This is a genomic window from uncultured Parabacteroides sp., from assembly GCF_902493135.1.
Lineage (GTDB): Bacteria > Bacteroidota > Bacteroidia > Bacteroidales > Tannerellaceae > Parabacteroides.
The window spans coordinates 1-57671 of record NZ_CABUOD010000002.1; the positions used below are offsets into that span (position 1 = coordinate 1).

The following is a 57671-nucleotide window of genomic DNA, read 5'->3' on the forward strand; positions in this document are numbered from 1 at the left end:
TGTCAAGGCAATAGGGGTTATCCTTGTACTTGTCAAGTATCTGCTTGGGGATGCTTAAAAGCGGAATGTTACAAAGGTTGTTTGTTTTTTCACGGGGCTTTACTATCCACAAATTGCCGTTGCTATCCTCTGAAATGTGTTCGGGGCGTAAATTATACACGTCTATGAACGCCAACCCAGTGTAGCGATAGAAAACTATCAATGCGACCAATAGAGGAATATAGAAAACAAACGTCAATGCGTTGTAATACAGCAAAATTGCGTTGGTTTGCATAGTTGAGTAAACAGCAAAGACAGGTGGAATAACGAACCTGTTCAGCTACCAAGTCATTACCTGTTTTCATTTCATTCAGATGCAGTCAATCAAGGGTTAAACAGTCAGAGAGGATGACTTTCCATCCGGGAAACATTCTCATTTCCGGCAGATTTAGCCCGTCCGGTTTTGATTGCGCCGTTCTGCCTGATTCTCATATCATTCGACTGGCGAAGTATGAGTAAAATTGCAATCAAAAAAGTAACGCATGAAAACAGAAATGAAAGTGCTGCTCTATATCAAGCGCAGCGGACAGGACAAGGACGGCTTTTCTCCACTCATGGGCAGAATATCCATCAAGGGAAAGGCCAATTCCATCGCGCAATTTGCGTGTAAGTTCAAAATCAATGTGCGGTTGTGGAACGCCACAGCCCAACGCTGTACAGGCAAAAGCAAGGTGGCGACAATGGCAAACAGGGAGATTGAACGGGTACTGCTATTGTTGCAAAAGCGGTTCAACGAACTTTCCGACATGCAGGATGTCGTGACAGCAGAGGAAGTCAGGAACGTGTTCCAAGGTCTGGCTGAAACACAGGATACCATCATGAAGCTCTATGCGGAGCATAACAGCGACTATGCCCTGCGTGTAGGGGTGAACAGGGCGGCAAGCACGTTCTACCAGTACCGGAACACCTGCCGGATACTCGGTGAGTTCCTGAAAGAGAGATACCATGTGTCGGATATGCCTGTCAAGCAGCTGGATGAAAACCTTATCGAAGCGTTTGATATGTATATGCGCACGACAAGGCGTTTCATGCCCAGAACCATCCTCGGACATATCAACCGCCTGAAAAGCGTGATGATGCTTGCCGTGTTCCGCGGCATCGTTCCTTTCAGCCCGTTCAAGGGCTATGCGCCGCAGAAACCTGTTTTCAAACAGATGTACCTGACGGAAGACGAGCTTGACAGGTTTGCGAACACTACCTATGACACTCCCAACCGTAATTTCACGAGGGACATGTTCCTGTTCTCGTGCTGGACGGGTATCTGCTATTGTGACATGAGGAGTCTGACAGCCGCCAATCTGGTGAGGGCGGATGACGGAAGCCTATGGATTCACACGGAAAGGCAAAAGACAGGCACACCCGAATGTGTGCGGCTGATGGAGATACCGTTGAAAATCGTCGAAAAGTACAAGGGTATGGACAGCAACGGAAAACTGCTTCCGATGCTGACCAAAGAGAGCATGAACAGGCATCTGAAAAAGATGTCCGTGATGTGCGGCATCAACCGTCCGATCTCATTCCATCAGGCGAGGCATACCTTCGGAAGCATCATCTGTCTGTCACAGGGGATTCCGATAGAGACCGTCAGCAAAATCATGGGGCATCGGCATATCACTACCACACAGCGGTATGCGAAAGTCACGCAGGATAAAATTGATAGGGACGTGGATTGCCTGAATGGTATTATCAGCGGCAGGTTCTCCTTGTCGGATATTGACACCGCCCCGTCACCGATTCTGAAAGATTACAGCCAACGGAGAGTCAATCCGAGCATGAAGCAAAGGGAGTATATAACCAAAATAATGGAAGGGTAAGCCATGCGAAGCACATTCAAACTGTTGTTCTACATCAACCGTCAGAAAGTAAAGAAAAACGGCAGATGCCCTATTATGGGGCGTGTCACCCTTGACGGGAAGGTAAGCCAGTATTCCACCGGACTGGAAGTAGAGCCTGACTTATGGGATGCAAAGGAGGGAAAGGCATTCACGGACGGACGCAAGACCGGAAATATCACCGGTGAAAAAAGAAACGAGTTGAACAGGCTGAACTCATTGTTGGAGGCATTGGAGGAAAAAGCGAAGTCCGCTTACAAAAAGAACGAACGTGGATTCTTACGGCTTCGTCTCGGCTGAAATCATCAAGAATGCCGTCACGGGAAAATCAGACGTCAAGGAAACGCTGCTTTCCTTGTTTGACGAGCATAACGAGGAATATGCCAAACGTGTGGGCATTGACCGGACAAGGCATTCCTACGTCCGTTATCTTACCACTCGCAAGCATATATTCAACTTTTTGAAATTCAAGTATGATTTGGAGGATATTCCGTTACGCTCGCTGACGATGAAATTCATGACCGACTTCACATTCTATTTCTCGACCGTATTGCAGTTGAAGGTTTCTGCCTACAATGATTATCTTATCCTGTTGCACAAGATGACCCGGCTGGCGTTGAAGAAACATATATTGAAACGTGACCCGTTTGCCGGACATAAGATTGAGAAAGTGCCGGTAAACCACCGCCACCTGAACAGGGAACAGTTTGAAAAGCTGCTCAATGCCCGACTGCCGACTTACCGCTTATGCCATACCCGTGACCTGTTTGTCTTTTCGGTGTTCACGGGCATCGGCAGGGCTGATCTGGCAAACCTGACAGAAGACAATATCATCACGAAAGAAGACGGTTCCAAATGGATTCACATTGCACGGCAGAAGACCAAGGCGGAGTGCCATATCAAACTTCTTGACATACCCCTTTGCATTATCGAAAAATACAAAGGGGAAGGTAAGGACGGAAGATTGTTTTACGTTCCGCAGACCTGCAATCTGTGCCGCAGCCTTAAAATCATAGCCGAACAGTGCAATCTGGGATGCCATTTGACATTTTATCAGGCAAGACATTCTGATTTTTGTTTCTCATTGAGAATGAATATCTTGCAAGAATTTACATCTTGATAGGTAACGATTTAGAAACGAGCAAAGTTCTCTATTCTGTATTGTTTTGCAACTAATTAAAAGAACACTTAATTTGATACAAAGGTAATACTTTATTTTTATATAGTTCTACTTTAATCTCATTAATTCTGTATAGGCAATACCATCTGTGATTTTATGATATTGTTTCAAAGTCTTTTCCAATCCCAAAGCCAACTCCTTTTGAATATATGATGGTATAATTGCCTCGTTGAATCTATCTACAATGGATTGAATACTTTGTGTGGGTTGATTATTAATAACTATTTGGTTATATATGGCACTATAATAATAAAATGCTTTATTTTCAGTTGATAATTGGATTTTTTGTTTGATGTAAATTTGTTGCTCTCTTATTCGTTGTGCAACCTTAAAAAAGGTATCAATCTTTTCAAACGCTTCTTGAGATATATGTCCAACAACACTATAGGCGTATTTGTTCCATTGATTCTCTTCGAATATTATTGTAGAATAGTGCATTGGCACTTCTTGAATAAATCCGTTTATAAGTCCTTCAGAAAAAATGTATTCTATATTTTTTTCAATATCTTTTATCTGAAGTATTAAAATTGATACGGCATTCCGCAGCTCTTTTTGTTTATGAGCGTGAAATTGCCATAAAGCAATACCAACAGTTGCACCAATAGTAACAATCAATACAATTGTTTGAAATAGGTTAGAATCCCAAAAAGAAGTATTCATAATTTATATTTTTCACAAAGATAGCTGTTTTCAATGAATTACCAGCTATGATTGATTGAATTTATACTTCAATCCATATTCTTCCAGTTTGCTGTACAGCGTTGTACGTCCTATTCCGAGCAGTTCGGCGGCGACCTTGCGGTTCCCGTCAGCCTGCTTCAAAGCACGCAGAATCCGTTCTTTATCTTCCTCATCGTTACGCAGGGAGAAATCGGTAACAGAGGTTGTTTCGGTTATCCCAAGTTCCAGATGCTCTTTCGTAACAAGTCCCGTCTGTGCCTGCAACACCGCACCCATGATTTTCTGCCGAAGCTCACGCACGTTGCCCGGCCATGAATGGGTCAGCAACGCTTTCCGTGCTTCGGAGCTGAATCCGCCAACCTTGCACTCCAATTCATTATTGGCAATCTCGCGGAAGAACTCCGCCAGCGGCATGATGTCCTCCTGACAGTCACGCAATGGCGGAACTGTTATCTCGAAGTCGTGCAGACGGTACAGCAAGTCTTGCCGGAAACGCTTTTCATTGACCGCCTTTTCCAGATTCTCGTTGGTGGCAGCGATAATACGGACATTGAAACTTCTATCCGTTTTATCACCAACGGGACGGTATCGCCGCTCTTGTATGGCACGCAGAAGCATCTGCTGGGTTTCCGGTGCGAGGTTGCCCACTTCGTCCAAAAACAGCGTGCCGCCTTCGGCTTCATGGAAATATCCTTTCTTGGCACTGTCCGCACTGGTGAATGCGCCTTTGACGTGTCCGAAGAAAGCGGAAGGAGCAAGCTCTTTGGTGAGCGATCCGCAGTCCACAGGCACAAACGGCTTGCCCGAACGTTTGCTTTTGTCATGCAGGTGGTGGGCGATATGCTCCTTGCCCGTGCCGTTCTCCCCGAATATCAGCACGCTCATATCGGTAGGGGCTACCAGCCTTATACGGTGCATGATTTTCTGAAAGGCGGAACCGTCACGGACAAACACGGGCATACGGCTTCGTCCGATATTCCGTTCTTTCAGTATGCTGCGAAGCAGAGGCACGAGTTTGTCCTCCACAAGTTGCTTGGGTATGTAGTCCAGCGAACCAAGTTTCATGCTTTCCACTGCCGTATGCACTTCGGCATAGTCAGTCATGATGATGAACGGCTGCGTCATGCCATCCTTGCGCATCCAGCGCAACAGGTCGATTCCGTCACCGTCGGGCAGACGCAAATCAGAAACTACTATATCATTGTCAGCGGCTTGTTGCAGAAGTTTCTTTGCTGTCGAGAGGTGGAAAGCCTGCACTGTACGGAATTTCTCCCGTGCCAGCAGGTTGCAAACAAATTCGCAATACACGATATTATCTTCCACCACGATGATTTTTGTTTTATTCATTGTTGTATTTTCTCCTTTCTTCTTTTGCCTGTTGGATTATCTCCGAACCCTTATCCAATACGGCAGTCACGGCTTTGTTCAATGCTTCATAGTCGGGAGCGGCACTTCCATGAAGCTGTTTATAAAGTTCCCTTAATGGCAGGTCGGCGCGAAGTATCTCCCACGAACTACGTAGGTGGTGTGTAAGGGCATCCAGTTCTTGAAGGTCTTTCCGCCGTTCCGCATCCCTAATTGCCTGCATTTCCTCGTTCCGCATCCCTAATTGCCTGCATTTCCTTTTCGGTTTCCGTTATCAGTTTATCCAGCATAACGGATTCGCTGCCGTAGGACAGCAGGGAGGAGAAATCCGGTTTTTCATTTTGCGCCACATTCATGGCGCATTTGTCGGAAATCTCCATCAGTTCCGATATGGAGAACGGTTTGAGCAGGCAATCGGCAAATCCACGTTCTATAAGTTCCTCCTTGCTGCAACTACCCGAAGCGGTTGTCACGACCACCGGAATGTTCCTTGAATTTCCCACGTTGGAACTACGCAGCAGTTCCAACAGCTCGAAGCCGTTGATCTCTGGCATGTTTAGGTCAGTAAGCAGCAAATTGTATTCCTTTTTCCTTATTATTTCCATCAGTTCCGCAGCATTGGTACAGGTATCGCAATGCATACCCTCCTGTGCATACATTTCTTTCAGCATCAAAAGCTGCACTTCGTCATTGTCGATAGCAATCACATTATGGTATCTCTCATTGTAATGGACATAATCTTGAATCGTTTGTTCCGTCAGTTCTTCGGCAGCCTGCATGGGGATTTCTACCGTGAAACGGCTGCCCATGCCTTTTTCACTGTCTAACCGTATTGTACCACCGAGCATTGTTACGATATGTTGCACAATGGACAATCCCAGACCGAAACCGTCTTTTGCAACAGCGTTTGACAGACGTTCAAATGCTCCAAACACTCGCCGTTGTTCCTCGTTGGTCATCCCCGTACCAGTATCTTCAACGATAATTTTCAGCATACCATTATCATAACCCGTTGTTAGAGAAACGCCACCGTTCTCTGTGAACTTGATAGCGTTTGACAGAAGGTTATTACCGATTTGCAGGATGCGTTCCTTATCTGTTCGGACAAGCGCATCATTATAGCAATGTATTGTCAGAGCCAGCCCTTTGTTCAAGGCAATGGGATTAAACTCAATTTCAAGTGTATGCGTGATTGATGAAATCTTGCCCAGGGAAAAATTGGGCTGTTCCTTGCCGTTGTCCAGACGGAAGAAACTCAGCAGAGTGTTGAGCATTTCACGCATACGGTCAGAAGATTGCTGAATATTTTGGATATATACCTTGGTTTTATCTGTATTGCAATCTTTCAGCATCAGCCCGGCATAGCCTGTGATTGCCGTCAGTGGTGTGCGCAACTCATGGGTGATGGTATGTACAACTTTCTTACGGGAGGCTATCAGTACCTCGTTTTGTTTGATAGACTGTTTCTGCTGTTCTATTAAATCCGCAGTTTCTCGTTTGTACTGTTTGATACGGGTGATATTTCGGTGAATGATTATGTAAGAGATTACCAATAACAACACAGCGAATCCTGTTAAACCACCTATCTGAATAAAAGACCTTTCACGCATAGCGGCTATTTCCGCTTCCCGTTTCTGTAAGTCTGCTTGCACCTTCTCGTCCATTTGAACAACCAACCCTTGCAGTTGCCTGTTGAGTTCCGCATTTCGAGCCGCAAGACTGTCAGCGTGTTCCGACAAACGGCAGCTTTGCGCCTGTTGTTCTGCTATCATATTCCGATCAAATGAACGGAGTATCGTGGTGGATACGGTTGGTTTTGCTTCCTCCTTTTTGCCGAAGATGCCCAAGAAACCTTTGCGCTTGGATTTCTTGGGCTGTTCCTGCACACTCTTCTGCACAATTACAGGAACTTGACGGGTTATCTTATCGTTGATGGCTTGTTGCTGTTCAAGTATCTGAACGATTTGGCACATCTGCCGTTCCTTATCTTCGAGAAGATGGCGTACACTGTCTATGCGCTCTGCCGGATAGGTAGCTTTGAAACGGCATAGCATACTGTCCATTGCCATACGCTGAGCCTGATAATGTTCCAAATCTTCATTATCCCATTCCAATATTGTTTCACCCATTAGAGAAAATCCTGTTAAGCGAAAATTTAATTCATTAACATGTCGGCGCAACTCATCAGTGGTTCGGTTCTCCTTCTCTAATACTTCAAGCTTTTTCCATTCATACTGATAGCAATATATAATCATTCCTATTAGTATGAATATTAGAATATAGCCACATGATATTAACTTGCGGATTGAAATCATAAATTTAACGAGGTTTGAAGGAGATAAAATCAACAATGTCCTGAAGGACTTCAGGGGAGATTGTTTCCTCGATTGTACCGTATTCCTGTACCGCTCCTGTTTGAGCGTGCTGGAAAAGGTGATTAAGTCCGTGATAAAGTTTCACGGTCGCTTTCGGGGCGAGTCGTTGCATTTGAGGCATATTCAGTTCCGGGCGAACTTGTATATCTTTTTCTCCGTATAGTACGAATACCGGGCAATCCGTATCAGCAATGCTTTCCGCCGGTGAAAAACTGACATAGTAATTTAGCCAAGGATTATTGTCCGCTGCGATCTTTTTTAGATTGGCTTTCAAAGATGCTTGAACGGGAGTATTCCCCCAATTTGCACATATAGCCTCAATATTGTCAACTGCCATATTGTTGCCATTCCTTATTTTCAGTTCATACATTTTGTGCAATGCGTCAACATAATCCGATACAATATCCGCCGGCATGTTGCCCTGTTCCAACATCGTTGCGCTTTGGTCAATCAAAACGGAGTCACCACGAACAGCCTGTGCGCCAATGGCTATAATGAAATTCGGATTTGAGAATAATCCCGAATTGTTATCAGTTCCCAACATGAACGCCACTGCCGCTCCCTCACTATGCCCCAGTATTCCCACATTCTTGAATTTCACTTCTTTGCGCAGGTATTCCATTGCTGTTTTAGTATCCCGTGCAAAATCTTCAGTGGTGGCATTTTTACCGTCGCCGGTTGATTCTCCATATCCTCGGTCATCATATCGTAAAGTTGCAATGCCGTTTCGGGCAAGGTAATCTGCGATGACAGCAAACGGCTTATGTCCGTATAATTCTTCATCACGGTTTTGCAGTCCGCTACCGGTAATCATTACGATAACCGGAGTTGCCTCATTAAAACTTTCAGGCAAGGAAAGTGTTCCTGCGAGAGTAACACCATCTGATAAGTTATTGAAACGAACCTCCGTTGTAGTGTATGGATATGGTGGCTTAGGTGTTTGAGGTCGCTTTAATTCCACAATACCCGGAAATAATTCAAGGTCGGTACTCATGGTTCCTTGTGTGCATTTTCCAATGAGTTTCCCTTCTTGTTTTCGTCCGGTAAACGTCAATCCGATGCGTCTAACCGTTACATTTATAGAATCAGCCGAAATGAGATTCACTTCTCCGGCTATACCGTATACTCCTTGATTCGGAGAATCAAGCGTAACTGACTGTCTGCCATCTTCGCTTGCCTTGAAATTGAACACAATCTTTAACTCCACTTGCGGAGTTATTTTCAACGTACCATGCCATGCTCCCGAAATATCATCATCGGAAGCCATGATTTGTAGCACGGAACAGATGGCTATAATAGCTGCGATTATCATTCTTTTCATTATATCAACCTGTTATTTTGTTAGTTCCATTAGTATATGACCCTTATCATCTTTCAACACCAAGATGGAATCGTCCGTGATTTCGTATGATTTGATACTGGGCAGAATAGATGCTACGCTCCGTTCCACTATCATGTTATCGCAAGCCAGTTCGGTAAAGGATATATCGGAGAATTTCAAGGCAGTTTTGCTTTTTTCAAAACTGCCTGAAACTGTATTGCAGTCGGTGGTGCAGGAGAATACTCCGGCGTTATCCAACTGCAATATATACTCTGATTCCTCGTTTACTTGTGTCAGTCCGTATGACGAAGTGGCGATACAGTTGTATTTTTGAAGTCGCCATTCCCTGTACAGGGCATTATCTGATGGGGCATCGCACGAGCCAACCAATATGGCTAATGCAAGCATTATTACTGTAAAAGTGTTTATTTTCATATCATTTACGTTTTATGGTCTGGCATTTCCGCTTGCTCATTTCCTCGGCATACGCCATTTCTCCATGCTCCCGTATATAGCTGATACAAGCCGGGCGGTCGGAGTTAAAGAGCAATGCGAACACTTTGCTTATAAAATTGGAATAGATTTTACACTCCCTTACGTCACGCTCACATTCGGCACAGGTATGATAACCTTTGCTTATGCAGCATTGGCGGATTTTACACCACGATGCTTTCTCGTTATTCTTGCATCCGGGGCATTTGCCGGACAAGAATTTGCGACACGCTCCACAATACAGCCCACATGCGGCTATATTATCTTTACTTACTCTTATACTTTCCATATTCAATGTTTTCTATCTGTATAGTTTTTACCACAGCCATAACATACACCGTCATGAACCGATATACACCCTCCGCAATCGGAGCAAGTCCAACGAACCTTTTCTCTTTGCAGGAATTGTTCAATACCATTTTCTCCGATAAAGGCGAGATTGCCCATAAGCGATTCTATCATCGGATAGGCGTTGACATACCAACATTCCTTATCGACAATCTCCCTGCACGGATATTGAGGACATCTGTCACAGAATCCGTCCGGCAGTGTTTTCCGTATTTCACAATTTACAATCTTGCACAGATTGGCGCAATACTCACCTTTGTATCCCTCATTCCGGCATCCGACACAAGGGCTGTCTTTTCGTAGTGCTTCGCTGCACACAGCGCAGTTTAACCCGCACGGGGCAATCATATTTCTATCCATGATCTAATTCTATTAAACTTGTTAAATTGCATCCATTGCAAGTTTCTTAGACCGCTGCCTATATCTCAGATAAACTGAGACTGTCAAGATGCAGGCTATAAAATCAGCCATAGGAATACTTAGCCAGACTCCGTCAAGCCTCAAATCAAACATTTCAGGCAGCAGAAATATCAAGGGAATGAAAAATCCTATTTGGCGTATGAGCGACAAGACAATACTCGTTTTCGGCTTGCCAATAGACTGGAAAAAATTTGTTATCATAGTCTGCATGGCCATAACCGGAAACATCAAGGCACAGATACGAAGACCTGTTACTGCAATGTCATTAAGTGCAGTTTCGTTTGAGAACAACTGTATAATCGGGCGTGCCCCCATTTCACACAGTAAAAACACGGAGAACATGAAAGCAAAAGCTATTGTCAACCCGGTGTTCATGGCTTTGTCAACCCGTTCTGTCTGACCGGCTCCGAAATTGTACCCTATGATGGGCTGCATACCGACAGCCAAACCGATAATTATCATTGAGAACAGCATATAGATTCGGCTGACTATGCCGTATGCCCCAATCGCAAAGTCGCCACCGTAAAATCCGAATCTGTTAATAAGGGCAATGCTTATAGATGCCGAGCAAAGATTCAATATAAACGGTGGTGTCCCCAGTTTCATGATTTCTCCGGATAGCCGGAAATTGCACCTGAAACGGCTTTGCTGAAAATGTATTTTATTTGATTTCATAGAGAAGTGCCTTACGACCCATACAAGTCCGACTACCTGCGATATGACTGTGGACATGGAGGCCCCCTTGATGCCAAACTCAAATACAAATATGAATATTGGTGTCAAAACCAGATTTAGCCCGACGGTCAGCAGAGTGGACTCCAATGATTTTTTGGGGAAACCGTTTCCGCGAAGCAAGTTATTAAGGCTTAAAAACAGAAATGTTATTGGATTAGCGCAGAGCAATATTCCAATATATTCCCGTGCATACGGAAGCGTGGCTTCACTTGCACCGAAAAAGTATAGTACAACATCCAGATTAAGATATGTAATCCATCCCGTCAGGATGCTGATTACGAAACCCAAAATCACCACGGTATGCAGAATATCGGCTGCCTGTTCATATTGCCTGCGTCCCAGACAGATGGAGGTCAGCGTGGTCCCACCGATCCCGACAAGCGTATTGAAAGCAATCAGGCAATTCATCATGGGGAAAGTGACTGCAAGCCCGGAAATAGCCAGTGTACCGACACCATTTCCGATGAATATACTGTCAATAAGATTATACAGTGATACGGCTGCCAGATTGATTATGGCCGGTATGGAATACTGAAGCACCAACTTTCCCATTGGTGCTGTTTGGAGCTGGTGGTATTTCTCTTGTGATACGTCTTGCATTGTCCGGATTGACTCTTTCATTATTAATGATACAGGGTATGCCGTACTGTAAGATACGGCATACTCCAAGTATCAGATAAGATATTTGTACTATTGGTATTTCTTCCTGTTTTTATTCGCCATTTGATGACCAATACTGGTTGCAGATATAATAGTTGAACTCCAGTGTGTAGCTTGATTCAGACGGCAGCCCGCTATTTAGTCCGGGGTGGAATTTGGGAAGCATACGCGCCACGCGCAGAGCCTCGGCATCAAGTGTCTTGCCTGAGCTTTTAACGATTCGGGCATCCTTTACAACTCCGTCTTTGGCGATGGTAAGCTGCACGACGGCATCCATGTTAAGAACACCGTCTTTGTATGCAGTTTCAGGGAAGGAAATGTTTTTATTGATAAAGGCTCTCAGTTTGTCCTTACCGCCGGGAAAGTTGGGGGCGGTTTCTGTCCTGATGAACGGCACGGCATCGGCCGCATCCGCTTTCTCCGTGACCACCACATCGGAATTTCTTTCTGTCACTCGAATGGTGGAGTCGGATTTTTCGCTAATTTTGTAGCGTAGATCCTCCACCGGCGTAGCGGCAGATACCTCGTTGATTACTGCTGACACCGCAGGGGTAGCCAGACCGATTAACGCGAGTGCCATCGCAGGCACCATGACAAAGGCACGCACACGGGCTTTGCCTGTCGGTTTGCTTGATAACATCATAGTTATACGTTTTTTAAGTGAACTGTGATTAAGACAGTTGGAAAGAGTAGCGAACCTTGCTCCAACTGTCTTTTTTATTAGAAATATCTGATACTCTTCTCGTTTTACGCCCGATGCAAGCACACGGCTGTCGGCTTCATATTCATGAAGTGTATGAAGTTCATTGCGCAGAAGCCATATAGAAGGACAATACCAAGTGAGAATAATCGCTGCCTGCATAAAAAGCAAGTCAATCCAATGGTGGCACTCGATATGCGCTTTTTCATGGCGGACTATCATCTGCCCAAACTCGTACCAGTCACGTCTTGGCATCATGATATATCCGCACCATGCAAACGGGGCGACGCTGTTATGGCGATGAAGTATAATGCGGCAGTCATCCTGTTTTATATGCTCACCTTTGAGAATGAACAGTGCCAACCGTGCAAGTGAAACGAGGAAATAGAGAGTCATGGTAATAACCCCTATAAGGTAAAGTGTGACTATATAATCCCATATCGGAGTGATTTGCTCTGATACCGTATTGGCAATATAGGCAACATCGACCGAATTAAAAGCGATTTCAACATTATTTTCCACAATATCCGCTACCCAAAAGGGATTAAGTATGAAGATTGGGAAAACAAAAGCAAGCGTTATACAGGACAACAACAATATCCTGTTGAACCGGAAACATCCGGTATTGGCAAGAACGCATTTGTACACCGCCCAGACTACAATCAGGAGGGTACTTGCCAATAATGAATATGCCAAGAATATACCTGCCATTGTTATTCCTTTCCTCTGTTAGATATTTGCAATATTATTTCCTTAGCCTCTTCATCGCTATATTCCTCGCTTTTAATCAGGAAGTTCACAACATTCTGAATAGAATTGTCGAAATACCGCCTTATGACGCTCTTCAGATTTTGTCCGCAATAATCTTCCCGCTCTATTATGGGGAAATATATGAAGCCTGTGCTTTCAACTTTGTGGTCGAGATAGCCTTTCTGTTCGAGAAATTTCACGAATGTGGCTACCGTAGTCCGGCTTGGACGCGGCTCATTGTGAAGGGCAACGACATCCCGAACCGAGAGTGCCCCGCTTTCCCAAAAGAAGTTCATCACTTCTTCTTCTCTTTCTGTTAATGGCTTCATATCTTCCATTTACATGTAGTCTAATTTTATTAGACGATTCAATAGCGCAAAAGTAGTCTAAAATATTTAGACAACAAAATAATATGGCAGAAAAATTGATTATAGATACGGATAGTGGAGAAAACCGGGTGGTTCTCTCCACTGTAACCTACGTTTTCGGCTCTTTACTTGTCGCCATAAAGCCCGATGCGGTTGCCGACGGGATCGGCGATGATGGCAAAGTAACCCCAACCGTCAACCTGAATCTTGGTCTTTGGAGTTACCAACGTTGCGCCGTTATCCAATGCCGTTTTCACGCTTGCTTCCAAGTCTTTTACTTGGAGATACACCAGCACGCCTCCATTAGAGGGTACGAAACCGGGGAAGGAGGGAGCCGAGGAGATTGAGCATACACTCTTGCCGTCTTTCATAAGACAGGCCATTTTCTCATCGCCGAACTGCGACACTTCCAGCTTTTCGCTGAAAAGTGCCTGATAGAACGCCACCGACTTGTCGAAGTTATTGGTGGGGATTTCAAAAAATGCAATCATACTTTTTATTATTTAATTAGTACGCTGCAAAATTACAGCGACATGATAGCCTATGATAGTAAAAAGCGGACATCTTGTGTTAGGTGGAAAAGACCTACTGCTGATTATCTTCATCGTTATAACTGTTCTGCAATTTGTCGCTGAATGATTCTCTGAGAGCTATCCGAAATCCATTCAAGAAAGATTCATGGATATATATTGAAGAAGTCGGACAGTTGTCAGCGCACAGCCGGCACTGGATGCAATTTTTCTCGTCAGTCGGTAAAACCGTATCTTTTAGTGCGAATATGTGCATCGGACAAATCTTGATACATTTCCCGCAATTTATACAAGTAGAGGTATTTAGGAACACCACCTTGTTACCCGCTATTATATCTGAAACTTTACGGCGTATCGTAATGCCCTCCGAATATCCGGTAACCGGATCTTTATAGATAAGAGCCAACGGATGCAACTTCCATCGAAGTTTTTCCGCAAATAGTCTTGCCTTGAACCTATCTCGTTCATTCGGTCTGGCTTTATTGTAGCCGTCCATAAGAACCCACGGCCCGGTGCGGTCAAATCCCCGGCAAGAAAACTCTCCGGCTATAATTCCACCTTTTGCCTCGACGATTTTTCTGAGTGGCTTATGATATGCTCCCAAGAAAGGTCTGCAACGGGTGGAGAATACGAACACATTTTTGCCTTTAAGATTTTGACTTGAAACAAATCGTTGAAGTCGTATATCGTGAGCGGCAAAGTTTATAGCGGAGCCAAAGCCGATAAGGTCATAATCCGATAGGTCGATTGCCGGATTGCTGTCGATAGATACCAATTCAGCAGACAGGGCTTCCGCCATGCTTTTAGCAATCTTCAACGTGTTGCCTTTATACGAGGAACGATAGAATATTATTGCCTTCATTTTGCGACTGATATTTTCGTTTCCGAGGTTCCGGGGCCTCCATTTACACCTTTATATCCCACAAACATCAGAGAACTCGTGTCAAAGTAATAATTACAGCTCCAGAAAGCCGACATAAAGCCGGTAAGACTGACTTCTATTCTTTCCGCGTTCTTTCCGTCGAACTTCTCAGCTCCTTTCTTGGTTGCCGACATGGTATATAGTTTTATGTTGTCGGGGCGAAAACACTCATATTCCATAGACTTACCGTTTTTCAGAGTCAGCCCCGCATTATAGGCAATGTTCTGATACCACGGCTTGCCTTTACTTTTCACTGTCTTAGAAATATGTTTCCCATTGAACTTGCCGGATATGGAATATATCCCTTTGCACAAGCTGACAGTCAGATTGGTGTTTGATGAAGCATCCGCTATCTTCCATGCCTCGGTTTTATATCCGCTTCCTAAGATATACTCATGCTTCTCACCACCTTGAACCGTATGCAGGTATATCTTTCCATCCTTGTGTTCCTCCGTCCATTTGATAGACGTTTTTATCTTGCCGCAGGTGGAAATGTAGTTTCTTTCCTGCGCCATTGCAAAAACTGTAAGAAACAGCGTAAGTGCTATTGTAATGATATGTTTCATAGATTGTTGTCAAGGATAAAGTCCACATACTTGGAAATCATAGCTTCCATTCTTTCCCATGCTTCCGGCTTACTGAAATCTATGCCGTTGATTTTGTGGTATTGCCTTGTGAAAAGGACAATATAGTTGATTGCGGATATGATTATGGCAATCGACATATTGTTGTCACCACCCCGATCCAAAAACTTATTCAGTTCCTCCTGCAATTTATGACCGATACGCTCACGTTCTTCGATGATACCCTTGAAAGACGAATGACCTGAAAGTTCCCAGACAAGAAGCTCTTGCATGAGAACATTATCTTTTAGATAGCTAAGCTGACACATAAGCACATCCTTAACAATCTGCTTTATGTTACCGTCTTTGGCTCGTTTGATGGTATCAATAAACTCCGAATAGGCAAACGAATAATAGTCATGACGCTTTGCCCATTCCACGAGCAAACCATCCAATCCACCGAAATAGCGATAAATCAAAACCTTATCGCATCCGGCTTGATTAGCGATGCGATTAACTCCGATTTTGGTAAAACCGTCGTTCTCTACGATATGGCTCACGGCTTCAAGGAGCCTCTTTTCTGTTTCTTTCAATTCCATTTTACATAATGTCACTAAATGGTGACAAAATTATAAAAATAATCGGTGACAACCAAATACAAGGTTGTATAAACGCTATTTTTCAGAATGTAAAATAGTCAGAAACAGGAGAGTATCGAGCAATATACTCTTTCGGTGTGTAGCCGGAGAATAGCTTGAATTCTTTAATCATATGGGATTGGTCTGTGTATCCACACTCGTATGACAGCTGCGCAAAACCTATTCCCTGATTATGCTGCATGATAGATAAGGTACGTTGCAACCTGACTATGCGCATGAAATCTTTGGGTGTCGTTCCTATGTTTTCCGAGAAGATCCGGGAGAATTGCTTTTCGCTCAGGCACGCAATATCCGAAAGTGCCCTGATATTTGTTTGAGAGGACTTGTTGATATGGCGTATCACTTCCGCCAATCTTGGCAGATGATAAGGAGTCCCAGACATCAGGCACTTATAGAAATAATCTTCAATCAACTCAATGCTGGTATCGTAATTTTCGCTGTCTTCAACTTTATGTGCCAAATCGCGCAAAGCTGTATTTTCAATATCCTCAATCGCCACATTCCTGTCACGCAGTAAAGTGACCGGCATACGGAAGAATATTTTTGCCGCATGAGGTTGGAATACCACCACTATCATTTCAATGTCGCCGGTTGAAGTCACATCTGAATAACCGCTTTCCTGACCGCAAATAAAACTCTGCGGCTGTAATTCATCACGGTTCGTGACTTTCAGCCTTTCGCCACGATGGAAAACAAGCGACATACAGCCCGTTGGCAAAGTGCGCTGCGTCACTATGCCGGAGGTACTATCCTGCAATATCCAGTAATACCGTATAAACGGTTTCAAGGCAGGCGTTGGCTGTATGATTCTGAATGTCTGCATCCTGCAAAATTACAACTTAAAGAATTTCCATGATAGTAAAAAACGGACATTTGCGCATTACATTTCACTCTATCTGCCGACTGTTTGAGTCACTTTCGCATCATTGATGTGTTTATATTGTAATATGAGCAAACTCACGGTTTATCCAGATGGTAGCCTCATTTCCGATAAAATGGACAAGCACATAGTTCGGATCTGCCGGGCCGCCGGGGAAGTAATTTATAAAATACTCCTGCCACATCTGTTTACGAGTTTCATTATCCGTGATGATTTCGACTGTACCGCGCAATGCAACACTATCGCCATAAAACGAATAGGAAAGCCCGGCTTTAGGATTTAGCCTGAAATCGGCAACCTTTTCGGAGTCTGCGGCGGTCACAATCCAAACTTCATTATATCCGATTGAATGAATTTTATCCAATGGCACAGGGCGAGGAAAACCGTCCGCATTGACCGATGCCAACGTAACCTCTTTGCACTGCGAAAGCAGGTGTGTGGCTTTTTCAGTCAAACTCCTTTCATCTTTCTCTTTCCAGCGTTTGAGTGTTGGGAAGATTTGTTGCATTTGAGCCTTTGCCTGTTGGGGCGTCAAATTCCAACCCGTTTCCTTGTTAATCTGGTCAGTAAACTGAGTGCAGAACTCTATCATCTGGCTCATGTTGAAATCTTGGAGGAAAACACCTCCTTTGTAGCAATAGCCACAATAGTCCTCGCTTTTGCTTCCGTCTGAATTTGTGCCGATGTTACCATCTACAAGAGGCATACCGCAGCTTTGACAAAATTTCTGTTCCATATATTAATTTATTAAATCATTGTTTATCAACCGATACATCATAGAAATATCTTCAGAAGCCATTTCAAACTTTGATTTCTCTATTAGAATGTTTTGCCCAGTCATAATGTATGATGGGAGAATGCGGATACCGTTATATAAAATCTCGGTATTGCGCAATTTGTAAGTAGAGGTGCTTGGAACGGCGTTTTTCTTTGTCGCCTTCTTGCAGATCATATTAAAGGCTTTCTTTGCCACATCCCCCATAAGCATGATAACTTTGACGTTGGGGAACAAAGCAAGCTCTTTTTCCAGATAGGGCAGACTGTCCTCTATGCTCTCCCTTGAAACTGCATATTCGCTTTTAGGTGTCTTGACGGCATTGGTAATGTAAATTCCACTATTCAAAATATCCTGTACCGAACCTGCCACTATTCCTGCTTTTCTGAATAATGGAATTGTCGTTGACATATACGCGGAATCTGGTTTCCCGTAGAAATCCTCCTCCGAACTTGAAGGGACAACCTCATTTATCATGATTGCCCTTATCGTTTCCGGTGCGACATCCACGTTGTTAAACCGCATATCCGCTTCGTCTGCAGAGAACTGTTGTAATTCTTTCTGTATATTCATCATAATAGTTTGAGCAATTCTTCGTGGACTTGTCCGTTTGTTCCGGCTACCTGACTTCCTTGAGCCGGGTCAAGTGTGTTGCCGTTCCAATCGGTCACTATTCCTCCGGCCTCTTGTACCAGAAGCATACCGGCAGCATAATCCCAAGGGTTCAGATACACTTCGAAATACCCGCCCTGTCTGCCACACGCTGTATATGCCAGTTCCAAGGCTGCGGAACCAAGCCGTCGGACATCTTGTGAGTTTTCATAGACTTTGAGAAATCGGGCAAAATTTTCTTTCGCCAACTCTCTTTTAGCAGTGCCGATACCGATTATGGTTTCCGAGAGTTTATGGGCAGAGGAAACATGTATGGGCTTGCCGTTCAAGAAACTGCCTCCTCCTTTGACGGCTGAGAAAATTTCATCGTGAAACGGGTCATAGATAATGCCCATGACAATCTCCTTCTGGCGACAAAGAGCCAGCGAGACCACGCTGTGCTGATAGTCGTGCATGAGGTTGGTAGTGCCGTCAACGGGATCGAGAATCCAATAGCTGTCAGTATCCATCCGCTGCAAGCCTGTTTCCTCTCCGAGAAACTGGATGTCCGGTGCAAGTGTATATAGTGCCTTTTTCAAAAAGTCCTGTACAGCCACGTCAACTTGCGTAACGTAATCGGCAACTCCTTTTTCTTTCACATGGGCTGCCATTTCCCTGTTTGTGATGATTCCCTTAGTCTCTTTGACCAAGCTGATTATATGTTGTATATCCATGACTATAATATATGGGGGTTAATTTAATACTGCAGCATAGCCAAACCGCAAGAGAACAAAATATTTCGGACATAATCCTGACAGACTTCCGACCCGAATATGTTTTCGTAAAAATTTCGGGCTTTGTTTATGTCTGACACGGATAAAACTGTACAACAAAATCTCATAGACTGTTTTTCCAGCGTTTGAGGGTTGGATAAAATTGCCGCATCATCTCTTTCGCCTCTTCTACGGTCATATTTTCTCCGGACCACTTGTTTATATCATCTGTGAACCGGGCACAGTGCTCGACCATCTGCTCCATAGTCAAGTCCTGCCTGAACCGGCCATCCACGTAACAATAGTTGCAGTAATCATCATTACGGCTGCCATCGGCATTTGTTCCCTTGTCGTCATCAGTCAGCGGCATACCGCAGCTTTGACAAAATTTCTGTTCCATATTCTTATTTCTTTTTATGTTCAGTCAAACTTTTCCAAACTATATTGGAAATCTCGGCAATTATGGCTGATGTCGCTGCCATGTCATAATTGGAATCAGCAACAAACACGGCTATTGAATATCTTGTGCCGTCGGGCAGTTTCACATATCCACAATCATTTACTGCGGATATGCGTCCATCCGGTGTTGGGAATCCTGTACCTGTTTTATGTCCAATCGTAGCATTGATAGGCAATAAAGGAGCTGCAAGCCTATCACGTCCGGTACTACATTGTTCAAGCATAGAAGATATTTCGGAATAAGACCGCGATGTGTTTCTCATTTCGATGTAAAACCTGTCAAAGAGCTGTGCCATTGCCAGAGGAGTGGTACGGTTAAGATAACTTAGATATGGGTCACGATGCATATCTTCTTCGGATGCACCTATTAAAATTTCATCGGAAATATTCAGTTGCCTCATTAACGATGTAGCTCCCGATGTCCCGCCAATCCTCTTTAAGAGTATATCCGCCGCATTGTTGTCACTCTCTACCAACGACCATTCAAACAGTTCTCTTACAGTCATGGCATTTCGGCTCTTACAATACATTTTGAGCATTGGACTATATGTGTCCTCGTTCAAGTCATTCTCCCCGAATGCTATGGAATCGTTCAACGACATATCGTTATTATCTATCCAATGTGCAACCGTCAGAGCCAGCGGAAATTTGACTACGCTCATCATAGGGAAATCCCGGTTACCGTTGATAGATACAGTATCTTTGCTATTGATAATGACCGCGACACCTATACGTGCATCTTTCCCTGCGATATATTCCTGCAAAGTATTCTCTATCACTCTGTTTTCTTCAGCGAAAACAGGCAATATAAAAATCAGATATGTTATTATAACCAGTAATATCTTCATTTTGAATACGGTTTGTTCCTTATATAGTATTATGCTCCAATGAATCTAAATCACCGTTTTGAATAGCCTTGATTGAATTACGGATTTTAGCTGTATCCCACTTCCACCATTGGAGTTTTTGCAAGCGGGCTATAATATCTGGAGAAAATCGTTTACGTATCTCTTTAGCTGGAATACCGCCGACTATTGAATACGATTCTACATCTTTTGTGACAACTGCCCGCGTACCGATTATAGCACCGTCACCAATGGTCACTCCAGCCATTATTACAGCGTCATATCCAATCCATACATCATTGCCGATTACAATATCGCCCTTGTTATCCCAAGCAGAAGCAACTTCCGATTTTTGTAAGCCCCATTCCTCAAAGAATAGTGGGAATGTATATGTTGAAAGCGATTTCAGCGTATGATTGGCGCAGTTGAAGATAAACTTAGCTCCGCAGGCTATCGAACAGAACTTGCCTATAATCAAACGATCATGATTTATCAGGTAATGATACAACACGTTATTCTTCTCAAAGTCACGAGGATCATTCTCAAAATCATTGTAAATGGTGAAATCTCCGACTTCGATATTCGGGCGTGTTATGACTGATTTGAGATAGACAGTCTGATTATCACCGGAACGAGGGTATATCTTTTGGGGGTTCATATATAAAAACTCTTTAAGCCGTTCTATTCTCGATGACTGCCTTCAATCACCTGATTTATCAAATCCCGGACTTCATCATCCGACATATTCCTGTCCCTTACAAGGGTACTTATTACTCCACGAATGGAATTATTGAAATATCGTTGTACCACATTCATCAGATTGTTGCCACAATACTCCTCTCTTTCTATAAGGGGATAGTAGATAAATCCGTTGTTTCCTGCCGGTTTATGACCTAAAAAGCCCTTCTCAACAAGAAATTTCACAAATGTGGATATGGCGGTTCGACTTGGATGAGGTTCGGGATAAGTGGCGATAATCTCCTTGACGGTAGCTTCACCCTTCTCCCAAAACTTGTTCATCACTTCTTCTTCACGCTTGGTAAGTTGTTCCATCATTAAATGAAATTTAGTATATGCAAAGTTAGTCTAAATAAATTAGTCAAGCAAGCAAATACGGCTATTTTTATGATTTATAAGCAAACGTGATTATTACGACAATGAAATTTGTAGATTAATGAATGAAAAATGAAGCAAGAGGATGATATTAGATAATTCCCCCTCTTGCTTCATTATTATTTACATTTTTATCCCTTTTGGACGGTTTTCATCCTTGAATTGAAACCCCGGACGCCCGATGATGACATGGTCGGCAATGAAATTGCCAGACGGACTTCGTTCATTCACCGGGTCGCGTATCTGCGGAGCATCTTCGGTTTGTTGTGGCGATATGCTCCGTACACCTTCCGCATCCGGCTTGACCTCCTGTCCGTCCTTTTCTTTTTCGGCGACTTCGGGCGTGGGCGGCGCAAGCTCCAACTGTATCTTGCGGTCGAGTGCGGCAAGTTCGGACTTCAACTGTTTCAACTCATCTTCCTTGTGACACAGACACCGTAGGTTTACAAGGCTTCCCGACTTTGGAGGGCAAGCCCAGCCCCCTGCAGGGGCAAGTGCTTTTCGTGGCTGCTCAAAACGTTTTGAGCGGCTGAAAAGACATCTTGCTGTGTCTTTGAGGACACAAAAATCCTCCGCTTGTCGGATTGGTTTGTGAGTGCAATAACTCGTTTGGAATGTCGGTCAAACCGATGGAGTGCATCCACCGGCTTGACCGGTTCCACCGCAATCCGCTCAGAGCTTGCGCCACTGCTCGATGTCCTCCCGATAGGTTTCAAGGTGCAGGCGTACAAGATTCTCTACCATCCCCGATGCGCTCATGCCCCAGGGCTGACGCATTACTCATTAGCCTCCTGTCTGCCATTCGGCATCCAGTAGTTCTTTTAAATACTCAATATCCCATCCAGCCAATTTCCTCTTCATAGCCATACTTCCTTTTCTTTTGCTGTTTTTAAGCTGTGTCATGGCAACCTTGCTGATAAGCGAGAAGTTTTGCGCAGCGTTCTTTGTTTTCTTTTGACCGTCCTCATTGAAAGTGACGTCAAGTTGCCAGTGCAAGTTGTTCTCTATGCTCCAGTGTGTCCTGATTGCCTGCATGATCTTGCCAGAGTCCAAAGACAGGGAAGTGATATAATAATGTTTCTCCGTAACGGTCCTTTCTTCTTTCAGATAAGTTTTTGTATTGGTCAGACAGACTACGGAATTGGCTTCTTCCCACCCTAAGACTTGGGCAGTCACCCCGTTGTTATATACCTGGCATAGACGCTTTTCCTTTCTTCCATGTGAACATTCCTCCGTATAGGAAGACTGGTATCTGGTCGGGGGAATATGGCCGTGTCCATCCGGTTTGTTCCCTTGGGCATCTATTCCGTCAAACCACGACTTTATTGTTTTATATAACCCTTTCTGATTCTCTTTCACACAGATCAGATAGTCGGCTTTGCTTTGAAGAATACTCCGGATTATATCGTGCTGACAGGCGATAGCGTCTATGGTAACCGTACAACCTTCCAGGTCCAGTGCCTTGACCAGTGCGGGGATAGCCTTGATTTCATTGCTCTTCGCACTGACTTTTTCCTGACCCAGACAAACACCGTTACCGGCAGCCCAAGCGCTTACCATGCGAAGAGGGGCAAAACTGCCGTCTTGCTTTACGCCACGCGCACCACGGATTTCCTTGCCGTCAATAGAGACGATACCTTTATACTGACTGCAGATTTCCTGAATCCAAGAGCGGAAACCATGCTCCAACTCTTGGGGATTCAGTAAGGAAAACACACGGTTGAAAGTGTCGTGCGATGGCACACCACGGAAGTTCTTGATGCGAGAGCGGAAAAAATCCTCCTTCATCTTACCGAAGGCAGAGACTTCATACCAACTTTCAGCACCGCTGATTACCGCTGATATAGCTATATAGAGAATACATTCAAGACTATGTTCCTTAAGATGGTCACGCCGAGGATCAGTAACTGCTTCGAGAATTGACAAGATTTGCATAAGAAGGATATTTATGGTTTCGAGACAAATGTAGGCATATTAATACATTTAAACAAGGGAATAAAACAATTGGAAAGATAAAGTAATGCGTCAGCCCTGGCTCATGCCCCTGCCGCCGAAGTAGCGGACTATCCTGTCCAAGCTGTCACGCACCTCACCGCTGACGAAAACGGGCTTGCGGTCGGTAATCTTGGGAACTTGCAGATAAGTGGTTCGGTACTCGTCCAGCGACAGCCTGCGTTGCTTGCTGCTAATGCGCTTCTGCGGCACTGCCGCTTCCTCTGTTGCCTCATTTGACGGATCCGCCATAGCGGTTTCCGCCTTTTCTGTGACGCACTTGCCGGGTTGCTCCAGCTCCGCCGGATTCAGACCGATGTTCTTGTAAAAGTTGTCCATTGACTTCTCACTGCGGTACTCCCGGCGGCTCATTCTTTCCACGATTTCCTGAGCTTGCTGCTCACTGATGATTGGCTCTTTTCTTGTTGTCATAAAAATAGATTGATTAAGTTATTACTGTGGTCTTGGTCAGTACCTCGACCGATTATCGCCAGCGAAATAAGGCGTTTTAATGCAGTCAGTCAAGCGTTTGGATTCTGTCAGACAATTTTGTGAGGTTTTGCTTTATGGTGATGGAAACGGTGGCGCAGACTTCACCGATTTTCCGGATTGTTTGAATCAGACGGAATATGATGCGAAATAGAAATAAGGGCTTATTTCCAACCCTGCGAACGGTTTGTTTCGCCTTGCAAAGAATACGGCAATGGTAGTCCTTTCTTATCTATCCATTATAGTATGGATACGGCAATCAGTGGGGTGAGTGTATATTATGGCTATACAACCATTATTATCGGAGACAACCGCTACATTGTTGTGCCACAAGCTACCAGTTCTGGAAAATCCATTGTTTTGTAAAGGTTTACCCTTTTCTTTGCAACGAATAGAAGCAATAACAACAAAAGTGAAGTATATGGAAATAGTATCAATCGAAAGAAAGACCTTTGAGGCGATGGTCACCAAGTTCGACCATTTTGTCCGTCGCATGGAAGCTGTCTGCCAGCGGCACGGAGAGAAGAAAATGGCAGAATGGATGGATAATCAGGACGTTTGCCGGATGCTGAACATCAGTCCCCGCACGTTACAGATTCTGCGGGACAACGGCACGCTTGCCTACTCGCAGATAAACCACAAGACGTACTACCGTCCCGAAGACGTGCAGCGTATCATCTCTGTTGTGGAGGACAGGCGAAAAGAAGCAAAGTTCAAGGGAAGAACGATATAAACTTGATGAAATGAACGAAGTAAACTAACAATACCCACTAAATCCAAAGTAACATGAATGAACTGATTAACAAGGACAGCGAGTGGATAATCCACTTCATGGGCAGCCTTGACCGTCTGCTGGACGGCTTCGAGCATCTGACCGCCAACTATCGCCCGACACTGGGCGGCGAACGTTTCTTCACAGACAAGGAAGTATCGGCACAGTTGAAAGTGAGCCGCCGGACACTTCAGGACTACCGTAATGAGGGACGGATAGCCTATATCCAGTTGGGTGGCAAAATACTCTATCGTGAATCCGATATAGAGAAGATGCTAAATGACGGTTACCGCTCCGCTTATCGGCTGACAGGCACGTGATTTTCTTGAAGGAGCGCAGTTTGCCGTCTGCCCTGTGATTGCGCCAGCAATGGACTTCCGGCAAAAGAAAAAGGAACGGTTTACGGATGAAGCATCAAGATTCCGCTTCGTCTGTTAGCCGTTCCTTTTTTCCTGTCTTCTGATTTTTCCTTCAGTCGCTTGTTTCCGTTTCCGGATGCCCTTCAAGCGTATGGCAGGCAGGGGCAAGGTTTTCGGGCTGAATACGCTCCACAGGAGGAAGATTATGCCCGAAACGGCTTTGCCGCCCGACCTTGCCGCTGCCATCAGAGCCATGCGCTACCTTTGCATCCGAGCATCGGAAACGAGTGTCTGGAAGGATGAACTCAATTACACCATCGGGGGTCTCTTCTATCTATATGCAGACAATAATATCAAAATCTTAAACTTTGAAATTTATATTGTGTAAATTGCAAAAGTCAGACCCCGACATGATGTAATTTGCTTGTTTTTGAAACAATAAGGACTGAATAGTCTAACAATAGAAACTTAATCCGAAATAATTTACTAACTTTGTATTATGTTAACGGCATTGCAAATACAAGAGCTGGTGAAAGACAGTGAAGACTACAACGTAGACATCAAACATAGTGTACCTTCTAAGGAAATTTTCAGTGAAGTTGCAGGCTTCACTAATGATGCCGGTGACCATGTTTTGATTGGCACTGATAATGAGAATCAAATTAAAGACAAATAAGTATTAATTGTGTACCTACACATAGGGTATAATTTTAACATCGCATTTAGCTATGACAAAGACTATATTCTCTCCTGTTCAACAGAAGATGTTGTTCAATCAGATTAAGGAATCTGATTTCTTTAATTCCTTGATAAATGATGGCAATTTCTTTGATTTTCTGTCAAACATCTGGGATATAGATACATTACCATCATCGGATCCGCGCTTTAATAATCTGAGAGGTGACATTCAACAACACATGTTTAATAATGATGATTGGGATTATGATTATTTATTCTCTGAAGCTCTTCAACTGTTTAAAAAGGAGGATTTATTTAATAAGTTTATTACTGAAACCGTAAATCCGATTTATCACAATCATGATTCTCAACTTATTCTCGTTGCCACCATTAACGAGTATTTGCTTCCAAAAAAATACATTCTAAAGCCTTATGAGGTTGATGAGAATGGAGATCTTTTGTATAAAATTGAACCACACACGTCAATTATTGATGATAGCGCAGTTGTGGAAAATAATATTCCGTTTTTATTGGAACGGCGCCCACGAGGGTATGCTCATAAAATTTCTTCACACTGTCAACCCAATAAATTTCCATCATTTACTATGGTTGTAGATCATTGGGATGATTACGGAGTAGAATCCCGATTTGAATTGTTTTATTATGAATCTAAAGAGAGCTATACGTACATTGGTCCACTAAAGATAATTAATGTCAAGCAGGAATATACAGATTCAGAACATCAAAAATATCGTGTACGTGACCTTATGGAAGATCTTTTCTATTCATTAGGCGAAAACGAATTTTGCTCAATTGGACAAACACAAGAATATTATGATACTCTTAAACAAAAATTCCCCAATAAGTATCTCTCTATATTATGGGCTTTAAAAGATTGTGCAATTTTTTCATTTATAGAAGACAATTTTGAAAAACATCCGTTTTTTCATAGTCTCATAAGAGAAAATAGTGTAGAACGCATTCTAAGAAAAGAAAAATATCTAATTGATAATCGAAAGATATCAAGTTGTTATAGATTCTCTTATGAGTTTTCTCCCAAATATGCTGAGGAACCAATTCATATAGAGTTCTCTTTTGATATTAACAGTGCTTTTCAACAGAGAGTTTTTGCCATAATTGGAGAAAATGGAGTTGGTAAGACGCAACTAATCACAGCCTTACCGCTAGATCTTGCAAAGAGAAGAGAGAATCTATTTGCACCACAAGTGCCATTATACAGTAAAGTAATAGCCGTTTCAACAAGTCTATATGATAGCTTTGATGTGCCAAAGAATAGTGTGGGCTTCAATTATGTATATTGTGGGTTAGCTTGTGGGAAAAAAGACAATAAAACGATTTTAGCACCAAAGGAATTAAAACTGAAACTATTACAAACTACAAAAACAATTAATGGCAGAGAACGAGCTGAGTCTCTTAAAAATATACTATTTCCCTTATATTCAGCAGATATAATATCTGCTCTATTTACAATTCAAGAAGAAAAAATAAAAGTAAATCAAGCCCGTTTAGTCGAAATTGTAGACTATATGAGTTCTGGAGAGTCTTCGCTATTATTTATATTCTGTAATATTGTTGCCAATATCAGGTATGATTCATTAATTTTGTTTGATGAGCCAGAAACACACTTGCATCCAAATGCGATAACATCATTGATGTCATCAATATATCAATTACTTGATGAATATCAATCGTATGCAATTATTGTTACACATTCCCCTCTTATTATTCGAGAAATGAGATCAACCGGAGTGAGAATTATGGATAGGATAAATAATCTACCAGTAATTCGCTCCATCAATATGGAATCATTAGGTGCAAATGTGTCAGCATTAGTCGAAGAAATTTTTGAAAACAAAGATATTCCTAAATATTATAAAATAAAAATTGATGAGTTAATATCGTTGGGGTTATCATATGGCGATTTAATTTCGGCCTTACAATCACGCGATATTGAATTGGGCATTGGCCTTAAGATGTATATTCAACAACGTTACAAGTCACATGTATGAGAAAAATCAAGAGTTATACCGGGGATACATTCAATTTTCATAAAAAAGTATTGAATGCAAAAAAGAAAGGTAAAACTAAGACTATTGTTTCAAATATCGAGGAAATTATAAAGAATCAATTTGAAAGTTATGACACCTGCTTTAAAGAAGACACGCTTCAAAATTTAGAGGCGGCTCCCGTCACGGACGAACAGAAAGAAGCTTTACTAGAAATGTATTCATTTCAGATGAAGCCATTTCAGGAATTGCTTGCAGATCTTACTACCGATGAACATAATCGAGTTTCAAAGTTATGTCCAAATTGTACAATTAATAATGTTCAATCTTTAGACCATTGTATCCCCAAAACAGAGTTTCCTGAATTTTCTGACAATCCCAAAAATTTGATGCAATGTTGCATGACTTGCAATGGAAAGAAATCAAAAATCTGGAGGACAGAAACAGATAGAATATTTTTGAACTTGTTTATAGATGAAGTACCGAATCATCAATATCTTTTTGTGCGGGGAGAACTTATTGAAGGCGCTCCTGTATTTTCATTTAGATTAGAACAGCCAACAGAAATAGACGACTTATTTTATGCGAAAATTGTAAGTCATTATACAGGACTTGATTTACTTAATAGATTCGCAGAGAATTCTCCCGATGTTATTGACGAGCTTATATTTATAATCAAGTCATCAATTGAGAACTCTATTCCCACAGATAAGATAAAGAAAAGCATTCTTAGCGCGGCATCAAAACTGCAAGAGAAATTCGGTACAAATTATTGGAAAGCTCTTCTCTATATTGAATGCGTCTCTAATAAAGATATATTTGACTCTATAATCTCAAATGCTGTATAATCCGCCCAAAGTGAGCAAAAGACCATAATTTGACGGTTTATAAGTATATTTTGGAACTATCGACCAAACCTTCTAGCGGACATTACACGGAAAAAGACGAAAGCAAAACGGAATATAACACACTATAAATAACTTAGCCAACTCTACCCCCTTCGCATTATTTTTGTCAGGCAGAGCGTAGTACGAGCTGCTATACGGATGCATCCCGAGATACTTGTACAACCTTGAAGTACATTAGGCTGATAAAATTTAGCGGTGGTGAGGTCAAAGTCTGACTTGGTACGTAAAAGAAGATAGCCTCGGGCAGGTTCCCGCAATATGTTATAAATCAAATTCAGCGCAAATCTTTTCAGTAATCTTTTAGTTTTAGAAATTATTGTGGTGTATTTTGCGACCATAGTAAAATTTCTGTTATGGCGGGTCTGCAATTATTTTACGGTACACATACCTAATAGTCCAAAAGCAAGTTGAGTGAAATGTTCCAATTATATCCTATCTTGAGTCGGACATAGAGAAGATGCTGCTTGACAGCTACCACTCCGACTACCGACAGACAGCTACCTGATTTTCTTAAAGGAGCGTAGTTTGCCGTCTGTCTAATAATTGCGACAGCAATGGACATGACAGCAAAAAGAAAAAGGAACGGCTTACGGATGAAGCATCAAAATTCCGCTTCGTCTGTAAGCCGTTCATTTATATCTTCTAATTTTCCGTCAGTCGCTTGTTTCCGTTGCCGGATGCCTTTCGAGCGTATGGCCGGCAGAGGCAAGGTTTTCGGGCTGAATACGCTCCGCAGGAGGAAGATTCTGCCCGAAACGGCTTTGCCGCCTGACCTTGCCACTGCATCAGAGCCATGCGCTACCTTTGCATCCGAGCATCGGGAACAAGTGACTGATGAGGATGAACCTCAACTATACCATAGGTTGCTTCCTCTGTCACAGGATACAAACAATGTTATTGAGTTCTCTTTCTTGGTGGCGTAGATTTCATTTATCACAAACCGTCTGAACAAGATACTTTCTCTACTGCATATCCTGAATGCAATGGCTATAACCATTTCAAGATTATAAACATCGTAACTGATACCATCTGGTTGCTTGATATATTTCATCGTATCACATTCGTTTAACTCCTTATTCCTATATATAGCATGAATCGCTTTACGGATGTCACAAGAGAATACTCCAAACAGGTCAGCGATTTCGAATTGCGTCATCCATACGGGTGCGGTCGGAATAGCGACTATATCCACTTCACTGATTGTGATTATACCTCTATCCATAATATATTGTATTGACATTGTTTAGTTACTTTTGTTTGTCTTTTCGCCAGTAGATTGTTTCTTCCGGCGTTCCATCAGTTTGTCCATATCCTTTGAGATTTTGTCATCGGTTATACGTGCATATCCCTGTGTCGTCCGAATATTGGAGTGCCCCATCATCTTGGCGATACTCTCTATCGGTATATCCGCTGAAATAAGGAAAGTTCCGAAACTATGTCGGCTCTGGTGGTAGGACAAGTTATCCTCTTTGCCTATGATTACACCTAACTCATGAATTTCAAACCACAAGGCGTCACGGTTAGGAAGCGGAAATACGGGCTGTTCGTCATCGGCCGTGTTGTACAGCGACAATATCTGTTCCGCTATGGGATGCAGGGGTATGAACGCTTCCACCTTTGTCTTCTTGCGGTTGATACGGATATACCGTCTGCCCTCCGCATTCATCCCGATGTGGTGGGGATGCAACAATTGTATATCCACATACGCCAATCCCGTCAGGCAGGAGAATATGAAAGCCCGTCTCGCCAACTCCAGCCTGTTGTCATACATCGGGGTGGAAAGTATCTTCTTGAACTCATCGCGGCTGATGTATCTGTGCTTTGCCTCCGGTTTGGTTTCATATTCCAACTCCTCGCAGGGATTCACTCGGATTATCTCCTTATCGACTGCCAGATACAACAGGCGGTTCAACCATCGCAGACAATGGTTGGTCTGAGATGCCCCGAAGTTCTTGCATCTTTTCAGATATGCCTTATAAGATTTGCCGAAGTCCTCTGTAACTTCTTCAAAATAGATGTCCTTTTTACCCGATGACACAATATAGTCTGTCAGGTACTTCTGGTAATACATTGAACTTCGATAGGAGGAGGTTGAATCTATTTCCTCGGAGTGTTTCTTTAACCGCTCCCGTTCCCATTCTCCCATTTGCAGGAGGGTAGTCGGATGAATGTTGTTTTGGATGATGTGGCTCTTCAACATCTCTGCACTGACTACACCTTGCGATTTCAGTATTTCCTCGTATGCTTCTGAAATGATCCGGAGATATTCCTGCAAGCGGTTGTTTTCCCTTGTGGACTTTATCTCGTTCTTCTTGCCATTCCAATCTTCGGGACGGCAATAGATACTTGTGCTTATGACCGTCTGTTTCCCGTCAATGGTTATGCGGCAGAGAACGGCGGTCGTACCGTCAGCCTTTACCTTGCTGCGGTTGATATAGGGTAACAGTGAAAATGTACTTCGCATATCGTTTGCTGTATTAAAGGGTAAGTTTGAAATCCTCGGTAGCTTTGATGAACCTGTCCATGTCCTCAAAGAGTTTTTTCGGACTGACACGGGCGTACACCTGAGTGGTGGAAATATCGGAATGCCCCAACATCCTACTGATGGTCTCAATCGGCACACCAGCTTCAAGCGTAATCAGCGAGGCGAAACTATGGCGCGCCTGATGGTAGCACAGGTCATCCTTGATGCCTGCCAGTGCCGCCAACGCTTTCATGTGCCTTCTAAGATTGGGCCAGCGAAGTAAAGGAAACAAGTTTTCTCTGTCCTCACTGCTATACTTATTGATAAGCGCAATTGCTTCGGGCAATAGTTTTACACTAGCACGGAGTTCGTTTTTCTTTCTGCGGTATTTCAACCATAATGCCCCGTCCCCGTCTGTCTGCAAATTAGCATGGGTAATCGAAACGACATCCGCATAAGATACACCTGTGTAACATCCGAAGAGAAACATATCCCTTGCCAGCATATGGGATTTGCGGTATGCAGGTATTTCCACGTCACGGATTTTCTCGAACGATTCACGGCTCAATGCCCGTGGAGTCGTTTCCGTTTTCTTCGGCAGGGTGAAATGTTGGAAGTGGATTTTATCGGCATATCCCTCTTTATAAGCTAGACGGCAAATCTTCTTAAGTATGGCAAGATAATGTCTGGCAGTATCGATTGCCTGTCCTTTATCTTCCGTGACAAATGTCTGATAGTCGTGGATGAACTGTTCCGTCAGTTGCCCGAAAGCCAAATCCTTGACCTTGTACTGATGCTTGATGAACTCTCCGAGTGCTAGCCGCATATAGTGATAGCCGGGATAAGTACTTTTGGCACGATCAATACCGATACGTGCCTTGATGTCATCACAGACAACATCGGTCATTTTCATGAGGGTCATCTGCGTTTCCATGCTGCCTTGAAAAAGGTCTTTCACATCGGTGGCATCGAAATCAATTTTGCGTTCCACAAGATTGTCGAATGCAATGTTTACCGCCAGTAGCAACTTGTCAATCTTGGCATTAGTCTCCACCGCCTCGCGGCTTTTTCCGTTCAAACGGCTCTCACGGGAATTCCACAATTCGGGAGTACAGGACAGCTTGCAGCCGAACTGCACCATCGTGCGGTTCACCGTAATCCTTCCCATTATCGGGGCTTTGCCCGACTTGTCCAGTCCGCTCTTTTTGAGGTAGAGCAGCACCTTGAATTTTTCTACTTTCATACGCTTATATCTTTAGTGCAAAATTACTTGCCATATAAGCGTTCCTTGATATGCAAAACATTGTGTATGAGCGCAAACAAAACGGTGAGGACTTCATTTTACTTCATTCCGTTACCATTGTCCATTTCGGTAACAGGGCGGCTAACGTTTTGGTAACTGAACAACCTCAATATTCCGTCCCATTTTGCATTTTCCTCACTTGGCAGAATACGGAAATCTTGCTCATTTCAAACGGTTTACGTTTTTCTTCACTTGCCTGCTTTCCCTTGCATAGCCTATCACTTTCCATTGCGGGAGGCACAGTTTTGCGACCCTTATTTGCCTGAGCAACGGTGTTCCGATAGAGACCATCAGTAAGATGATGGGGCATTATTCCATACGCACCACCCAGATATATGCCGAAATAACCAACCACAAAGTGAGCAGGGATTTGGAAACCCTGTCTGAGAATACCAAGGGCAAATATGCGTTGCCCGATGACGGTATGCCGTCGAGAGTGTTCAAATGTGGAAATTACAGCGGTGGGAAAAAGAAATGTGAATCAAGTGATAGAACTAAAATGAAGTGACTATGGATAGAGGAATAATAACAATCAGTGAAACAGGTACGATTATTATACCAACCGTACCCGTATGGATGTCCAAGTTCGAGATTGCCGACCTGTTCGGAGTGTTCTCATGTGATGTCCGCAAGGCGATTCATGCCATTTACAAGAACAAGGAACTGAATGAAACCGATACAATGCGATATATCAGAAAACCGGACGGTATCAGTTATGACGTTTACAACCTTGAAATGGTCATAGCCGTTGCATTCAGGGTATGCAGTAGAGGAAGTCTTTTGTTCAGGCGGTTTGTAATGAGCAAAATGAATTTGACCAAGAAAGAAACATCTGTTACGTTGTTTGTTTTCTATGGCAGAGGCAACAACCTATGGTATAGTTGAAGCCTATTCCGCCAGCCGCTCGTTCCCGATGCACGGATGCAAAGGTAGCGTATGGCTTTGAAGGCATTGGCAAGGTCGGGCGGCCGAGCCGTTTCGGGCAGAATCTTCCTCAAACCTGTTTGAGCGTATTCAGCCCGAAAACCTTGCCACTGCCTGCCACACGCTTAAAAAGGCATCCGGCAACGGAAACAAGCGACTGACGGAAAATCAGAGAATATAGAGGAACGGCTTACAGACGAAGCAGGATATTGGTGCTTCATCCGTAAGCCGTTCCTTTTTTCTTTTGTCGGAAGTCCATTGCTCCGCAATTATAGGGCATCCGGCAAACTGCGCTCCTTCAAGAAAATCATGTACCTGTCAGCCGATAGGCAGAGCGGTAGCCGTCAGCAAGCATCCTTTCGATGTCGGATTCACGGTAGAGGATTTTACCGCCCAACTGGATATAGGCTATGCGCCCTTCGTTCCGGTAGTCCTGAAGTGTCCGGCGGCTCACTTTCAGCCGTGCCGACACCTCCTTGTCGGTGAAGAAACGTTCACCGCCCAATGTCGGGCGGTAATTGGCGGTCAGATGCTCGAAGCCGTCAAGCAGACGGTCAAGACTGCCCATGAAGTGGATTATCCACTCGCTGTCCTTGTTAATCAGTTCATTCATAAACATTGGATTTAGTGTGATTACTATACTTAATGATTAAATAGTCCTGCCTTTGAATTTTGCTTCTTTTCGCCTGTCCTCCACAACGGAGACTATACGTTGCACATCTTCTGGACGGTAATACGTCTTGTGGTTTATCTGCGAGTAAGCCAGCGTGCCGTTATTCCGCAGGGTCTGTAACGTGCGGGGACTGATATTGAGCATCCGGCACACGTCCTGATTGTCCATCCACTCGCTCATTGTCTTTTCTCCATGCCGCCGGCAGATTGCATCCATGCGGCTGACGAAACGGTCGAACGTGGTGACCATCGCCTCAAAAGTCTTTCTTTCGATTGATACGATTTCCATATACTTTTCTTTTGATGTTATTGTTCCTTTTACCGCAAAGGAACACATAATACGTTATCCGACAATGGCTTCTCTGAAAGTGGCAGCGTATTGCGCTAATACGGCAGCCATTGTCCGTGGACATCATACAGAAACGGCTCTTTTCGCATGAATGCTAATCCAACGGAAAGGCTGGCTATTTCATAATCCGATTATTTAATAGTTCTCTATATAGTTGTGTGGTGAAACAAAGTTTTGGTTGTTTGGAGAGTGACAACATTACGTCATGAAATCATTGAATCAATGTATCACCAAATTGTCGGACAAGCATTGGTTTATTTTCTTCAATATCCGGTTTGGCAGCTATTCGATAAATCCTTTTGGCAAGTATTTGAATTTCTCGGTTTTCATGTATTCAGGTCTTTCATCTTTTAAATCATTGTTCGATTAAATCAGGTGGTTCCGCCCTGAATTTGAATGATATCTGCCCAATCCGTCACAGACGGATTTTAGTGTTCACATGAACACAGCAAGATGTCTTTTCAGCCGCTCAAAACGTTTTGAGCAGCCACGAAAAGCACTTGCCCCTGCAGGGGGCTGGGCTTGCCCTCCAAAGTCGGGAAGCCTTGTAAACCTACGGTGTCTGTGTCACAAGGAAGATGAGTTGAAACAGTTGAAGTCCGAACTTGCCGCACTCGACCGCAAGATACAGTTGGAGCTTGCGCCGCCTACGCCCGAAATTGCCGAAAAAGAAAAGGATGGACAGGAGGTCAAGCCGGATGCGGAAGGTGGACGGAACATGCCACAACAACACACCGAAGATGCACCGCAGATTCGTAGTCCAATGAATGAACGAAGTCCGTCTGGCAATTTCATTGCCGACCATATTATCATCGGGCGACCGGGTTTTCAATTCAAGGATGAAAACCGTCCGAAAGGATTGAAAATATAAAAATATGTAACAGGGGTTGTCTTTTGTTGGACAACCCCTTAATGTAACGTGTTATTTCACATTGGTTTGCCCATATTTTTATTGATAAATTTGGTCTTATCAATAAAAACGAGTAAAATTGCAATATGGAAAATATAATCAATAAAATAAAAAGCTACTATCCTGTTTCAGATGAATCGATTCGTCTGATTACTTCTTGTTTTAAAAAACATCTTTTCCCTGCAAAAACAATTCTGATAAGAGCCGGCAAATTTGACCGGCATGTTTATTTTATAGAACGAGGTATTACACGTTCGTATATTCTACATGAAGGAAAAGAAATTACTACTTGGTTTTCTTTGGAAGGGGACGCTGTATGTGGTTCTTGGGATTTATATAGAAATAAGTCAGGTTTTGAATATGTAGAAACATTGGAACCGACAGTAGTTTATTCTATTAGCATTGAAAGTCTAAATAATCTTTATATTCGGAACATTGATATCGCTAACTGGATGCGGGTATTACAGCAAGAAAATTTTCTATGGCTTCAAGATATGCACATAAATAGATTGATTCTTCCAGTCAAGGAACGTTATATAGAATTACTTCAGAGGTTTCCATCCCTTTTTCAAAGGATAAATCTGGGCTATATAGCATCTTATTTAGGTACAACGCTTCCGACACTTAGTAAAATTCGTTCGGAAACAAAGTCATAATCCTATATTATCCCTAAATACTGTAAGGCATATTTTATGCCGTCATCATCAACAGTGCCGGTTATAAAATCCGCATGATCTTTAACATTCTCACAAGCATTTCCCATAGCGACTCCAATTCCAGCCCTACGAAGCATGGGAATGTCATTACCTCCATCACCAAATGCGACCGTAAACGAGGGATTAAGACCATAAAAATTGACCATTTCACACAAACCAGTACCTTTATCAACCCCTGCGACATTTATATCTGCAAATACGTCACACCATCTTGATGATGATAAGAGTGGTAATTGTGAAATTATTTCTATTTCAGTCTGGTTATCTGCAAACAGGCACAACTGTGAAGTTTCACCCGGAATAAATATTTGTGTTAAATCCCGAATTTGTGGCAAAGGTTGAGCAATCATACGTGACATTTCTTCAACTCTTGCAGTTACTTGATTAACAAAAACTCCAGCATTCCCTTCTACTGATACTGCGACATCGTATCTCTTTGCAAGTTCTATGAAACGAATGAAGACTTCATGTGGAATAGCATGATGTGAAACAGTAGTGCCATCCCTAAGGACACAGCTTGTCCCATTTAAACCAATTATTCCATCATAAGGTAACATCGAAATCTCATTCAGATTCATTGCAGACCTTCCTGTTGCAATAATAATCTTAATTCCCTTCCGATGTAATTCCGCAAGGGAATCTTGTGTTGAGTTAGGCACAATATGCTTCTCAAAACTCAATAAAGTGCCGTCCACATCAAAAAAGGCGGCTTGTATATCTTGTTTTATTATCATAAATGCAAAATTACTTCAAACCATCGAATACGATTTTAAGATAGAACAAAAAACAGCCGGATTCCATTCGCTAATTTTGCATTTTAATCAAAATTAGTAATATGACAAATCATAATCAGTATAAAGAAAAATGGCTTCATTGGGCTAAAGAGCTACAGTTCTTGTCTCAGTCTGCGTTGGCATATTGTAAAGACAGCTTTGATATTGAGCGATTTGAGCATATCAGAGACATATCCGCAGAAATCATAAGTTTATATAGTGGGCTACCGTTTCAGGAAGTAAAAGGGTTGTTCTGCAATGAAACAGGTTTTCAGACCCCGAAATTAGACACGCGTGCAGCAATCTTCAAAGAGGGTAAAATCCTGCTCGTTCACGAAAACAATGGTACATGGTCGCTTCCGGGAGGATGGGTCGATGTTTTAGAAACAGTTAGGTCAAATACAATAAAAGAGGTTAAAGAAGAAGCCGGACTTGACGTAGAAGCGCGGAGAATCATAGCTGTTCAAGACCGCAACAGGCATAATCTGCCGCTATATGCATATAACGTATGTAAGATATTCGTCCTTTGCGACATTATGGGCGGAATCTTCACTCAGAATAAAGAAACAACTGAAAGCAATTTTTTCAGTCTTGATGAACTTCCTGAACTCGCACAGGAAAAGGTTACAGAAGCGCAAATAAAACTTTGCTTCGATGCGTATGAAAATCCAGATTGGCAAGTAACATTTGATTAAAGACAGTATGGGAAAAACCGAATTGGAGAAATGTCTGTCAGGTGAATTATTCAACGGCAGTGATAAAACATTGTCAAATATGGCATTGCAAGCAAAAAGAATCATCAAGATACTGAATAATACTGATTATGGCGACTATCAAAAAAGGTATGGTTTGCTGACGCAATTGTTCGGACGTATCGGTGAGAATGTATGTGTGGATATTGATTTTCATTGTGAATACGGCAAACATATATTATGTGGAAATCGAGTAATAATCAACATGAACTGCACATTTGTTGATAATAATATAATAGAAATAGGTGATGATGTCCTTATTGCTTCAAATGTACAGATATATACCGCAACCCATTCCACACGACTTAGGGAACGAATTGTAACAGACTGGAAGCCGGGTAAAGAAATATGCCATACTTTTGCAAAACCTGTAAAAATATGCAATGGAGCATGGCTTGGTGGAGGCGTAATCATACTACCGGATGTAACCATTGGTGAAAATAGCGTTATCGGGGCTGGAAGTGTAGTCACACGTTCAATCCCCGCAAATTGTGTGGCTGTCGGCAATCCTTGTAGGGTGATTAAAGAAATAGACAATAGCAATACTTAATGTTATGAATATTTCATGTCAGACAACGAGAAAATCCGGTTAAAACTTCATTAAAATAATCAATTATAATGATTGAAGTGCTGAAATACTATGCAGGAATTTCTTCGATTAGTAGGTTGTGGTTATACGCTAATTTTAATACTCATAAGTTGCATTATTGGTATTTGGCATAACGAATGGCAAGAAGTGGAGGCATTAGAATCCGACAATCGACAGATTGACGAATTCCGAAAAGACATAAACAATATCCATATTCAACTGATAGAGTTTTCCCTATTGGGTGAAACGATATTGGAATGGGATGATGAGGATTTAGGACTTTACCATGCTCGGCGTATGTCAATAGACAGTATGTTCTGCCGTTTCAAAGCAACCTATCCGGCAGAACGTATTGACAGTGTACGCCTTCTTCTCAAAGATAAGGAACGGCAGATATGCCAAATCGTTCAGATTCTTGAACAGCAACAAGCCATCAACGATAAGATAACCAGCCAAGTACCTGTAATCGTGCAGAAGAGTGTGCAGGCACAGCCCAAGAAGTCCAAGCGCAAGGGTTTCTTGGGCATCTTTGGCAAAAAGGAAGAAGCGAAACCAACTGTGACTACTACGATGCTCAGTTCCCTTAACCGGAATATGATAGCAGAACAACAGGCGCAAAGCCACCGTTTATCGGAACATGCCGACAGTCTTGCTGCACGAAATGCGGAACTCAACAGACAACTGCAAGGACTGGTAGTTCAAATAGACGAGAAAGTTCAAGCAGACTTACAGAAACGGGAAACGGAAATAGCCGCCATGCGTGAAAGGTTTTTTATTCAGATAGGTGGCTTGACAGGATTCGTTGTGTTGTTATTGATAATCTCTTACATAATTATCCACCGAAATATCACCCGTATCAAACGATACAAGCGAGAAACTGCGGATTTAATAGAACAGTTGAAACAGTCTGTTGAACAGAACGAGGCACTGATAGCTTCCCGCAAGAAAGCCGTGCATACCATTATCCATGAATTACGTACACCGCTAACGGCAATAACCGGTTATGCCGGACTGATGCGGAAAGATTACAATACGGATAAAATCGGGGGTTATATCCAAAATATTCAGCAATCCTCCGACCGTATGCGTGAAATGCTTAATACTCTGCTGAGTTTCTTCCGTCTGGACAACGGCAAGGAGCAGCCCAATTTCTCTCCTTGCCGTATTTCGGCAATCACGCACATTCTTGAAACGGAGTTTACGCCAATTGCCATAAACAAGGGACTTGCTCTTACTGTGACGAACCATACTGATGCTGTTGTCTTGACCGATAAGGAACGTATCCTGCAAATCGGCAACAACCTGCTGTCAAACGCCATCAAGTTCACGGAGAACGGCGGCGTTTCTCTGACGACAGATTACGCTAACGGGATGCTGACACTTATCGTCGAAGATACAGGGACAGGCATGACCGAAGAGGAACAGCAACGTGTGTTCGGTGCGTTTGAACGTCTGTCAAACGCAGTAGCAAAAGACGGTTTTGGTCTGGGATTGTCTATCGTGGAGCGTATCGTGGCAATGCTTGGTGGCACAATACGGCTGGACAGCGAGAAAGGCAAAGGCAGCCGTTTCACGGTGGAAATACCCATGCAGACTGTCGAGGAACTGCCGGAACAGTTCAATTCAAGTTACGTTCGTCACAATGAAGCATATCATGATGTAATTGCCATAGATAATGACGAAGTTCTGCTCCTGATGCTAAAAGAAATGTATGCCCATGAAGGAGTACACTGCGATACCTGCACCGATGCTGCGGAGTTGGTGGAAATGATAAGGGAAAAGGAATACAGTCTGTTGCTTACTGACCTGAATATGCCGGAGACAAACAGCTTCGAGCTGCTGGAACTGTTGCGCGCTTCCAACGTGGGCAATTCAAGGAACATCCCGGTAGTCGTGACAACCGCTTCAGGCAGTTGTAGCAAAGAAGAACTTATAGGACGTGGATTTGCCGAATGCCTATTCAAGCCGTTCTCCATATCGGAGCTGATAGAAGTTTCCGACAAATGCGCCATTAAAGGCAAATCGGACGAAAAGCCGGATTTTACCTCCCTGCTGTCCTACGGCAATGAATCCGTCGTGTTGGATAAGCTGATAACGGAAACCAAAAAGGAAATGCAGGCAATCAGGGATGCGGAACGACGGAAAGACCTTCAAGAATTGGATGCCCTTATACACCACTTGCGCAGCTCGTGGGAGAATTACGTGCAGACCAGCCGTTAAGGGAACTTTATAAACTGCTTCATTGTAAGGATACACCCGATTGGGAGGCGATACATAACATATTGACAGTCGTGCAGGATAAAGGTTCGGAGATTATTCGGCTGGCAAAAGAAGAAAGGAGAAAATACAACAATGGATAAAACAAAAATCATCGTGGTGGAAGATAATATCGTGTATTGCGAGTTTGTCTGCAACCTGCTGGCGCGGGAGGGATTCCGTACCGTGCAGGCTTTCCACCTCTCGACAGCGAAGAAACTTCTGCAACAAGCCTCTGACAATGATATAGTAGTTTCTGATTTGCGTCTGCCCGACGGCAACGGTATCGACCTGTTGCGTTGGATGCGCAAGGAAGGCATGACGCAGCCGTTCATCATCATGACTGACTATGCCGAAGTGCATACGGCGGTTGAAAGCATGAAACTCGGCTCGCTGGACTACATACCCAAGCAGCTTGTGGAGGACAAACTCGTGCCTCTGCTCCACACCATACTAAAAGAGCGGAATATCGGGCGAAGCCGTATGCCCGTCTTTGCACGTGACGGTTCCGCCTTTCAGAAAATCATGCACCGGATAAGGCTGGTAGCCCCAACCGACATGAGTGTGCTGATATCCGGAGAGAACGGCACGGGCAAAGAGCATATCGCCCACCATCTGCATGATAAAAGCAAACGTTCCGGCAAGCCGTTCGTGGCTGTGGACTGCGGTTCACTCACCAAAGAGCTTGCACCATCGGCATTCTTCGGACATGTCAAAGGCGCATTCACCGGTGCGGACAGTGCCAAGAAAGGATATTTCCATGAAGCCGAAGGCGGCACGCTGTTCTTGGATGAGGTAGGCAACCTCGCACCGGAAACACAACAGATGCTACTTCGCGCCATACAGGAGCGGCGATACCGCCCGATAGGTGACAGAGCGGATAAGAGTTTCAACATCCGTATCATCGCCGCCACCAACGAGAATCTGGAAAAGGCGGTCAATGAAAAGCGTTTCCGGCAGGATTTGTTATACCGCCTACATGACTTTGAAATAACCGTTCTGCCCTTACGTGACTGTCAGGAGGACATTATGCCGCTGGCGGAGTTCTTCCGTGAGATTGCCAATAAGGAATTGGAATGCAAGGTTAGCGGTTTCAGTTCCGAAACACGGAAAGCGTTGCTGACCCATTCATGGCCGGGCAACGTCCGTGAGCTTCGGCAGAAAATCATGGGCGCAGTGTTGCAGGCACAGACGGGATTTGTCACAAAAGAGCATCTGGAACTTGGGATAAATAGAACAACCTCTGTTACCGGCTTTTCCCTACGCAACGATGAGGAAGATAAAGAGCGGATTATACGTGCTTTGAAGCAGGCTGACGGGAACCGGAAGGTCGCCGCCGAACTGCTTGGAATAGGCAGGACAACACTCTATAATAAACTGGAAGAATATGGATTGAAGTATAAATTTGAGCAACCATAGCCCGCAATTCACCGGATTTGTATGATTTTGATTATCAGAATTTGGTTAATTCTTAAAATAATATTATCTTCGCATTGAGCTATTTGAAATGATTGGGAATCATGCAAAATGATGAAGATAGGTGGTTTCTAAACCATTACCTATACCTTTATTATTGGTTTGCAATTTATTGATAATCAAGCATACATTAGTTAGTGCAACAAATGTATATACGCAGAAGATGAAAACGTCCCGTACCAGTTCCAGCCGTTCAATCCTGAACTCTTTCTGCCATATCCGGTTTATCTCGGCTTGGCTTAGGAACTGTTTGTTTACCTCCACCTCGTGAAACTTGATTCCGGCAAACGGGTTCTTTGTCAGCCATTCGTTGGCAATGGCAAGGTTTATCACTTTCTTAAAGCATTTCATGTACCGGATAACGGTATTCTGTGCACAATGCTTTTCTGCCTTTAGGTACAGGTCGAATTTGCGGACAAGTTCCCCGTTCACCTCACGCAACAGCATATCATCTACCTTATAATCCCGTTTTACCAGTTCCATGAGATATTTCAGACAATTATCGTAACGTCTTACGGTAATGTCGGCATAATCCGTTCCGATTAGTTTCCGGCAGTTGTCGTTATGTTCCTTGAATACATTATATAATGTCTTGAAAGTTTCGTCCTTTCCCTGATAGCGGTTTACGATGGCACGGGCAGAAATAATCTTTCCCTCCAGTTCTAGATCTTGATAGATTTGATAGAATTTCACACGCAAGGCATCAATGTAATGGTTTAGTTCTACGGAATTGCGGTCTTTGCCTATTGATTTCTCTTTGTCCTGCGACCAAAGTGGGACTTTTACACTTCGTTTTAGTTGAAGTTCCACATATAAACGGTCATAAGTGACGCGTACACGCACGGGAGCTTCCCCGTTTTTTAACAGTTTGCTACGCTTGATGAAGAACAAAACGCTGAATCTTTTTCTTTCCATACTGCTCAATTTTTAATGATACAAAGTTAGGAAATCGAACCGAGGACTCTGTTATGTAAAATAGTGCAACGTGCTGTAAAAGAATGAAGTAACTATTGCGCAGTGGAACATTCAGGGCTTTCTAAAACCGTCCCCCGAATAAGGACGTACAGTTTGCTTTAATCCCACTTATTTTGCTTATTCTTGGAAATGAAAAATCCCTGAACTTCTTTGAAATTCAGGGATTTACATCGTTTTTCTTTTCTTGAAAGTGGTGCCACCAGGAATCGAACCGGGGACACAAGGATTTTCAGTCCTTTGCTCTTTCCGCTTCAAAAACCTTGACCTGCGGTCAAAGTTTCCGAAGCAACCAACTGAGCTATAACACCTTATACAGTTACTTCCTTTTCCTCTTTATCATCCAGAATATTCTGGTTTACATCTGAGTTTACATCAGCATTTTGTTAATACTATTGTTAATTATCTCATTTTCAATTCAAATATACGCAAGATCACCCAAGTAAGCAAGAATACTCTTTGCTCGCTTGGGTGATCTTTGTTTTATCCTTGCTACTGGAAGGGGGCTTTAAATAAGAATGAGTATCTTACTTGATATTTTCGTAAGTGTATTTATAGGAATAGGAACGTTCACTTCCCTTTGTGTCACGGAACGTTACCTTTACTGTCTTTACATACCCTTCCTCATCCAATTCGTAATTGTATGTTTCCATACCTTCATCCCATGTAGCTGTTTTGGGCAAGAACTTTGAAGCTTTTCCTAATAGACCTGCAAGACGCCATTCTTCAAACGGATCATTATAATCTGTACTAAACGCAACAAACAAATTACCTATATTTGGAATATCTGTATAAGTGATTGTTTCTGCAACACCACTGCTGACCATCACACCATCTTTATATACATATTCTTCAATCTCACCATCAACATCAGCTTTTATCACTTGATTGTCTGAATTATAAGTAAATTTATAATTATCTGTGCTCTCATAAGTGGTACTGCCTTTTTCTATAGCTGTCCATATTACACTTGTGCAATACCCGTTTCCATTCAAAGAAAACTTAATATTGTCAATATAGGTATATGAACCATCTTTCTCTTCGGAAGTGGCAACAGCTTCATTCCCTGAAAAAGAAAAGTCATAATCAAAAGATTCCCCATCATCTTGACAAACTATTTTTGAAACTTTCCCGTCATTATCATAATTAATAGCATAAGAAGTTTCATTTTTCGTACAAGTTGCCACCCGTTTAGTCACATTCTCTGGATCAATGATATTATTATCATCATCGTTACCACAAGAAACGAAGTTCACACACAAAGCCACTGAAAGAATGGCTGTAAAAAATCTGTTTGTTTTCATACTGAATATCATTTATTTAATAATTATTTTATGAGTTTTATTATCTGCTGATACAATGTAAATCCCTTTAGGTAAATTTATTACCTTACCACCACTAATAGTCTTATTAACTAAGATTTGTCCATGTATATTATAGATAGAAACATTTATAGGTTTATTTGTACAAACAAGAATCCCATTACTTATGGTTTGTATTTCGTATTCATTGGAATGAGATACAATCTCATTCGATGTTGGAATGTCTGTTTCAATAATATTTATAAAATCTCCCCACTTATCTGCCAACCAATAGTTATTGTAAGATCCTTTAGGAACGTACAATGTACCCTCTTTCTTGACAGAACTATCAAAACTTCCATTTAATGCAGGAGGCATTGTATTATTTACATATACATTCTTTATATTCTTTGCCCCGGTAAAAGCATTATATCCTATAAACCTAACACTATTAGGAATATAAATGGTTTCTCTTTTATTTCCACATGTGTAACCTATTATTGAATCTTTACGAATAGTGTATAGAAAGCCACCTTCACTTAAATAATGAGCATTATTTTTATCAACCTCTATTTCTGATAAATTCTCACAATAGGGAAAAGTACCACTATTTATAAACAGGACACTTGCTGGTATATTTATAATTCTCAATTTTTTACACCTTTCAAAGGTTCCCCCACTTGAATAAAAGCCATCTATCGTTCCCCCTATCTGAATAACACCATTAGGAATGATGATTGATTCCAAATTTTCGCAACCATAAAAAGCAGCAGAAGCTATGTACTTAACACTTTTAGGAATATTAACAGAAGACAAGTTTTTACAATTGGAGAATACACATCCTCCTATCGTTTCTACTTTATCACCAAGTTCAACAGTTTTCAGACAAGATAACTTATCGTTTTCATTTGCAAATGCATATATATCAATTTTTATAGCACTATTAGGTAATCTTACAGAAGATAATTTTTTACAATTTGCTTGGTAAAACATTTCTTCAGGGATAATATTATCTTTTGTTTTCCGTTCAATTGTTACTGTATGAAAAACGTCTGGTCCTCCAGATATTCTCGTATAAGTAAATTTACCACCTTCTTTGATATTCGTATCTTTCAAATCCAGCGATATCAAGTTAGTCATGTTACGAATAACTCCAATATCAGAAGCGTTAATATCTCCAGATAAGGTCAATTTTTCTATTTCCTTATATTTATTTCCTAACAATTTAGAAAGAGTTCCTGCATCTTCCACCTTAATTGTAATTTCAGGAACATTTTGTGCAAATATATTCATGTTAACAAATAAAAATACACCAATTATAATTAGACCATGTATAAATTTTGTTTTCATAACTCTTTTGATTTTATCGTTTTACCTGTTTCTAAATACTTTTGGAAGTATTGATATATATCCATTTCAATAGTCCCTTTATAAACTAAATTACCTTCTGGATCTTTTATTGTTACAAACATTGGTTCTCCTTTGTCATTAAACTTTCCAATAACTCTAAAATCATTAGTATAAATGACTTCATGAGGATTTCCAAACTCATCCCTTTCTAAAATCTTATACATTATATTGCATTTTTTACTTCTCCTGTTCCCTTCAGAGTATTACTAAATAAAAAGGTGTGGGAACTGTATTTGCTTTATCCTGTTATCTGGCTTCTCGCATTGCCATTAGAGTGGATAAAACAACAGCAACCCACACCCATTGAGATATAGTTTACCCTTTCAGGTAAGTCTATAACAAAAGATGCGGGTGCTATTGCCATCACCTTCACTCTAATACAAATTTTGCGAGAATTTGATAACAGAAGATAATTTCAATAACACCTTTCGTTAAACGTATGTCCTTCCACAGAGGTTCAACGCCATGAACGTGTAGAATTGCCACAAAGTTACGAAAAGTGTTTATACATCAACCAAGTAAGAGAATGAAAAATCTTTACTTGTCCTTGAATTTTTCTCTTATCCAGAAAAAGAGAAACAAACAGCCAGAAAACAAAAGAAAAAGAGCTGCTATAACAGGATATAAATCAGGATTCCCAATCAAACAAAAAAGAACCACCAAGAAAGCCAACCACTTCATAATATCCTCCCTTCATCCAAATAAGAGTAATATCCGCTATCTGTCACTATTATATGATCCAACAATTGAATATCAAATAGTTTTGCAGCCTTTTTCACCCTGTCCGTTAATGAATCGTCTTGGCAGCTCGGTTGTTTATTCCCAGATGGATGATTATGGCTAAGGATCATTGCAGAGGCGTTTCCCAATATCGCAGCTTGCATAATGATTCGTATATCGGCAGATGTTGAATCCAATCCACCTTCTGATATATGCACAATCCCCAATACCCTTTTAGCGTTGTTCAACAGGATCAGTTTCATATACTCCCTGTATTGGATTGTCTCAGAATCATATATGTGATTCATTAATAAGGAATAAGCACTGTTGGAATCCTTGATGACAGCCCTTTCCGAACTCTTTACTTTCGTGTTGTACGTCAATTTAACGTCACAAACCTTATACATTCCTTCCATACGATTGTAGTTTAATAAGTTAATTGATTATGAATTACGGATTTGCAAGAATGAAAGGAATACCACCAAGTAAGAGATATAGCCTATCTTTTCAATATCAGATAGTAAATTCAATCAGCTAAATATATTCTATTCTGGATTGAATGGTAGTGTACCCGTCTGAACATGAAATCGTGATCGGCTGATCCTGTAGGCTTTTACGTAGGATATTCCTTTTTCCTTCTCATACATGGAGGGGTGTTTTAAAGTTGTGGACTTATGAAGGTATAGGATATACTTAGTTTGGCTTACTCTTTGGCGTTACCCAAGTAAAAGGAATATATATAATAATATATAGAGAATTTTAAATGTCAGATAACATTTTATCAATAGTCATTTTTACGGCTGGCAGGTTGTTTTTCATTACATCAAAAACGATAACTGCATCTATATCGAAATAATGATGTGCTATAATGTCTCGCATTCCCATAACTCCTTTCCAATCAATTTCAGGATAATGCGATAAAAGTTCTTTATTTGTAGCTTTATCAATACGCTTGACACTTTCTCCGATTGCAATCAACAGCATACAAATACTTTCCAACCTCTCAACTCCGCTTGGTGTCGTCAAGAAATCGTCTGGAGAAAGTATTGCTTCCGATCTCTTTAATATTCTATCTAAAGCCGTTTGTATCTTTATCAAAGAAGAACGGATTAACTCTGTATCACACATAAATCCCCTCCTTCTCTATTCGATTTCTCAAGAAAGAATCCATATGATCCCGTAATCGGACAATATCAACATTACAACCAAACAGGGTTTGCAGATCATCTTTTATATGTACCAATGCAAACATACTCGGCTTTGATGTTTCCAAATAAACATCAACGTCACTATCTTCTGTTTGTTCACCTCTGGCAACAGAACCGAATATCCCCATACGGGTAATGCTATATTTGGAAGCATTCTTCGCCATATAGTCACGCAAGATGTTCATATATTCAGTTGTTGATTTCATTTTCTTTTATCTATTTACCACAAAGATACGTGTTCAATTGGAAAAATCAAACAGGAAGTATCGTTCTTCTCTCTTTTTGGATTTACTCACAAATCACTTTTTTAAGTTCCTATTTATCTGTAACTTCGTATGTTCTTCCAAGTTAAAGAGATTCTCCATGTTTCCAGATAATCCCATATTCATTCCAAAGAAACTCATTATGCAAGAATATAGACCATTTGATAGAATCGAAGTTTACAGGGAAATTGTGGAAACCATCAAGAAAAGACACATTTTGCCAACAGAGACTTATATATCTGTTCCCGTTGTTAAAAATCGGATCAGGAAAAAGAAGAAAAGCTCCTAACTGATTTTGCATTGATAATTAAGTATTTTAAGACGGATGTTTCCAGAAATGGGAATGTCCGTCTTTTGTTTTTCTAATAAAAAGTAACTCTCTATATAATGGCTTGTAGGATATAGCTCTATAAAGTAGACTGATAATAAATATTGATACTTGTAGTATAATATTCAAGTTCCTGCCTATTTACTTTTTTAGATGGCTATTTGTTTGTATCTTTTTATATCTCAATAAGATAAAATCTAAATCCATTTCAGATATATTTCCAAGTTTCCCAGATCACTTGTTTTTTTATTCAAACCGCAAGGACAATTCTTGTTTTTATATTTAATAGGTAAATGAATTTTGTCCTTCCATAAATCCAATTTCTCGAATATGGTATTATACACGCCAAACAACCGAATTTTCAATAACAGATTAGAATGCAAGAAAGCATTGAATATAAATTGTTCCCAATACAAGAAACTGATGGAACTGAATATCCTGATCCCCATCAACAGGGAAAACTCCCCTATAAAGCCAGAAAAGACAGAAGGCTAATTTTAACATCTTGGCAAAGGCTAAAAGTAACACTGTTACTAAGAACCTATGCGTTTTTCACTAAAACCTAATATCAGATTTAGCCTCCTTCCGGAAGAAGGCTAAATGGGTGTAGTGCAGATAAACAGTAATTAAATCTCTTTTTAACATATCTAATATGAATTACAGAAACTTAGACAAGAATATTTTCCTTAAACTCAACCATAACCAAGCCTATGTAGCCGCCTGTTTCTCTTTCAAGTCGGATTTCGTGACAGGTGAATCCCATATACACCAAGATACTCTTGCAGACTATTGCCAGTGTTCACCAAGTAAGATACAAGACTATATTTCCGTTTTCAAAAAGGTTGGATTCATACGATCCAGTATGACACGTTATTTCAAGAATGAGGACGGATTACCCAGAAGGCAGAATGAGTATTTGCTCAATGTGCCAGATTCCAACTATTTCACGATTCGCAAGGAACTGTTGGAAAAGGATATTCCTGTAGGTGTAATAGGGTATGTCCTGTTGCTTAAATGCTTATGCTTGAATGGTACAAATACCTGCTTTTATAACCTGTTGGAAATCTCCAATAAATTGAAAGTTGGCTATTCCACCCTGAAAGGCAAAAACGGGTTGCACCAGAAAGCCATTGATTACGGCTTGATAACGGACGATAAAGTGAGGTACGAGGGGAAATCCACGATCAGACATACCATTATGGATTCTAACATCTTACTTGGTGACGGTTTGGATATTCCAGACCTGAATGCGGAAGAACACGGTATTTATGTGGAACAATATGATATTATCCGTTCCTGCTGTCTGGATCATGATATATATCCTCCCAGATATGGCGGACAGGTGATTCGCAAAATCATGAATCATTTTGTGGATGACAATTTGAAAAACGCCTTAAACAGACGGCTTGACAAGGTGAAAGAGGATCATATCTATAGCCTGAACTATATAGCCAAAATGCTGAACATTCAGATGGATTCACCAAGTAAAGAAGAATATACATTCGTTATGCCATGATAATATTATGGGTGCTTTCAGAAATGGAAGTGCCCATTTCTCTTTTATTTGGGTTGGGACTATCCAAGTAAGAAGAATAGGGCTATTTATGGATGCTTATCTCTTATTTGTTCCAGTTTCAGGGGATTTTTGGAAGATTTTACTTTTATATAGCCAGTCACCAAAAATCCCCTGAAAAAGAAAATACAAACAATAGGTAAGCCTTATTCTCTGATTTTCCTTTGGGCTGTAACCAAGTAAGAGAAATAGGAGTTTATTATCCGCTTCAATCAAAAGTTGGCAGTCTATCCTTTTACTTGGGTGAAGCCTCTGGATATTTGAGAGACAGGGTTCGGATTGAGACCGAACCCCGATATTTTGGGTATGGGAACTCACCTGTCACATGAGTTCTTTTGTTCGTGATTTATGCGGCTTGTTCTTTATTTAAGAGACCTTTGCCATCTAAATATTGGGTAAATAGCTCTGTATAAATTACGTTAATATGGTCAGATGTTACCATATTGATTATTCTTACGCTTTCGCTGCTTAATGACTTGATCGTGCTAATGGTTTCTGCGATTCCAATCATCTTTTCTTTACCCTGTGGTTTATAGTTGGCAAATCGGGTAATAGCATCAATCAGATAGCGGTTCTTGATAGTTTTCTCTGTGAAGTCCATATTTTGCAGAGTTTCGATTATCTCATCGCCAATCTCCAAGTCATATTCAATAAAGTTCTCTTCCACTATACCTAATACGGCACTGTTCCATACTTTCGGTTTTATTGTCTTACCGAAATTGTAGTATTTGGTAACAACACTGATATTCGCTTTTAGCTCAACAGCCTTTTGGAACACTTTAGTATAAAACTCATGTTGTGTAGCCAAAGCTGCGTTACCTGCTTTCTCCAATCCGTTGAAACCACGGCTTAGTACATTGTTCACTCCTCTGTATTGGGCAAACTCTTGCAAAGAATCAAACCGTTTAACTTGTACATTCTCTATGACTAATTGTTTCTCCTCTTTTACAATGGCATTTAAGTTATACTCATGATAAGTAGCCCATTGCCAATAACCGTTTGCGGAATCCACTGGAACATAGACATTAGGAGTTCCTTTTTCCACTATGTTTCCGTTCAGGTCTTTCAGCGTAATATCCGCATCATAGAACAAGTTGGCATCTGTTACATAAAGGGGGACTTTCTCAAACTTATCATTGGTTATCAACCCCTTGCCTAATTCAATATTAGTTTTGGCAACAGACATGCTGTAATCAGATGTAGCTATAATGATTTCACTTTGTCTTTTCGTGATTGTTACTTGTTCTTCTGTCTCATTTGTCAAGTCCCAGAATATCACCTGTGTAGTTGGAAGTACCACCTTTTTAAGTGCTTCAAGATACCCTCTTTCAGCCTTTCTCACATTGACTTCTGCCGATTTCTTGATGTTGTCTTCCGCATTCGCATTATTCAACAAGAATTGTCTTTTCTCCTTTAATAACTCGTTAGCCTTTTCAACTGTCATAACCTCGTTTGCTTCTTTAACTGAATCTAAATTTCTCATTTTCTTTTACGCTTACCTTTACAGCATTAGGTTCTAATTGTTTTTGATTACACTGCAAAAGTATAGCGGTCTGAGAACGTATATAGGATAAGTTTTGGCGGTGCGATTTGTATCCTTTATTTTAATATCCAACCAGCATGTATTTCCAGTTCATATTTATGGGACATATTCATGGATAAGCCTTTGAAGTCTTTCATCAGTTTGTTGTAATAGCCTAAGTCCAAGTAGTTTTCTGGATTATCCGCAAATTTGCATACATAGAGGGAACATAAGATCAACTCCTTTTCTTTATTTGGGATAGTAGCTTTTCCCCTTCTTTTAATATTTGAGATTCCTTCTATTTGCAAGAATTGGGTTAGTTGACGTGCAAAGAAATAACTGATCTTTCGTCTGGAATCCGCTTTCTCTGTTGCTGATAATGGTCTGAGTTCACTGTTGAACCGTTGCTTTTGCTGGTTACTCATCTTCTCTTCTTGCAAATGGATAGCCAAAAAGTCAAGGATCAGTTTATCAGATATAGTATAAGTCTTTTTATTAGAGGCTTTAAATGTCAGTGATTCAATATGGGGATTCTGTTCTAAGAACTCACAAAATTCATTGTAGGTCTCTTGGTATGTCTTTTGTGGTACAAGTAGATTCTTGCAAGCGTCAGTGGTATAGTCATACAGGTACAGGATCAGTCCCCAGAATGATTCTTTATCCAGATTCAATTCAGTTAGAAGTTCCTGTAAACGCTCGTGCTTATCATAGCCTGATCTTTTGAAAGGGATTGATTTTAGAATATCCTCATACCAGTGGGCGAATCCAACGGGATACCAAGTGTTCATTAAATATGTCTTGCCATCTTCGTCTGTTTCTAAGATAGCTTGGTAAGAGCCGAAGTATTTCAATACATACGCCAATAACGGGTTGTCTATATCCAGTATCATTTCCTTTTACTTGTTTGATGTGGCAAAATTAAGATAAAAAGAATCCTGTCCCCATTTCTGGAAACAGGATTCTTTGGTTTAGAGTAGGTTTTTCATTGCGTCTTCCATCTGGTCATTACCGAAGCTGTCCAGATAGATTTGGGTTACTCTCTCTGAACTGTGCCCTAAAGCCTCACAGATTAAAGAGGTATTCACGCCTGATCTCTTTAATGATGTGGCAAAACTATGACGGGCAACGTATGTTGTCAAGTCTATAGGCAAGTTTAATTCTTTGCCAATGGCTTTCAAACGGTCATTCACTTTAGAGATCACCTTATGAATCCTGTTTCTTTGCTGTTGTTCCGTTTTATGGAAGGTAGACAGGATAGGGAATAGATAAGGATTGTCTGGATCAGCATATTTATGGATCAGTTCGATCGCTTTTGGCTGTAATGGCAGCTTTATCAGCTTACTTGTTTTACGTCTGGAATAGATCAAACGGTTGTCAATGATATTATCTTTTGTAAGGTATGCCATATCCACGAAGTTAATGCCACCCATGAAGTAAGAGAAAGTAAACAGGTCGATAGGCAGTCTCGTAAACGGATTACTTGACTTGTAGGAAAGAACCTTGTTTATGTCCTCTTTAGTGATAGCTCTTTTGGCTGTCTCTTCATGCAGCTTGGATACTTTATACTTTTTGAAAGGATAATATTCAGCTTTGACAATGTTTTCTTCAATAGCAAGATTATAGATCGCTCTTAAAGTCCTGAAACGAATACCGATCGTGTTTTCTTTGATATTGTTTGAGCGTAGCCAAGTTTCGTATTTCCGTAGCCAAGCCATATCAATATCTGGAAAATAGATATTCAGATGTTTGTTGAACTTGATAAGCGAGTTATACACCTGTTTGATAGAAAGCATATATCCAGTGCGTTTCTCTGCTGAAAGCCTCTCCATATAGTCTAAAAAGACATCGCCAACGGTTTTCAACTTTACGGGATTGTTTACCTTTTCCGCTAAAGTGGTTGCTGTAAACTCCCTTTCCATAGCCTTTAATTCCAGAATTTTATCTGTATAGGCTTTCGTTTTCTCTGTAATCACCTTTTCGATATACTCTTTATTGGGACATTTGGAAGTAGGTTTATTGGCTTTGAAGTCCCAATATTTGGGATTAAGAGAGATTCCAATGCTTTCATACTTCCGTTTGCCATCTTTACAGATGCGTAACATTAACGGTGATTCATTGTTTTTCAACACTTTAGATTTGTAACATACGATACAGATTGTAGCACTCATGGTTTACATCTCGGTTTACATGCCTCTGCAAACTCAACACGAAAAACACAGAAAATAATGGGATTTGAAGGGAAAAACCACCGAAAAGACATAAAAAAAGCAGTTACTTTCGATTGTAACTGCTTGATTTTCAGTGGTGCCACCAGGAATCGAACCGGGGACACAAGGATTTTCAGTCCTTTGCTCTACCAACTGAGCTATGGCACCGTTGTTTTGTTTAACGGGTGCAAAGGTAAACATTATTTATTACACTCCAAATGTTTCAATGGAAAATATTCAAAGAAAATGTATTTTATGGAAGATATAAAAAAAATCGCGTTCTGAATGAAAAAAACAGCAAAACTATTTGCAGTTTAAAAATTAGTTGTACCTTTGCAGCCGTAATCGAAAACGGGATGTAGCACAGTTGGCTAGCGCGCCACGTTCGGGACGTGGAGGTCGGAAGTTCGAGTCTTCTCATCCCGACTACAAAAAGAGGATATATCGAAAGATATGTCCTCTTTTCTTTTATTCATACGGACAAAATATGTACTTTTATCTTCCCATTTATAAAACAAACAACATATGAGAATTACACAACCCCATTTGGCAAACACCCTTCATGAAAGCACAGACATACAGACAGCGTTAGAAAAGAACGATGAAGACCTAATCGAGTATTCCTTTAAAAACCTGCGGATAGAAGAGGTGAAAAAGAGTAATCTTTCGGTGCAATCCTGTGTTTTCTCTAACTGTAGCTTCGGGGCATGCAGTATACGGAAATCCCAATTCAGCGATGTCGTGTTCAAGAACTGCGACCTGTCAAATGTTGACTTTACAGGTTGCGGCTTCCACCGGGTAGAATTTACCGGCTGTAAGTTAATGGGAACCAATATGGCGGACGGGATATTCAATCATATCACTTTTGAAGAGTGCCGGGGAGAATATATGAATCTCTCGATGAGTAAAATGCGATATATACAATTTACCCGATCCAACTTGCAGGGAGCCGGAATAGAAGGCTGCCAACTGATGAATGTGTCATTCAACGCCTGCAACCTGATGGAAGCGGAGTTATACCGCACCTCGCTGAAAGGGATCGATCTGTCGAACTCGGAAATATCCGGCATCCGCATTACAAACCTTGCCAATAGCGAGTTGAGAGGATCTTCCGTTTCCTCCTTACAAGCCTTGGAACTGGTACGGATGCTGGGAGTAGAGATCAAAGATTAAACACCTCATCCGGCATAGTCAGGATGGCGATGTAACCAGGCGACCGCATAACTACAGGTCGCCTGCGGTTTCATGCCGTTCCCGATCGCATAATCATAAGCGTACTTTACCAAAGCGGCAGCAATCCCCCGCCCTCCGATAGCAGGAGGAACAATCGTGTGGATTATATCCAGTTTATTCCCCGACAAACGATACTGAACAAAAGCCGTCACGCCATCCACCTGCGTTTCAAAACGTTTCTTATCCGGATAATGAGTTATCATGTAATCCATATTTTTAATTATTTACAGGTTCAAATTCTAATAATAGAGCATCCTTCCTTTCCTCTTCCAAAAGAGGCTTCCCTGAAACGTTCTTTTTGCCCCGAAAAAAGTTTTTCACTTTCGTAAAGAAAGTCATAACTCCTTTGGCTACATCCTGCTTCTTTTTGGAAACGCCGACCGATTCAATCAACGGCGGTCTTAATATCTGCCACAAATAATTGAAAGTGGAATGATAAGGATCCCTTATTATTGAAACACTCGAATAACGCGGTTTGTTAAAACCTTCCCTTGTTTTATCCGGATTATCATGTTTTAATATACGGTTGACCAGACCGGTCAGAAACTTCTTGTCCGTCAGAACTCCATCTTTCTCTTTCAGCAGAGCGGCTTCCAAGTCGTTATATAGGAAAAGCATCTCCACGGTAGCACCTTTGCTGGAGGCTTCCGTACTGAAAGTCATTCCCCGGACCCGTCCACTCCGGACTTCTGCCGAGGACAGGGGAACCAGCAATCCGTTCAATGCCGTCAGATCGAAACTGTCCAGGCGGGCATTCAGCAGGAAACGGTCGTTCAGCGAATCGACCGGTAACTTCCAGGTAGCCGTAAAAGCCCCTTTCCCCATCAACTTGCCATCTGCATCCAGCACGATGTATTGATCAGGGCGGGAGACGATATTCGTAAAGCCGGTAAACGTACCGTTCATATCCGTAAAAAACAATTTGCCGGGCACCGTCCCCTTCTTTGAAAGCTCTTCGTAAACAACGGAAAAGTTCTTCACGCCCACTCTTTGGAAATCCAGTTTAACCGGAGCTTTCTGAAGTCCGGCATAGATCATCGGGACAATATGCCGGGGCACCGGTATTTTCTGGTTCTTTAAATTCTGCAATACAACATCCGATACCTGTACATCGGCTATCCGAAGCACCTTTTCCGAGAAATAAGAGGGCAGATCGATACCTGTCAGCGAAATCTGCCCAACACTCACATCAAACCAATCTTTATGGTGCGGCTGCAAATAAGCGAACCGCATTTTAGGATACGGAGACACAAGACGGATGCGATCGATAACCGCACTCGACCGGTTCAAGTCCACTCCGCCCACCTTTAGCATGTAGAAACCGTTATCCAAAGGAAACGTCAGGTTACGGGTGGAGAAACGGATATCATCCAATTTATATGTACGAAGACGGGTATCGACAGCCAGCCCTTCTACAAACAGATTTGTCGTATCCAACTTCTGGTACTGCAAAGAATCGCTTTTCCCATGATAGGCATAACGGACGTCCGCATCCGTCAGGCTAAAACGACCTAAAGAGATTCGTCCGGCCACTTTCCCCAAGGCTGTATATAAATCAGCCGAACCCGCCTTCGTTTGACGTGGCAGAGTATCGCGTAAATGACCTGTATAAATATCCGCCACCGGACTTTCCAAGCAAACCGAGCCTAACTTCAACAATGTACTATCCCAGGCAATTTCCTCCAATGCCAAGCTTTTAAGCGAAGCGGACACCCCGCTTCCGTCCGGTCCGTACACCCGGATATCAGGCGAATCTACCCGGAACGATGCCAGCCGGATATTCCGGTCCGGCCTTTCAGGTATCCGTTGCAGGCCGCTTATACGAAGTCCCGGCGAAGAAAACCGGATAGACGTCTTTTCCACCGTATCTTGTGGGAGCAGTTGGATATCCTTCAACTCCAGGATTCCCTTTACGGTCGAGAATTGTCCTTTCCGCACGGACAGGCGATATTCTTTCCCCGGCAGGTAGTTATCGAACCTACTAAAGCTAAACCCCATATTTCCATAATCAAAAAACAATCCGTTCCCCTTCCCTGTCTGCCGATCTACCAAAATATCGGTTGCAAAGAAATTAAAGTCGTTCAGTTTATATGTGACCGGATCGGGCACGCTTTTATCATCGACCGTCACACGCGCATGGTTCAGGCTCACCCGTTTAACAGCAAGATAGCGGAGGAAAGGATTCAGGATCGCCTCCACATCGACACGACTGTTTTCAGGCCTTGCCGACTTCACCTCCTGCTTATGAAAGGAGGGAGCCACCACATAACGCAGATTCGGGCGGTCGATTTTCAGCAATCGGGCACTGATCCCCTTGTCGTACGACAAACCTCGGATTCCGACCGTATCAATACTTCCCGCCATATAGTCGTTCCGTCCGCGCACCGATAAGGGACGCAGCCGGATTCGTTCCAGATTGAAATCCCCGCTTTCCGTATCCAAAGCCATGCGCTCCACCGTAAACCGGTGATTGCGGGCCGTCATCAGCCCCTCGATGCCAGTCGCTTCGAATGAGAAACCACGCGAATACCAGAATCCGTGCCGGGCTTCCGAAACAGAGTCCACCTGAAAATCGTAGGCATGGAAATCAAAGTTTGCCAACCTGTACACCTCTACCGTATCCTTTACAGCAAAAGAATATTGCAACTTCGCTTTCTCAATCCCGATCGTCCCGATGGAGACGGCATGCAAGACCGGAGAAATCAATTCATAAAGGGATAGGGAACTAACCAAAGAATCCGCCTCCCTTTCATTTAGCGTTTTCTTCTTCCCCTTAGCAACCGGCCGGCTCTCTCCCGCCAGATTAAAGGCTTGTATATCCGAAGAAATGATATCGAACGAACGTGCCGTGAGGTAATTCAGAGCGTTTTCACGACGAAACCGTATCCCTTTCACTTCAACGGCCCTGATCAACGCATTCAGGTAGCTGTCCGGCCGCTGTTTCCGCTCCACCCACAATTCACCCTGAGGCGCAAGCGTAATATTGGAAATGGAGATAATGGAATCTTCCGTACTCAGCAAGATCCGGTCCGTTTGCAAGCGAAAGTCATTATTGGTCAATAGCGTCTGCGACCGGTTGGTAATGAAATCGAAATTGTCGCAATAGAGCAACTTCCCGCTTTCGGACGAATCCTCATCCAAACGGAAAC

53 protein-coding genes, 3 tRNA genes and 9 pseudogenes (1 of these 65 running past the window's edge) are annotated in these 57671 nt (G+C 42.1%); 18 read left to right on the forward strand and 47 right to left on the reverse strand.

The window, feature by feature from the left end:
* Nucleotides 1–193, reverse strand: a pseudogene (locus RDN79_RS00930) (site-specific integrase); the annotation flags it as partial.
* A gap of 328 nt (nt 194–521) precedes the next feature.
* Between RDN79_RS00930 and RDN79_RS00935 the strand changes: the two are divergent.
* Both RDN79_RS00935 and RDN79_RS00945 read left to right on the forward strand, forming a co-directional pair.
* On the forward strand, nt 522–1853 hold the full coding sequence (locus RDN79_RS00935) for a site-specific integrase (protein ID WP_298550599.1): 1332 nt from the start codon (nt 522–524) through the stop codon (nt 1851–1853).
* A gap of 3 nt (nt 1854–1856) precedes the next feature.
* Nucleotides 1857–2940: pseudogene (locus RDN79_RS00945) on the forward strand (site-specific integrase); the annotation flags it as partial.
* Nucleotides 2941–3099: 159 nt separating this feature from the next.
* On the opposite strand, the gene RDN79_RS00950 reads toward RDN79_RS00945, so the two are convergent.
* From RDN79_RS00950 to RDN79_RS01070, 26 genes and pseudogenes are all read right to left on the reverse strand, one after another.
* On the reverse strand, nt 3100–3711 hold the full coding sequence (locus RDN79_RS00950) for a hypothetical protein (RefSeq protein ID WP_057087079.1): 612 nt from the start codon (nt 3709–3711) through the stop codon (nt 3100–3102).
* A 45-nt stretch (nt 3712–3756) separates the two neighbouring features.
* The gene (locus RDN79_RS00955; protein ID WP_298550592.1) at nt 3757–5079 is read right to left on the reverse strand and encodes a sigma-54 dependent transcriptional regulator; all 1323 of its coding nucleotides are present in this window, start codon (nt 5077–5079) and stop codon (nt 3757–3759) included.
* Nucleotides 5072–7412: pseudogene (locus tag RDN79_RS00960) on the reverse strand (ATP-binding protein). Before RDN79_RS00960 ends, RDN79_RS00955 begins: the two are co-directional and overlap by 8 nt.
* Nucleotides 7413–7416: 4 nt before the next feature.
* The gene (locus RDN79_RS00965; RefSeq protein WP_298550590.1) at nt 7417–8793 is read right to left on the reverse strand and encodes an alpha/beta hydrolase; all 1377 of its coding nucleotides are present in this window, start codon (nt 8791–8793) and stop codon (nt 7417–7419) included.
* Between the two features lie 12 nt (nt 8794–8805).
* Nucleotides 8806–9228, reverse strand: a complete 423-nt coding sequence (locus tag RDN79_RS00970; RefSeq protein ID WP_298550588.1) for an META domain-containing protein — start codon at nt 9226–9228, stop codon at nt 8806–8808.
* Nucleotide 9229: 1 nt separating this feature from the next.
* Nucleotides 9230–9574, reverse strand: coding sequence for a DUF3795 domain-containing protein (locus tag RDN79_RS00975; protein WP_039848517.1), 345 nt, complete (start codon nt 9572–9574; stop codon nt 9230–9232).
* A 2-nt stretch (nt 9575–9576) separates the two neighbouring features.
* Nucleotides 9577–9993 (reverse strand): DUF3795 domain-containing protein, encoded by a 417-nt coding sequence (locus tag RDN79_RS19035; RefSeq protein ID WP_298550585.1) that lies wholly within the window; start codon nt 9991–9993, stop codon nt 9577–9579.
* A 21-nt stretch (nt 9994–10014) separates the two neighbouring features.
* Nucleotides 10015–11409: an MATE family efflux transporter gene (locus RDN79_RS00980; RefSeq protein WP_298550583.1), complete on the reverse strand. Its 1395-nt coding sequence runs from the start codon at nt 11407–11409 to the stop codon at nt 10015–10017.
* Nucleotides 11410–11500: 91 nt separating this feature from the next.
* Nucleotides 11501–12859 (reverse strand): M56 family metallopeptidase, encoded by a 1359-nt coding sequence (locus RDN79_RS00985; protein ID WP_298550581.1) that lies wholly within the window; start codon nt 12857–12859, stop codon nt 11501–11503.
* 2 nt (nt 12860–12861) lie between these two features.
* Nucleotides 12862–13227, reverse strand: coding sequence for a BlaI/MecI/CopY family transcriptional regulator (locus RDN79_RS00990; RefSeq protein ID WP_138298897.1), 366 nt, complete (start codon nt 13225–13227; stop codon nt 12862–12864).
* Nucleotides 13228–13391: 164 nt separating this feature from the next.
* Complete coding sequence (locus RDN79_RS00995; RefSeq protein ID WP_138298896.1) at nt 13392–13757, reverse strand: VOC family protein; 366 nt, start codon at nt 13755–13757, stop codon at nt 13392–13394.
* A gap of 94 nt (nt 13758–13851) precedes the next feature.
* Complete coding sequence (locus RDN79_RS01000) at nt 13852–14658, reverse strand: EFR1 family ferrodoxin (RefSeq protein ID WP_298550577.1); 807 nt, start codon at nt 14656–14658, stop codon at nt 13852–13854.
* Complete coding sequence (locus RDN79_RS01005) at nt 14655–15284, reverse strand: hypothetical protein (protein WP_298550575.1); 630 nt, start codon at nt 15282–15284, stop codon at nt 14655–14657. Before RDN79_RS01005 ends, RDN79_RS01000 begins: the two co-directional genes overlap by 4 nt.
* Entirely contained in the window at nt 15281–15880 is a 600-nt protein-coding gene (locus RDN79_RS01010; protein ID WP_298550573.1) for a TetR/AcrR family transcriptional regulator, read from the reverse strand. The genes RDN79_RS01005 and RDN79_RS01010 overlap by 4 nt, the downstream gene beginning before the upstream one ends.
* 82 nt (nt 15881–15962) lie before the next feature.
* Nucleotides 15963–16763 carry a helix-turn-helix domain-containing protein gene (locus RDN79_RS01015; RefSeq protein ID WP_298550571.1) on the reverse strand — a complete coding sequence of 267 codons (801 nt, stop codon included), beginning with the start codon at nt 16761–16763 and terminating at the stop codon, nt 15963–15965.
* Between the two features lie 112 nt (nt 16764–16875).
* On the reverse strand, nt 16876–17556 hold the full coding sequence (locus tag RDN79_RS01020) for a zinc ribbon domain-containing protein (protein ID WP_298550569.1): 681 nt from the start codon (nt 17554–17556) through the stop codon (nt 16876–16878).
* Nucleotides 17557–17559: 3 nt separating this feature from the next.
* Complete coding sequence (locus RDN79_RS01025) at nt 17560–18171, reverse strand: uracil-DNA glycosylase family protein (protein ID WP_298550567.1); 612 nt, start codon at nt 18169–18171, stop codon at nt 17560–17562.
* On the reverse strand, nt 18168–18920 hold the full coding sequence (locus RDN79_RS01030; protein ID WP_298550565.1) for an inositol monophosphatase family protein: 753 nt from the start codon (nt 18918–18920) through the stop codon (nt 18168–18170). Before RDN79_RS01030 ends, RDN79_RS01025 begins: the two co-directional genes overlap by 4 nt.
* A gap of 163 nt (nt 18921–19083) precedes the next feature.
* Nucleotides 19084–19359, reverse strand: coding sequence for a zinc ribbon domain-containing protein (locus RDN79_RS01035; protein WP_195319085.1), 276 nt, complete (start codon nt 19357–19359; stop codon nt 19084–19086).
* A 4-nt stretch (nt 19360–19363) separates the two neighbouring features.
* Nucleotides 19364–20266 (reverse strand): class A beta-lactamase, encoded by a 903-nt coding sequence (gene bla, locus RDN79_RS01040; protein WP_298550561.1) that lies wholly within the window; start codon nt 20264–20266, stop codon nt 19364–19366.
* Nucleotides 20267–20285: 19 nt separating this feature from the next.
* A complete protein-coding gene (locus RDN79_RS01045) occupies nt 20286–20921 on the reverse strand; it encodes a CatB-related O-acetyltransferase (RefSeq protein WP_298550559.1) in 636 nt (211 codons plus the stop codon).
* 23 nt (nt 20922–20944) lie between these two features.
* Nucleotides 20945–21316 carry a BlaI/MecI/CopY family transcriptional regulator gene (locus RDN79_RS01050; RefSeq protein ID WP_298550604.1) on the reverse strand — a complete coding sequence of 124 codons (372 nt, stop codon included), beginning with the start codon at nt 21314–21316 and terminating at the stop codon, nt 20945–20947.
* Nucleotides 21317–21499: 183 nt separating this feature from the next.
* Nucleotides 21500–21799: pseudogene (locus RDN79_RS01055) on the reverse strand (DNA methylase); the annotation flags it as partial.
* Nucleotides 21800–22048: 249 nt separating this feature from the next.
* Nucleotides 22049–22138 (reverse strand): annotated as a pseudogene (locus RDN79_RS01060) (DUF3408 domain-containing protein); the annotation flags it as partial.
* A 21-nt stretch (nt 22139–22159) separates the two neighbouring features.
* Nucleotides 22160–23311 carry an ISAs1 family transposase gene (locus RDN79_RS01065; RefSeq protein ID WP_298550555.1) on the reverse strand — a complete coding sequence of 384 codons (1152 nt, stop codon included), beginning with the start codon at nt 23309–23311 and terminating at the stop codon, nt 22160–22162.
* 90 nt (nt 23312–23401) lie between these two features.
* Complete coding sequence (locus tag RDN79_RS01070; RefSeq protein ID WP_298550553.1) at nt 23402–23800, reverse strand: DUF3408 domain-containing protein; 399 nt, start codon at nt 23798–23800, stop codon at nt 23402–23404.
* A 478-nt stretch (nt 23801–24278) separates the two neighbouring features.
* Here RDN79_RS01070 and RDN79_RS01075 point away from each other — a divergent pair, with 478 nt between their 5' ends.
* The 5 genes from RDN79_RS01075 to RDN79_RS01095 all read left to right on the forward strand — a co-directional run bounded on the left by RDN79_RS01075 (nt 24279) and on the right by RDN79_RS01095 (nt 28541).
* Entirely contained in the window at nt 24279–24590 is a 312-nt protein-coding gene (locus tag RDN79_RS01075) for a helix-turn-helix domain-containing protein (RefSeq protein WP_298550551.1), read from the forward strand.
* A 53-nt stretch (nt 24591–24643) separates the two neighbouring features.
* Entirely contained in the window at nt 24644–24949 is a 306-nt protein-coding gene (locus RDN79_RS01080; protein ID WP_130080764.1) for a helix-turn-helix domain-containing protein, read from the forward strand.
* A gap of 538 nt (nt 24950–25487) precedes the next feature.
* Entirely contained in the window at nt 25488–25664 is a 177-nt protein-coding gene (locus RDN79_RS01085; RefSeq protein WP_192915643.1) for a hypothetical protein, read from the forward strand.
* Nucleotides 25665–25716: 52 nt separating this feature from the next.
* Complete coding sequence (locus tag RDN79_RS01090; protein ID WP_298550544.1) at nt 25717–27696, forward strand: AAA family ATPase; 1980 nt, start codon at nt 25717–25719, stop codon at nt 27694–27696.
* Nucleotides 27693–28541, forward strand: coding sequence for a hypothetical protein (locus RDN79_RS01095; RefSeq protein ID WP_298550542.1), 849 nt, complete (start codon nt 27693–27695; stop codon nt 28539–28541). Before RDN79_RS01090 ends, RDN79_RS01095 begins: the two co-directional genes overlap by 4 nt.
* Before the next feature lie 907 nt (nt 28542–29448).
* On the opposite strand, the gene RDN79_RS01100 is transcribed toward RDN79_RS01095, so the two are convergent.
* From RDN79_RS01100 to RDN79_RS01110, 3 genes are read right to left on the reverse strand one after another with little or no spacing between them, the layout of a single operon-like run.
* Nucleotides 29449–29823, reverse strand: coding sequence for a hypothetical protein (locus RDN79_RS01100; RefSeq protein ID WP_130080768.1), 375 nt, complete (start codon nt 29821–29823; stop codon nt 29449–29451).
* Nucleotides 29824–29844: 21 nt separating this feature from the next.
* Nucleotides 29845–31065 carry a site-specific integrase gene (locus RDN79_RS01105; protein ID WP_130080769.1) on the reverse strand — a complete coding sequence of 407 codons (1221 nt, stop codon included), beginning with the start codon at nt 31063–31065 and terminating at the stop codon, nt 29845–29847.
* Nucleotides 31066–31078: 13 nt separating this feature from the next.
* Nucleotides 31079–32308 (reverse strand): site-specific integrase, encoded by a 1230-nt coding sequence (locus tag RDN79_RS01110; protein ID WP_130080770.1) that lies wholly within the window; start codon nt 32306–32308, stop codon nt 31079–31081.
* Nucleotides 32309–32585: 277 nt separating this feature from the next.
* On the opposite strand from RDN79_RS01110, the pseudogene RDN79_RS01115 reads away from it, so the two are divergent.
* Nucleotides 32586–32876, forward strand: a pseudogene (locus tag RDN79_RS01115) (tyrosine-type recombinase/integrase); the annotation flags it as partial.
* Nucleotides 32877–32878: 2 nt separating this feature from the next.
* The gene (locus tag RDN79_RS01120) at nt 32879–33253 is read left to right on the forward strand and encodes a hypothetical protein (protein ID WP_298550538.1); all 375 of its coding nucleotides are present in this window, start codon (nt 32879–32881) and stop codon (nt 33251–33253) included.
* Nucleotides 33254–33599: 346 nt separating this feature from the next.
* Here the strand turns inward: RDN79_RS01120 and RDN79_RS01125 are convergent, their stop codons facing one another.
* Together RDN79_RS01125 and RDN79_RS01130 are read right to left on the reverse strand one after the other, a co-directional pair.
* Nucleotides 33600–33905 carry a helix-turn-helix domain-containing protein gene (locus tag RDN79_RS01125; protein ID WP_005679684.1) on the reverse strand — a complete coding sequence of 102 codons (306 nt, stop codon included), beginning with the start codon at nt 33903–33905 and terminating at the stop codon, nt 33600–33602.
* 36 nt (nt 33906–33941) lie between these two features.
* Entirely contained in the window at nt 33942–34253 is a 312-nt protein-coding gene (locus RDN79_RS01130; protein WP_032855605.1) for a helix-turn-helix domain-containing protein, read from the reverse strand.
* 631 nt (nt 34254–34884) lie between these two features.
* Here RDN79_RS01130 and RDN79_RS01135 point away from each other — a divergent pair.
* Together RDN79_RS01135 and RDN79_RS01140 are read left to right on the forward strand one after the other, a co-directional pair.
* Nucleotides 34885–35184: pseudogene (locus tag RDN79_RS01135) on the forward strand (DNA methylase); the annotation flags it as partial.
* 125 nt (nt 35185–35309) lie between these two features.
* Entirely contained in the window at nt 35310–35879 is a 570-nt protein-coding gene (locus RDN79_RS01140) for a Crp/Fnr family transcriptional regulator (protein ID WP_055204598.1), read from the forward strand.
* Between the two features lie 2 nt (nt 35880–35881).
* Here the strand turns inward: RDN79_RS01140 and RDN79_RS01145 are convergent, their stop codons facing one another.
* Entirely contained in the window at nt 35882–36673 is a 792-nt protein-coding gene (locus RDN79_RS01145) for a Cof-type HAD-IIB family hydrolase (RefSeq protein WP_055204600.1), read from the reverse strand.
* Between the two features lie 101 nt (nt 36674–36774).
* Here RDN79_RS01145 and RDN79_RS01150 point away from each other — a divergent pair, with 101 nt between their 5' ends.
* The 4 genes and pseudogenes from RDN79_RS01150 (at nt 36775) to RDN79_RS01165 (ending at nt 41728) form a co-directional block, all read left to right on the forward strand.
* On the forward strand, nt 36775–37407 hold the full coding sequence (locus tag RDN79_RS01150) for an NUDIX hydrolase (protein ID WP_298550526.1): 633 nt from the start codon (nt 36775–36777) through the stop codon (nt 37405–37407).
* A gap of 7 nt (nt 37408–37414) precedes the next feature.
* Entirely contained in the window at nt 37415–38014 is a 600-nt protein-coding gene (locus RDN79_RS01155; RefSeq protein ID WP_055205128.1) for a sugar O-acetyltransferase, read from the forward strand.
* Between the two features lie 90 nt (nt 38015–38104).
* Nucleotides 38105–40413, forward strand: a pseudogene (locus RDN79_RS01160) (hybrid sensor histidine kinase/response regulator).
* The gene (locus RDN79_RS01165; RefSeq protein ID WP_005678297.1) at nt 40406–41728 is read left to right on the forward strand and encodes a sigma-54 dependent transcriptional regulator; all 1323 of its coding nucleotides are present in this window, start codon (nt 40406–40408) and stop codon (nt 41726–41728) included. Before RDN79_RS01160 ends, RDN79_RS01165 begins: the two are co-directional and overlap by 8 nt.
* A gap of 183 nt (nt 41729–41911) precedes the next feature.
* Here RDN79_RS01165 and RDN79_RS01170 read toward each other — a convergent pair.
* From RDN79_RS01170 to RDN79_RS01205, 8 genes and pseudogenes are all read right to left on the reverse strand, one after another.
* Nucleotides 41912–42700, reverse strand: a pseudogene (locus RDN79_RS01170) (phage integrase SAM-like domain and Arm DNA-binding domain-containing protein); the annotation flags it as partial.
* Nucleotides 42701–42951: 251 nt separating this feature from the next.
* Nucleotides 42952–43068 (reverse strand) — tRNA-Phe (locus RDN79_RS01175).
* Nucleotides 43069–43284: 216 nt separating this feature from the next.
* On the reverse strand, nt 43285–44061 hold the full coding sequence (locus RDN79_RS01180; RefSeq protein ID WP_298550518.1) for a DUF4595 domain-containing protein: 777 nt from the start codon (nt 44059–44061) through the stop codon (nt 43285–43287).
* 12 nt (nt 44062–44073) lie between these two features.
* A complete protein-coding gene (locus tag RDN79_RS01185) occupies nt 44074–45408 on the reverse strand; it encodes a leucine-rich repeat domain-containing protein (RefSeq protein WP_298550516.1) in 1335 nt (444 codons plus the stop codon).
* Nucleotides 45405–45632 (reverse strand): hypothetical protein, encoded by a 228-nt coding sequence (locus tag RDN79_RS01190; RefSeq protein ID WP_122204697.1) that lies wholly within the window; start codon nt 45630–45632, stop codon nt 45405–45407. The genes RDN79_RS01185 and RDN79_RS01190 overlap by 4 nt, the downstream gene beginning before the upstream one ends.
* Before the next feature lie 513 nt (nt 45633–46145).
* Nucleotides 46146–46604, reverse strand: coding sequence for a RadC family protein (locus RDN79_RS01195; protein WP_298550514.1), 459 nt, complete (start codon nt 46602–46604; stop codon nt 46146–46148).
* Nucleotides 46605–46947: 343 nt separating this feature from the next.
* Nucleotides 46948–47316: a DUF86 domain-containing protein gene (locus tag RDN79_RS01200; RefSeq protein ID WP_298550512.1), complete on the reverse strand. Its 369-nt coding sequence runs from the start codon at nt 47314–47316 to the stop codon at nt 46948–46950.
* Nucleotides 47309–47602 (reverse strand): nucleotidyltransferase family protein, encoded by a 294-nt coding sequence (locus RDN79_RS01205; protein WP_298550510.1) that lies wholly within the window; start codon nt 47600–47602, stop codon nt 47309–47311. The genes RDN79_RS01200 and RDN79_RS01205 overlap by 8 nt, the downstream gene beginning before the upstream one ends.
* A 1037-nt stretch (nt 47603–48639) precedes the next feature.
* On the opposite strand from RDN79_RS01205, the gene RDN79_RS01210 reads away from it, so the two are divergent.
* Nucleotides 48640–49503, forward strand: a complete 864-nt coding sequence (locus RDN79_RS01210) for a hypothetical protein (protein ID WP_298550508.1) — start codon at nt 48640–48642, stop codon at nt 49501–49503.
* Nucleotides 49504–49906: 403 nt separating this feature from the next.
* On the opposite strand, the gene RDN79_RS01215 is transcribed toward RDN79_RS01210, so the two are convergent.
* The 4 genes from RDN79_RS01215 to RDN79_RS01230 all read right to left on the reverse strand — a co-directional run bounded on the left by RDN79_RS01215 (nt 49907) and on the right by RDN79_RS01230 (nt 53457).
* Complete coding sequence (locus RDN79_RS01215; RefSeq protein WP_298550506.1) at nt 49907–51043, reverse strand: hypothetical protein; 1137 nt, start codon at nt 51041–51043, stop codon at nt 49907–49909.
* A gap of 116 nt (nt 51044–51159) precedes the next feature.
* Complete coding sequence (locus RDN79_RS01220) at nt 51160–51972, reverse strand: hypothetical protein (RefSeq protein WP_298550504.1); 813 nt, start codon at nt 51970–51972, stop codon at nt 51160–51162.
* A gap of 78 nt (nt 51973–52050) precedes the next feature.
* A complete protein-coding gene (locus RDN79_RS01225; protein WP_298550503.1) occupies nt 52051–53250 on the reverse strand; it encodes a site-specific integrase in 1200 nt (399 codons plus the stop codon).
* A gap of 134 nt (nt 53251–53384) precedes the next feature.
* A tRNA-Phe gene (locus tag RDN79_RS01230) sits at nt 53385–53457 on the reverse strand.
* Between the two features lie 184 nt (nt 53458–53641).
* Between RDN79_RS01230 and RDN79_RS01235 the strand changes: the two genes are divergently transcribed.
* Both RDN79_RS01235 and RDN79_RS01240 read left to right on the forward strand, forming a co-directional pair.
* Nucleotides 53642–53715, forward strand: a tRNA-Pro gene (locus RDN79_RS01235).
* Between the two features lie 99 nt (nt 53716–53814).
* A complete protein-coding gene (locus RDN79_RS01240; RefSeq protein WP_298550501.1) occupies nt 53815–54462 on the forward strand; it encodes a pentapeptide repeat-containing protein in 648 nt (215 codons plus the stop codon).
* A 5-nt stretch (nt 54463–54467) separates the two neighbouring features.
* On the opposite strand, the gene RDN79_RS01245 is transcribed toward RDN79_RS01240, so the two are convergent.
* The gene (locus tag RDN79_RS01245) at nt 54468–54734 is read right to left on the reverse strand and encodes a GNAT family N-acetyltransferase (protein WP_298550499.1); all 267 of its coding nucleotides are present in this window, start codon (nt 54732–54734) and stop codon (nt 54468–54470) included.
* A 4-nt stretch (nt 54735–54738) separates the two neighbouring features.
* On the reverse strand, nt 54739–57671 hold the 3' portion of the coding sequence (locus tag RDN79_RS01250; RefSeq protein WP_298550497.1) for a hypothetical protein. Its footprint extends 601 nt past the window's final position; only the last 2933 of its 3534 coding nucleotides appear in the window; the start codon falls outside the window, past its right edge; the stop codon is at nt 54739–54741.

Excerpts from the sequence above, each read along its gene's own strand:
- RDN79_RS01070 (WP_298550553.1), bottom strand. The coding sequence starts at position 23,800 with ATGACAACAAGAAAAGAGCCAATCATCAGTGAGCAGCAAGCTCAGGAA.
- RDN79_RS01185 (WP_298550516.1), bottom strand. The coding sequence starts at position 45,408 with ATGAAAACAAAATTTATACATGGTCTAATTATAATTGGTGTATTTTTA.
- RDN79_RS01190 (WP_122204697.1), bottom strand. The coding sequence starts at position 45,632 with ATGTATAAGATTTTAGAAAGGGATGAGTTTGGAAATCCTCATGAAGTC.
- RDN79_RS01065 (WP_298550555.1), bottom strand. The coding sequence starts at position 23,311 with ATGCAAATCTTGTCAATTCTCGAAGCAGTTACTGATCCTCGGCGTGAC.
- RDN79_RS01075 (WP_298550551.1), top strand. The coding sequence starts at position 24,279 with ATGGAAATAGTATCAATCGAAAGAAAGACCTTTGAGGCGATGGTCACC.
- RDN79_RS01215 (WP_298550506.1), bottom strand. The coding sequence starts at position 51,043 with ATGAGAAATTTAGATTCAGTTAAAGAAGCAAACGAGGTTATGACAGTT.
- RDN79_RS00970 (WP_298550588.1), bottom strand. The coding sequence starts at position 9,228 with ATGAAAATAAACACTTTTACAGTAATAATGCTTGCATTAGCCATATTG.
- RDN79_RS01100 (WP_130080768.1), bottom strand. The coding sequence starts at position 29,823 with ATGGATAGAGGTATAATCACAATCAGTGAAGTGGATATAGTCGCTATT.
- RDN79_RS01130 (WP_032855605.1), bottom strand. The coding sequence starts at position 34,253 with ATGGAAATCGTATCAATCGAAAGAAAGACTTTTGAGGCGATGGTCACC.
- RDN79_RS01090 (WP_298550544.1), top strand. The coding sequence starts at position 25,717 with ATGACAAAGACTATATTCTCTCCTGTTCAACAGAAGATGTTGTTCAAT.
- RDN79_RS01015 (WP_298550571.1), bottom strand. The coding sequence starts at position 16,763 with ATGCAGACATTCAGAATCATACAGCCAACGCCTGCCTTGAAACCGTTT.
- RDN79_RS01000 (WP_298550577.1), bottom strand. The coding sequence starts at position 14,658 with ATGAAGGCAATAATATTCTATCGTTCCTCGTATAAAGGCAACACGTTG.
- RDN79_RS01240 (WP_298550501.1), top strand. The coding sequence starts at position 53,815 with ATGAGAATTACACAACCCCATTTGGCAAACACCCTTCATGAAAGCACA.
- RDN79_RS00980 (WP_298550583.1), bottom strand. The coding sequence starts at position 11,409 with ATGAAAGAGTCAATCCGGACAATGCAAGACGTATCACAAGAGAAATAC.
- RDN79_RS01045 (WP_298550559.1), bottom strand. The coding sequence starts at position 20,921 with ATGAACCCCCAAAAGATATACCCTCGTTCCGGTGATAATCAGACTGTC.
- RDN79_RS01020 (WP_298550569.1), bottom strand. The coding sequence starts at position 17,556 with ATGGAACAGAAATTTTGTCAAAGCTGCGGTATGCCTCTTGTAGATGGT.
- bla (WP_298550561.1), bottom strand. The coding sequence starts at position 20,266 with ATGAAGATATTACTGGTTATAATAACATATCTGATTTTTATATTGCCT.
- RDN79_RS01005 (WP_298550575.1), bottom strand. The coding sequence starts at position 15,284 with ATGAAACATATCATTACAATAGCACTTACGCTGTTTCTTACAGTTTTT.
- RDN79_RS01155 (WP_055205128.1), top strand. The coding sequence starts at position 37,415 with ATGGGAAAAACCGAATTGGAGAAATGTCTGTCAGGTGAATTATTCAAC.
- RDN79_RS01110 (WP_130080770.1), bottom strand. The coding sequence starts at position 32,308 with ATGAAAGTAGAAAAATTCAAGGTGCTGCTCTACCTCAAAAAGAGCGGA.
- RDN79_RS01120 (WP_298550538.1), top strand. The coding sequence starts at position 32,879 with ATGGATAGAGGAATAATAACAATCAGTGAAACAGGTACGATTATTATA.
- RDN79_RS01150 (WP_298550526.1), top strand. The coding sequence starts at position 36,775 with ATGACAAATCATAATCAGTATAAAGAAAAATGGCTTCATTGGGCTAAA.
- RDN79_RS01225 (WP_298550503.1), bottom strand. The coding sequence starts at position 53,250 with ATGAGTGCTACAATCTGTATCGTATGTTACAAATCTAAAGTGTTGAAA.
- RDN79_RS01205 (WP_298550510.1), bottom strand. The coding sequence starts at position 47,602 with ATGAAATCAACAACTGAATATATGAACATCTTGCGTGACTATATGGCG.
- RDN79_RS19035 (WP_298550585.1), bottom strand. The coding sequence starts at position 9,993 with ATGGATAGAAATATGATTGCCCCGTGCGGGTTAAACTGCGCTGTGTGC.
- RDN79_RS00965 (WP_298550590.1), bottom strand. The coding sequence starts at position 8,793 with ATGAAAAGAATGATAATCGCAGCTATTATAGCCATCTGTTCCGTGCTA.
- RDN79_RS01180 (WP_298550518.1), bottom strand. The coding sequence starts at position 44,061 with ATGAAAACAAACAGATTTTTTACAGCCATTCTTTCAGTGGCTTTGTGT.
- RDN79_RS01080 (WP_130080764.1), top strand. The coding sequence starts at position 24,644 with ATGAATGAACTGATTAACAAGGACAGCGAGTGGATAATCCACTTCATG.
- RDN79_RS01140 (WP_055204598.1), top strand. The coding sequence starts at position 35,310 with ATGGAAAATATAATCAATAAAATAAAAAGCTACTATCCTGTTTCAGAT.
- RDN79_RS00990 (WP_138298897.1), bottom strand. The coding sequence starts at position 13,227 with ATGAAGCCATTAACAGAAAGAGAAGAAGAAGTGATGAACTTCTTTTGG.
- RDN79_RS01145 (WP_055204600.1), bottom strand. The coding sequence starts at position 36,673 with ATGATAATAAAACAAGATATACAAGCCGCCTTTTTTGATGTGGACGGC.
- RDN79_RS01125 (WP_005679684.1), bottom strand. The coding sequence starts at position 33,905 with ATGAATGAACTGATTAACAAGGACAGCGAGTGGATAATCCACTTCATG.
- RDN79_RS01105 (WP_130080769.1), bottom strand. The coding sequence starts at position 31,065 with ATGCGAAGTACATTTTCACTGTTACCCTATATCAACCGCAGCAAGGTA.
- RDN79_RS01025 (WP_298550567.1), bottom strand. The coding sequence starts at position 18,171 with ATGATGAATATACAGAAAGAATTACAACAGTTCTCTGCAGACGAAGCG.
- RDN79_RS01010 (WP_298550573.1), bottom strand. The coding sequence starts at position 15,880 with ATGGAATTGAAAGAAACAGAAAAGAGGCTCCTTGAAGCCGTGAGCCAT.
- RDN79_RS00985 (WP_298550581.1), bottom strand. The coding sequence starts at position 12,859 with ATGGCAGGTATATTCTTGGCATATTCATTATTGGCAAGTACCCTCCTG.
- RDN79_RS01165 (WP_005678297.1), top strand. The coding sequence starts at position 40,406 with ATGGATAAAACAAAAATCATCGTGGTGGAAGATAATATCGTGTATTGC.
- RDN79_RS01245 (WP_298550499.1), bottom strand. The coding sequence starts at position 54,734 with ATGGATTACATGATAACTCATTATCCGGATAAGAAACGTTTTGAAACG.
- RDN79_RS01050 (WP_298550604.1), bottom strand. The coding sequence starts at position 21,316 with ATGGAACAACTTACCAAGCGTGAAGAAGAAGTGATGAACAAGTTTTGG.
- RDN79_RS01200 (WP_298550512.1), bottom strand. The coding sequence starts at position 47,316 with ATGTGTGATACAGAGTTAATCCGTTCTTCTTTGATAAAGATACAAACG.
- RDN79_RS00935 (WP_298550599.1), top strand. The coding sequence starts at position 522 with ATGAAAACAGAAATGAAAGTGCTGCTCTATATCAAGCGCAGCGGACAG.
- RDN79_RS01085 (WP_192915643.1), top strand. The coding sequence starts at position 25,488 with ATGTTAACGGCATTGCAAATACAAGAGCTGGTGAAAGACAGTGAAGAC.
- RDN79_RS01210 (WP_298550508.1), top strand. The coding sequence starts at position 48,640 with ATGAATTACAGAAACTTAGACAAGAATATTTTCCTTAAACTCAACCAT.
- RDN79_RS00995 (WP_138298896.1), bottom strand. The coding sequence starts at position 13,757 with ATGATTGCATTTTTTGAAATCCCCACCAATAACTTCGACAAGTCGGTG.
- RDN79_RS01030 (WP_298550565.1), bottom strand. The coding sequence starts at position 18,920 with ATGGATATACAACATATAATCAGCTTGGTCAAAGAGACTAAGGGAATC.
- RDN79_RS01095 (WP_298550542.1), top strand. The coding sequence starts at position 27,693 with ATGAGAAAAATCAAGAGTTATACCGGGGATACATTCAATTTTCATAAA.
- RDN79_RS01035 (WP_195319085.1), bottom strand. The coding sequence starts at position 19,359 with ATGGAACAGAAATTTTGTCAAAGCTGCGGTATGCCGCTGACTGATGAC.
- RDN79_RS01220 (WP_298550504.1), bottom strand. The coding sequence starts at position 51,972 with ATGATACTGGATATAGACAACCCGTTATTGGCGTATGTATTGAAATAC.
- RDN79_RS00955 (WP_298550592.1), bottom strand. The coding sequence starts at position 5,079 with ATGAATAAAACAAAAATCATCGTGGTGGAAGATAATATCGTGTATTGC.
- RDN79_RS01195 (WP_298550514.1), bottom strand. The coding sequence starts at position 46,604 with ATGGAAGGAATGTATAAGGTTTGTGACGTTAAATTGACGTACAACACG.
- RDN79_RS00975 (WP_039848517.1), bottom strand. The coding sequence starts at position 9,574 with ATGGAAAGTATAAGAGTAAGTAAAGATAATATAGCCGCATGTGGGCTG.
- RDN79_RS00950 (WP_057087079.1), bottom strand. The coding sequence starts at position 3,711 with ATGAATACTTCTTTTTGGGATTCTAACCTATTTCAAACAATTGTATTG.